The following is a 54,143-nucleotide window of genomic DNA, read 5'->3' on the forward strand; positions in this document are numbered from 1 at the left end:
ACTGCGTGAACGCATGACGATGGGCTTCCTGCTGCGCGATCTCGCGCGCCGTCGCGTGCCGGTCACACTCCACGCGACCGACGGGCGGGAGTATGGCGGCACCATCGACCGTGCGGCGTCGGACCATTTGGACCTGGCGCTGCACGAGGTCGGTTCACCCCGACGTGCCGACCTCGTGACCGGTCACCGGATCATCCCGCTGTCGGCGGTCGCGCATGTCCGGCTGGACTCGCCCGCCGCGCTCGGGTGAAGGCTCGAAGGGGCGGGCGTCGTCACTCGCCGCCGCGGCGGCCACGCCCCCAGAGCTCGGGGAAGCTCGCGGCGTTCGACTCCCGCCAGAGGGCGTGAAGGCGGGCGTCCTCGGCCTGGTCGTCCAGGTAGTCCTCCACGCTCGCCGCCTCGATGCGCCACGCGGCCGGCGTGCCCAGCCGTGCCCCGCGCAGCCGTCCCTCGAGGGTGAGCGCCACGACCTCGTCGACCTCCAGCTGCAGCATCTCCGCGACCTGGGCGGGCGTGAGCATACGCAGCGAGGAAGCATCGGGCATGAGGCCATTATGCGGCCGCGTGAAGGCGGCGGTCCGCGCATCGCCGGGTTGTGGATAATCGTCATCGCGGTGGCTTGCTCTCGGTCACGATGACGTCATGACCACTCCCGACACCGTCCGCCCGGCGCCCCGCGCCTTCTGGGCCGACGCGCGGTTCCTCCTCGGCATCGCGTTGATCATCGCGTCCGTCGCGGGCGTCTGGCTCGTCGTCGCCTCGGCACGGCAGACAGCGCCGGTCTTCGTCGCCGCCCGCACGATCGTCCCGGGTCAGACCGTGACAGCCGAGGACCTCCGTGTCGTCGACGTCGCCCTGGGCTCTGCCGGGGAGGCGTACGTGTCGCCCGCGTCGCTCGAACCCGGGGTCATCGCCACCCGGACGATCCCGGAGGGGGAGCTCGTCCCGCACGCGGCCGTCGACGAGGCGGATGCCGCGACGACGACGAGCGTGGTGATCCGACCGGCGGGCGACGTCTCGGCGGCGGTCGCCGCCGGATCGGTCGTCGAGGTCTGGTCGGCGCCGGCGGAGGCGGACGGCGAGGTCGGCGAGCCCCGCATCCTCGTGCCATCGGCGACCGTGGTGACGGTCGCCCGAGACGACGCGGTCGTCTCGGGGACGGACGTGTCACTCGAGCTCGTCATCCCCCGCGCCGACGTCCCGGCGACACTCGCCGCGCTCGCGGACGACTCCCTGTTGTCGGTCGTCCCGGTCACCGGGGAGGCGCCGTGAGGGTCGTCGTCGCCGCCGACGGCCCGCAGGCGGACGCCCTGGCGAGGGAACTGCGGAGCGAGGAAGCCGAGGTCCGCGCCGTCGTGCCGTCGGGCGCGCCGGCCGCCGCCGCGCACGACGCCATGGCTGCGCCGGAGGCGGCCGAACTGCTTGCCGAACTGTCCCGCGCAGACGTCCTCGTCGTCGAGGCGCGAGCGGCGACCCTGACCGCCGAGCTCGTTGCGGCATGCGACCGGATGTCGGTCCGGATCGTGCCGCTGTGCGGACGCGGCGCCGACCGCCGTCTCGCCGCGGCGCTCGGACTGCCGGCCCACGAACGAGACGCACCGGCTGCCGAGCTCCTCGCGAGTCCGCGGCCCTCGGCGCCCGCCGTCGCCACCCGCGGGCGCGTCATCGCGGTCTGGGGACCCCACGGTTCGCCGGGACGCACGACCATCGCCGTGGAAGTCGCGTGCGCGCTGTCACGCCCCGAGCGCCGGGTGGCGCTCGTCGACGCGGACGCCCACGCCCCCTCCCTCGCCCTCGCGACGGGGCTCGCCGACGAGGGCCCCGGTTTCGCCGCTGCATGCCGTCAGGCGGAGCGCGGCGTCCTGACCGTCGCCGAACTCAGCCGCATCTCCTCGACGTTGGCGGACGTGGATGTCCTCACGGGTCTCAACCGGCCGGGGCGCTGGCCGGAGCTCTCGCACGCGCGGGTCGGCGCGGCGTTGGACGTGTGTCGCGAATGGGCGGACGAGGTCGTCGTCGACACCGCGGCATCCCTCGAGCGGGACGAGGAGATCGTCAGCGATCTCATCGACGGGCCGCGCCGGAATGCGGCCACGCTCGCGGCGGTCGAGGCGGCCGACCTCGTCCTCGCGGTCGTCGCCGCCGACCCGGTCGGGGTCTCCCGGTTCGTGCGCGGTTGGCCGGATCTGCGGGCCGCCGCGGGGGCGGCCCCCGTCCAGGTGGTGGTCAACAAGATCCGCGCCGGTGCCCTCGGCGTCGACGCCCGAGGGCAGGTGCGGCGCACGCTCGAGCGGTACCTCGGCGTCACGGACGTCTCCTTCGTGCCGTGGGATCCGCGGGGGACGGATGCCGCGTTGCTCGCCGCCCGTCCGATCGCCCATGTCGCACCGCGCTCGGCGGTGCCGACCGCGGTGCGACGCCTCGTCGCCGAGACCCTCACGGCGCGGGAGCCTGCGACGACGGCCACGCGGCAATCGCTGCGGCGATTGGCCCGGAGCGCCTGACCCGGGGGAGCGCCCCGGCGGAGGATCTAGGGTGGAGGCGTGTCCACCCTCAGCGACCTCGTCTACGCCCAAGGCCGTTCCACCGCAGAGGACGTGGAATGGCTCCACCGCCTCGCCGGCGATGGTCAGCTCCTCGCCGACCTGGCCTTCGCGGACATCGTCATCTGGGTGCCGACACCGGACGATTCGTTCATCGCCGTCGCCCACACCCGGCCGAGCGGCGCAGCGACCCTCTTCTACCGCGACATCGTCGGCGACGCCGTCCGCCCGCAGTGGCGCACCCAGGTCAAGGACGCCTTCACGCAGGTGCGCGTTGTCGATTCCTCCTCGCCGGACTGGTTCGAGGAGACCCCGACGCGCGTGCGTGCCGTCCCCATCGTGCGCGAGCGCGGGGCGGAGGGACGCGAGACGCGCGTCATCGGTGTCCTGACCCGGCACACGAACCTCGGCGAGGCCCGCACCCCGTCGCGACAGCAGATCACCTTCAACGACTGTGCCGACGACCTCTTCGGGATGATCGCCTCGGCGGACTTCCCCGACCTGACAGCGCCCACCTCGCCGCGCCGAGGCGCACCCCGGGCGTCGGACGGCCTGATCCGGCTCGACGTGGACGGGATCACGACGTTCGCAAGCCCCAACGCGCTCTCCGCCTTCAACAGGCTCGGCTTCGACGACGAGCTCGAGGGCGAATCGCTCATGGAGGTGGCGACCACGATCATGCCGGCCTCCCGCCAGTTCGACGAGTCGCTGCCCATCGTCATGGCGGGGCGTGCGCCCTGGCGCGCCGACGTCGAGGCGCGCGGGGTCACCGTGTCGCTGCGGACCATCCCGCTGCGGGAGAACGGGACGCGCATCGGCGCGATCGTGCTGTGTCGCGACGTGAGCGAGATCCGGCACCAGGAGCAGGAGCTCATCACAAAGGACGCGACGATCCGCGAGATCCACCACCGCGTCAAGAACAACCTGCAGACCGTCGCCTCGCTGCTGCGCATCCAGGCCCGTCGCACCCATTCGGACGAGGGGCGGGATGCGCTCACGCAGGCCATGCGTCGCGTGAGCGCGATCGCCGTCGTCCACGACACGCTGTCGGAAGGCCTCACGCAGAGCGTCGACTTCGACGACGTCTTCGAACGTGTCCTCAAGCTCGTCGCCGAGGTGGCGGCCGCGCCCAACACCCGAGCCCGCACGGTCAAGCGCGGCACCTTCGGAACGCTCCCGAGCGAGTATGCGACCCCGCTCGCGCTGGCGCTCACGGAACTCGTGACCAACGCGGTCGAGCACGGGTTGGCCGACAAGGAGGGCGAGGTCGAGATCATCGCCGAGCGTGACGAGGACCGCCTCGCCGTGCGCGTCCGCGACACGGGTGTCGGTCTTCCCGAGGGTCAGGTCGGGCGGGGCCTCGGCACGCAGATCGTGCGGACGCTCATCCAGGGCGAGTTGAGCGGGACGATCGACTGGCACACGCTGGTGGGCAGTGGCACCGAGGTCACCATCGAGATCCCGATGCGCTACATCGAGCGAGCGCGGGCCTGAGGCCCGCGCTCGGCGATCTCAGGACGCGCGGCGGGCGCGTGCGGCGCGACGCTTGAGAGCGCGGCGCTCGTCCTCGGAGAGACCACCCCAGACGCCCGAGTCCTGACCGGTCTCGAGGGCGTACTGCAGGCAGAGTTCGGTGACGGTGCACCGGGCGCAGACGGACTTCGCCTTCTCGATCTGGTCGACGGCGGGCCCGGTGTTCCCCACGGGGAAGAACAGTTCGGGGTCGACGGTCAGGCAGGCGGCTTTGTCGCGCCAATCCATAGCGGTGCTCCTTGTGGGGGATCGGAAGTCGGGATGCGACGCCGGGCGACGTCGACTAACCTGAGTGGTGTGCGAGCTGTTGCTCGCCCCACGCCGCTGTGGGAGCACACTTGCCCGTCAATATTCCCATGCTCGGGCATGTGAATCAAGGGTTATGTGAATCACGGGTTAACGGAGTATTTCGGCGCCTCGCCGTGTCCGGCGCCCAGGAGGAGCAGTGAACGTGCCCACCACGCGAGTCGAGCGGATCGCGGCCGGATGGCTGGCCCTCGAGGCGGTCGGCGTCCTGGCCCTCGCAGCCTGGGAACTGGTCGCCCTCGTCCGCGGCGACAGTGAGAGTGTGCCCAGCTCGCTCGCCCTCCTCGCACTGACCGTCATCGGCGCGGCCGCGGTGACGGGCTTCGCGGTCGCTGTGTGGCGGGGTGGCTCGTGGGGACGCTCCGGCGGTGTGGTGGTGCAGCTGCTCGTGCTGTCGATCGCGCTCGGAACGCTGACGGGCGAGGGCGCTGACGCGCGGCTGGCTGCGGCGATCGCGGTGCCCGCCGTCGTGGGCCTGGTGCTCATGATCGCCGCCGCGCGGGCAGCGGGTGCCCGCGCGAGGGCCGCGACGGACGGCGCCTGATCAGACTCCGAGGAGGGTCCGGACCCGCGCCACGTGGCCGGTGGCCTTGACGTTGTAGAGGGCGTGGGCGATCGTGCCGTCCCCATCGATCACGAAGGTCGATCGGATGACTCCCTCGACGACCTTGCCGTAGTTCATCTTCTCGCCCCACGCGCCGTAGGCCTCGTGGACGGCGTGGTCAGGATCGCTCAGCAGGGCGTAGGGGAGGGCGTCGCGCTCGCGGAACTCGCGGAGCTTCGCCGGCTCGTCCCGTGAGATGCCCACCACCGTGTAGCCAGCCTCCTGCAGAGGCGTGACGCTGTCGCGGAAGTCGCAGGCCTCGGTCGTGCAACCGGGCGTCATGGCGGCGGGGTAGAAGAAGGCGATGAGGCCTCCGCCGCGGAAGTCGCTCAGGGAGACGGTCTGACCGTCCTGATCGACGAGGGTGAAGTCGGGGGCGGAGTCTCCGGGGTTCAGTCGCGGCATCCGCTCATTTTAATCGGTCGCTCAGGTGGCGAAGGTGGCGAGGAGTCGCTGCAGGGAGTCGAGTCGCGCGGGCCCGCGTTCGCCCAGTCGGCCCTCCGCGACAGCCTCGATGATCGCGCAGTCGGGCGCGTCGGGCAGGTGCGTGCAGCCGCGCGGGCACTCCTCGGCGATCGCTGCCAAGTCGGTGTAGGCACGGAGGATGTTCGCCGGGTCGACATGGCCGAGCCCGAAGGACCGCACCCCGGGGGTGTCGATGACCCACCCGCGGCCGTCGTCGCCCACGTAGCGCAGGGAGACGGCGGAGCTCGAGGTGTGTCGACCGCGACCGGTGACTTCGTTGACGTGACCCGTCGCGCGGGCGGCGTCGGGAACGAGGGCGTTGACGAGGGTCGACTTGCCGACGCCGGAGTGTCCGACGAAGACGGTGGCGTGCCCCGCCAGACGCGCGCCGATCTCGCCCACCGGCATCCGCTCCCGCCCGCTCGTGAAGACCTCGAGGTCGTCGAGGCCCTCGAAGTGCGCCAGGAAGGAGGCCGGGTCCGCGAGGTCGGTCTTGGTGACCACCAGCAGGGGGCGCATGCCGGCGTCCAGCGCGGCGATGAGGTAGCGATCGACGAGGCGGGGGCGCGGCTCGGGATCGGCAGCAGCGACGACGATCAGGAGCTGATCGGCGTTGGCGACGATGACCCGCTCGACCTGGTCGGTGTCGTCCGCGCTGCGGCGCAGGAGGGACGTGCGCTCCTCGATGCCCACGATGCGCGCGAGTGTTCCCTCGTCGCCCGAGGTGTCTCCGACGACGCGGGCACGGTCACCGTTGACGATCGGCTGCTTGCGGAGCTCTCGAGCCCGCGTAGCGACGATCTGACGCTCGTGCGGACCGTCCTCGTCCACGAGGACGGTGTAGCGGCCGCGGTCCACTCCGAGGACCCGGGCGATCTGCGCATCCGCGTGAGCGGGGCGGCGCTTGGTCCGCGGCCGGTTGGCCTTGGGGTTCGGTCGGACGCGGATGTCGGCCTCGTCGTAGTCGAGGTCGTCGTCATCGCCGTCGTCGAGCCAGCTCACGCGAGCATGTCCGCCCACAGCTGGGGGAACTCCGGCATGGTCTTCGCCGTCGTCCCGATGTCGTCCACGACCACGCCGGGCACCCGGAGGCCGATGACGGCGCCCGCGGTCGCCATCCGGTGGTCGTGGTGCGCCCGCCACACACCGCCGTGGAGCGGGCGAGGGACGACGTGGATGCCGTCCTCCTGCTCCTCGGCCTCGCCGCCGAGAGCCCGGAGGTTGTCCACCAGGGCTGCGATCCGGTCGGTCTCGTGCCCCCGGATGTGCCCGATGCCGTGGAACGTCGTGGGGGCGTCGGCGAACGCCGCCAGTGCGAACAGGGTGGGCGTGAGCTCGCTCGCTGCGGACAGGTCGAGGTCCACACCCGAGAGGCGATCGCCGGCGGTCACCGTGAGCGCCCCCGCGCGCCGGGAGACGTGCGCCCCCATGACTGCAAGGATGTCGGCGAGCAGTGCACCAGGCTGCGTCGAATGCGCGGGCCACCCGGGGACGGTCACCGAGCCGCCCGTCAGGATGGCGGCGGCCAGGAACGGCGCGGCGTTGGAGAGGTCCGGCTCGATGGCGATGTCCTTGCCGCGGACAGGACCTGCCGGGACGAGCCACTCGTTGGGGGTCGGGTGCTCGACGTGCACTCCGCGGCGGGCGAGGGCCTCGACGGTCATCTCGATGTGGGGGAGGCTCGGAAGGCGCTCGCCGTCATGGATGAGCCGGAGCCCCACGTCGAAGCGTGCCGCCGCAAGGAGGAGCCCCGACACGAACTGGCTGGACTGACTGGCGTCGATCGTGACCTCGCCCCCGCGGAGGTGTCCGTGTCCTCGCACATCGAAAGGGAGCGCCCAACTGCCGGCATCGTCGATGTCGGCGCCGATCTCCCGCAGCGCGTGGATCATCGCGCCCATGGGCCGGTGCATCGCCGTCGGATGCGCCGTGACGTGCACATCGCCGACCGCGAGCCCCGCGATCGGAGAGATGAACCGCATCACGGTCCCGGCCTGTCCGCAGTCGATCGTGGTGTCGCCGGAGAAGCTCGCCGGCGGTATCACCTCGAGGTCCGGGCCGAACGGCGAGTCCCCGGCGATGGGGTCGATCGTGACACCGAGGGCACGGAGGGCGTCGATCATACGGGCGGAGTCGTCCGAGTGCAGCGCACCGCTGAGCAGGCTCGGTCCGTCGGCGATCGCGGCGAGCACGAGCTCGCGGTTCGTGAGCGACTTGGATCCGGGCACCGTCACGCGCGCCTGGACCGGCTCGACGGAGGTCGGTGCCGGCCAGCCCGCTGCGTACGCACCGTCGGCGGGGGAAGGGGGAGGGGGCGCGTCGCTCATCGCTCCCAGCCTACTGAACGGGGTGACGTCATCCGAGAAACGGGGAATAGGTGCGGCCCGCTCCCGGTTGGCCCCATTGTCGACACCGTGCACGCCAGGGGAGAGGAGCGCGATGATCGCCACGACTGACGCGCCCATGCTCGCAGAATGGGCGGACGTAGACTGGCCTGTGATGAACGAGCAGGCGGTCGACGACCCGCGAACCCAGTTCGAGGAGCAGGCGCTCCCCTTCATGGACCAGCTGTACGCTGCGGCCATGCGGATGACCCGCAATCCCGCCGACGCGTCGGACCTCGTCCAGGAGACCTTCGTCAAGGCGTTCGCGGCATGGGCGTCGTTCACGCAGGGCACGAATCTGAAGGCGTGGCTGTACCGCATCCTCACGAACACGTACATCAACACGTATCGAAAGAAGCAGCGAGAGCCCTACCAGGGAACGATCGACGACCTGGAGGACTGGCAGCTCGGCGGCGCCGAATCGACCACGGCGTCGTCCGCCCGATCGGCCGAGGCCGAGGCGATCGATCACATGCCGGCATCCGTCGTGAAGGACGCGCTGCAGTCCCTCCCGGAGGACTTCCGACTCGCCGTCTACCTCGCGGACGTCGAAGGATTCGCGTATCAGGAGATCGCGGACATCATGAAAACCCCCATCGGCACGGTCATGAGCCGTCTGCACCGTGGCAGACGACAGCTCCGCGACCTGCTGTCCGAGTATGCGAAAGAGCGCGGCATCGAGGTGCCGGCGACGAGGAGTGTGAAATGACCGACTGCGGTTGCGACAAGGCCCGTCAGGATCTCGAGGAGTACCTGCGCAACGAGATCTGCCACACGCGCCATTCGGACATCACCGAGCATCTGGAGAACTGCGCGGCGTGCCGCGACGAGGCGCTCGTGGCGACCACGCTGACGGCGGTCGTCGCGCGGGCGTGCAAGGAGGCGGCTCCGGAGGACCTGCGCGATCAGGTGCTCACGCGTCTGCGTGCGGAGCAGGCGACCCACCACTGACCCGCGGTCAGACCTGTACGCGAAAGGCCCCGCCGGAGCGGGGCCTTTCGCGTACACGGAGGACTCAGACGCTCAGTGCCTTCTCCATGATCGCGGCGTGCTCGCGGGCGTGGACCTTCGGTGATCCGGTCGCCGTGGACGCGGCCGAGGCGCGCGAGATCCGCTTGATGGTGCGGCCATGGAGGTGCTTGACGACCTCGAGCGCGATGAACGGCCACGCGCCCTGGTTCTCGGGCTCCTCCTGGACCCAGAACAGCTCCGCGTTCGGGTAGCTGTCGAGCACCGCGTTGAGCTGGTCGATCGGCGCCGGATAGTACTGCTCGAGGCGGACGAGCGCGACCTTCTCGTTCGGGTTCTTCTCGAGTTCGGCGGCGAGGTCCCAGTGGATCTTGCCTGCGTGGAGCAGGACGCGGGTCACGGCGTTGCGGTCGAGGTTCCGACCGTCGTCGATGACCGGCTCGAACCGGCCGTCGAGGAAGTCCTCGACGGTGCTCGTCGCGTTCCGCAGTCGCAGCATGGCCTTCGGGGTGAAGACGACGAGCGGCCGACGCGGCCGGGCGTAGGCCTGGCGCCGCAGCAGGTGGAAGTAGGACGCCGGCGTCGACGGGCGCGCGACGGTCATGTTGTCCTGCGCGCACATCTGCAGGTACCGCTCGATGCGAGCCGACGAGTGATCGGGTCCCTGACCCTCGTACCCGTGGGGGAGCAGCAGTACGACACTCGACTGCTGACCCCACTTCTGCTCGGCCGAGGAGATGAACTCGTCGATCACCGACTGCGCTCCGTTGGCGAAGTCGCCGAACTGGGCCTCCCACAGCGTGAGGGTGTCGGCTCGCTCGACCGAGTAGCCGTACTCGAACGCCATCGCCGCGTACTCGCTCAGGAGCGAGTCGTAGACATAGAACCGGCCCTGGTTGTCGCCGAGGTTCGCCAGGGGCAGCCATTCCTGACCGTTCGCACGGTCGTGCATGACGGCGTGGCGCGTGACGAACGTGCCGCGCCGGACGTCCTGTCCGGCCAGTCGCACGTTCGAGCCCTCGACGAGGAGCGAGCCGAACGCGAGCAGCTCGCCGAAGCCCCAGTCGATCTTGCCGTTGCGGCTCATGTCGTGCCGCTTCTCCAGCAGCTGCTGCAGCTTGGTGTGGACCGTGAAGCCCTCGGGCTTGTTGAGGAACGCGTCCCCGATGCGCTCGATGACATCGCGGGCGACACCGGTGCTCTCAGGCTCACCCACCGCGGTCTCCGCGGGTTCGTCGGAGGCGACGACCGGCGAGGTGCCGGTCTGGGCGGCGTGGGTCTCCGCGAAGGCGATCTCGAGGCGGTTCTGGAAGTCCTGCTTGGCCTTCTCGTACTCCTCCTCGGTGATGTCGCCTCGGCCGACGAGCGCCTCCGTGTAGAGCTTGCGAACCGACCGCTTCGCCTCGATGAGGTTCGTCATCAGGGGCTGCGTCATCGAGGGGTCGTCTCCCTCGTTGTGCCCGCGGCGGCGGTAGCAGACGAGGTCGATCACGACGTCGCGGTTGAACTCCTGCCGGTAGCGGAAGGCGAGCTCCGCGACATGGACGACGGCCTCGGGGTCGTCGCCGTTCACATGGAAGATCGGCGCCTGGATGGTCTTGGCGACATCCGTCGCGTAGATCGAGGTGCGGGCGTCGAGGGGCAGGGTCGTGAAGCCGACCTGGTTGTTGACCACGACGTGGACCGTGCCGCCGGTGCGGTAGCCACGCAGACGCGACATCTGCAGCGTCTCCATCACGACACCCTGGCCGGCGAAGGCCGCGTCACCATGGACGAGGATCGGCAGCCAGGAGAAGGATCCGATGGGGAGGCGGTCCTGCTTGGCGCGGACGATTCCCTCGAGGACTCCGTCGACGGTCTCGAGGTGCGAGGGGTTCGCGGCGAGGTAGACGGGGAGCTCCTCGCCGCCGTCGGCGACGAACGTGCCCTGCGTGCCCAGGTGATACTTGACGTCGCCCGAACCGCTCTTCGAGCCCACGGCGACAGAGCCCTCGAACTCGCGGAAGATCTGGCTGTAGGTCTTGCCGGCGACGTTCGTGAGGACGTTCAGGCGACCGCGGTGCGCCATGGCGATCGCGGCGCCGTCGAGGCCCTCGGCGGCGGCACCCTGCAGGATCTGGTCGAGGAGCGGAACGAGGGATTCGCCGCCCTCCAGGCTGAACCGCTTCTGACCGACGAACTTCGTCTGCAGGAACGTCTCGAACGCCTCGGCCTCGTTCAGCTTGCCGAGAACGCGCAGCTGTTCGTCGTGTCCGGGCTTCTGGTACTTGACCTCGAGATTGTCCTGGAACCACTTGCGCTGGGTCGGGTCCTGGATGTGCATGTACTCGACACCGAGGGTGCGGCAGTAGGAGTCGCGCAGGATGCCGAGGATGTCGCGCAGCTTCATCGTGCGCTTGCCGCCGAAGCCGTTCGTGACGAACTCGCGGTCGAGGTCCCAGAAGGTGAGGCCGTGATTCTCGATCTCGAGGTCGGGGTGCGTGCGCTGCACGTACTCGAGGGGATCGATGTCGGCCATCATGTGGCCGCGGACGCGGTAGGAGTTGATCAGCTCCTGCACCCGCGCCGTCTTGTCGACGCGCTCGGCGATGTCGACCTTGATGTCGCTCGACCAGCGGATGGGGGAGTACGGGATGCGGAGGGCCGCGAAGATGTCGTCGTAGAAACCCTCCTGACCGATCAGGAGCTGGTGCACGATCTTCAGGAACTCACCCGAGCCCGCACCCTGGATCACGCGGTGGTCGTACGTGCTCGTGAGCGTGATCGTCTTGCCGATGCCGAGCTCGCCGAGCGTCTTCTCACTGGCGCCCTGGAACTCGGCGGGGTAGTCGAGGGCGCCGGCGCCGATGATGCAGCCCTGCCCCTTCATCAGGCGGGGGACGGAGTGCACCGTGCCGATGCCGCCCGGGTTGGTCAGCGAGACCGTGGTCCCCTGGAAGTCCGCTGCGGTCAGCTTGTTCTTGCGGGCGCGCTGAACGAGGTCCTCGTAGGCGGTGAGGTACTCGCCGAAGGTCAGCGTCTCGGCCTGCTTGATGCTGGGGACCATCAGGGCGCGGGTGCCGTCGGGCTTGGGGAGGTCGATCGCGATGCCGAGGTTGATGTGCGCGGGCGCGACGACCGAGGGCTTGCCGTCGACCTCGGCGTAGTACACGTTCTGCGTCGGGAAGGCCTTGAGAGCCTGGATGAGGGCCCATCCGATGATGTGGGTGAAGCTGACCTTGCCCCCGCGCGTGCGGGACATGTGGTTGTTGATGACGATGCGGTTGTCGATCATCAGCTTGGCCGGGATCGTCCGGACGCTCGTCGCGGTCGGGACGGTCAGCGACTCGTCCATGTTGGCGGCGAGGGTCTTGGGCAGACCGCGCAGCGGGGTGACGGTGTCCTCGAGGACGGCCTTGTCGCCGGCGGGTGCCGCCTTCGGTGCTTCGGCCGGGATCGGCTGAGGCGCCGCAGGGCGCGCGGTCGTGCGGGCCACGGGCTGGGCGCCGGTCGCCGCGGCGCGGGACTCGGCTGCCGCGGGAGCAGATGCGGCGGGAGCAGGTGCGGCGGGAGCCGGTGGTGCAGATGCGGCGGAAGCCGGTGCGGCCTCCGCCGTCGGGGCGCCGGAGGAGCCCTCGGGCGTGTACGCCTCGAGGATCGGCCACCACTCCTTGTCCACTGAGTTCTTGTCGCGGGTGTACTGCTCGTACAGCTCTGCGACGAGCCATTCATTGGCTCCGAACTCCCCGTCGCTCGTAGTTCCCACGCCGGTCACCTGACTGGACACGGATCCGCCTGCTTTCGTCGTCGACGTTCGAAATGTGCGGTGCCCGCGCGGCCTCGCGCACAGACATCAAGGGTATCCCAGGTTCTGCCGCGCCCGACCCGCGCAGCCCGACCGGCGCAGGGGGTCGACGGTCGCCTAGCGTTGGGGTATGCACTTCTCCGGTGAGCGACCCGCAGGCGATCTGACGTACTCCGACGTGTTCCTCGTGCCCCGACGGTCGGACGTGACCAGCCGCCTCGACGTCGACCTGTCGCCGGGGGACGGGACGACCGCCACCATCCCCATCGTGGCCTCCAACATGAACTCCGTCACAGGGCCGCGGATGGCGGCGACGCTCGCCCGTCGCGGTGGTCTGGCGGTGCTGCCCCAGGACATGCCTCTGCAGGACGTGGATGCCGGCATCCGCTGGGTGAAGGACCAGCCTGTGCGCTGGGACACTCCGCTCGTCCTGACGCCCGACGCGCTGGTCGCAGAGGCCGCCGCTCTCCTGCCACCGGCCGCAGGGCACGGGATCGTGGTCGCGACGCCGTCGCAGCACGGCACGAGCGGACCGCAGGTGCACGTCGACGACATCCTCGGCATCGTGCCGGCCGAACGCCTCGGCACCGCCCTGCCCGACGCGCGGCTCGGAGACCTCGTGCGCGGACGTGCGGCATCCATCGACGCGGACGACGTGGACTCCGCCCGCGCGGCGTTCGACCTTCTGGTCGCGGCGAATGCCGACATCGTCACCGTCCTGCAGCACGGCCATCTCGTCGGCACGCTCTCGCAGCGCACGGCGTTGCGCTCCTCCCTCTACCGCCCCGCCGTCGACGCCGACGGGCGGCTCATCGTCGCTGCGGCGGTGGGCATCAACGGCGACGTCGCCGCGAAGGCGCGGGCTCTCGCGGCGGCGGGTGTCGACGCGCTCGTCGTCGACACCGCGCACGGGCATCAGGAGAGCATGATCCGCGCGCTGCGCGCCGTGCAGGCGGAGGGTCTCGATCTGCCCATCGTCGCCGGCAACGTCGTCACCGCCGAGGGCGTGCGCGATCTCGTCGAGGCGGGGGCGACCATCCTCAAAGTCGGCGTGGGCCCGGGCGCCATGTGCACGACGCGCATGATGACCGCCGTCGGCCGCCCGCAGTTCTCCGCGGTGCTGGAGACCGCCGAGGCCGCCGCCGCCGCAGGCGCGCACGTGTGGGCCGACGGCGGCGTCCGCTACCCGCGGGATGTCGCGCTCGCCCTGGCGGCGGGTGCGGCATCCGTCATGATCGGCTCGTGGTTCGCGGGCACGATCGAGGCGCCCGGCGATCTGCGGGTCGATGCGGAGGGGCGCGTCTTCAAGGAGTCGTGGGGCATGGCGTCGACGAAGGCGGTCCAGGGGCGGTTCGGCCGGCTCGACCCCTTCGAGCGTGCACGCAAGGAGCTGTTCGCGGAGGGCATCTCGTCCTCGCGCATCTACCTCGACCCCCTGCGCCCGAGCGTGGAGGACCTGCTCGACATGATCACGTCGGGCGTCCGCTCCTCGTTCACGTACGCGGGAGCCGCGACGGTCGCGGACTTCCACGAGCGTGCCACCGTCGGCTTCCAGTCGGCCGCCGGGTACGAGGAGGGCAAGGCCCTGCCGGTCAGCTGGTGACTCGCGCGCCCGCCGTGACGGGTGTGCCGTAGAATCGTCCGCACAATGGACGACCCTCCCAGTAGACCCTCGCCCCACCGACCCTGCTCCCCGATGATCGGGGGTGACGTGTGATGGACTACGTCATGTTGGGCGTGGGGCTGCTCCTGACCGTGGGAACCGGTCTGTTCGTCGCGAGCGAGTTCGCCCTGGTGAACCTCGACCGAGCCGACCTCGAGTCCCGCCGTGCCGCGGGCGAGAGTCGGCTGTCGCTGACGATCAACGCTCTCCGGATCACGTCGACGCACCTGTCGAGCGCTCAGCTTGGCATCACGCTGACGACTCTCCTCACCGGTTACACGATGGAACCGGCGCTGTCGAACCTCCTGAGCCCGGTCCTCGCACTCTGGGGAGTGCCGGAAGCGGCATCCCGACCCATCGCGACCGTCGTGGCGATCACGGTCGCGACGATCTTCTCGATGATCATCGGCGAGCTCGTCCCGAAGAACTTCGCGCTGGCCGTCCCGCGTCAGACCGCCAAGCTCGTGATGGGCTTCCAAACGGTCTTCACGACCGTCTTCCGACCCGCCATCTCGCTGCTCAACGGCAGCGCGAACGCCGTGCTGCGGGCGATGGGGGTCGAGCCCAAGGAAGAGCTGTCGGGCGCGCGCACGGCCGAGGAGCTCTCGAGCCTCGTGCGCCGCTCCGCGAGCGCCGGCGTCCTCGAGGAGGACACCGCCTCGCTGCTGGATCGCACGCTGACGTTCTCGCGTCTCACGACCGCTGACGTCATGACCCCGCGCCCGAGCGTCCACGCCGTCGCCGCCGACGACAGCGTCGAAGAGGTGGTCCAGCTCGCCCGACGCACCGGCCACAGCCGGTTCCCCGTCTACGGCGAGTCGATGGACGACATCACGGGCATCGTCCACCTCAAGCAGGCCGTGTCGGTGCCGCGCGAGCGTCGCGCGGACGTCCCGGCTGCGGCGATCGCCGAGGAGCCGCTCCGTGTTCCGGAAGCCGTCCACCTCGACGGGCTGATGTCGGAGCTGCGTTCGCGCGGCTACCAGATGGCGATCGTCGTCGACGAGTACGGCGGGACGGCCGGCGTCGTCACGCTCGAGGATCTCGTCGAGGAGATCGTGGGCGAGGTGCTCGACGAGCACGACCGCAGCCGCGCCGGCGTCGTCCGCGCGAAGGGCTCGATCATCTTCCCCGGCGACCTCCGTCCCGACGAGGTGCTCGACCGCACCGGCATCCGGGTCCCGGAGGGCGACGTCTACGACACGGTCGGCGGGTTCATCATGGCCACGCTCGAGCGCATCCCCGCGGTCGGGGACGAGATCACCCTCGAGGACGGGACCATCACCGTGCAGCGGATGGACGGCCGTCGTGTCGACCGCGTCAAGTTCGTCCCCGCGCCCGTGCCGGTCGGCGCCGAGACCGAAGGGGGTGGTCGTCGATGAGCGACTGGGCCGGAATCGCCTGGCTGGTCGTGCTGCTGATCGCCAACGCCTTCTTCGTCGGCGCGGAGTTCGCCGTCATCTCGGCGCGACGCTCGCAGATCGAGCCCCTGGCCGAGAAGGGCTCCCGTTCGGCGAAGACCGCGCTGTGGGCCATGGAGCATGCGACGCTCATGCTGGCGACATGCCAGCTCGGCATCACGATCTGCTCGCTGCTCATCCTCAACGTGTCGGAGCCGGCCATCCACCACCTGCTGGCGGTGCCGCTCGAGGCGATCGGCCTGCCCTACGCCGTGGTGGACGTCACCGGCTTCGTGATCGCTCTGCTGCTCGTCTCGTACCTGCACGTGGTGTTCGGTGAGATGGTGCCGAAGAACCTGGCGTTCTCGCTCCCGGACCGCGCGGTCCTGCTGCTCGCGCCCCCGCTGGTCTTCGTCTCCCGCGTCTTCCACCCGATCATCGTCGCGCTCAACTGGATCGCGAACCACGTGGTCCGGCTGTTCCGCGTCGAGCCGAAGGACGAGGCGGCCTCGACCTTCACGCTCGACGAGGTCGCCACGATCGTCAATCAGTCGCGTATCGAGGGTGTCCTCGACGACGCCTCCGGTGCCGTGGCGATGGCGGTCGAGTTCACCGACAAGAAGGCGAAGGATGTCGCGGTCCCGCTCTCCGAGCTCGTGACCCTGCCCGAGACCACGACACCCGACGAGATCGAGCGGGCCGTCGCCCGTCACGGCTTCTCGCGGTACGTGATCGTCGACGACGAGGGGATGCCGCTCGGCTACGTCCACCTGAAGGACGTGCTGCGCGCCGCGGAAGGGGCGGATGCCGACGCCACCGTCGAGCTCCCGATCAAGCCGAAGCGCATCCATCACATGATCCCGATCGGCGAGACCACCGACCTCGAGGACGCCCTCGCGCTCATGCGCCGGTCGAGCCGCCACCTCGCACAGGTGCGCGACTCGGCGGGGGAGACGACCGCGGTCCTGTTCCTCGAGGACATCATCGAGGAGCTCGTCGGCGAGGTGCACGACGCCACTCGCCGGCTGTGAGGCCTCGCAGGGCGTCGTCGGTGGCCGGTCTCAGTGCCGGCGGGCGCGGAGGTACTGCGGCGGCCACAGCGCCGCTGCCTCCGCGTCGCCGAGCTCGTCGGCCGCGTGCAGGGCGAAGCGCGGGTCGCGGAGCCAGCCGCGTCCGATCATGACGGCGTCGGCGAGACCGTCCTGCAGGACCGCCTCGGCCTGCGGGCCGTCGAGGATCTCGCCGACCGCCGTGACCAGCAGGCCGGTGCGCTCGCGGACGGTCGCGGCGAACGGCACCTGGTAGCCCGGGCCGGTGGTGATCCGCTGGTGTGCGACCAGGCCGCCGGTGGAGATGTCGATCACGCGTGCGCCGCGTTCGCCGACCCAGGCGGCGACCGTCGCGGTCTCCTCGACGCCCCAGCCGCCCTCGGCCCAGTCGGTCGCCGAGAAGCGGACGGCGAGCACCCGGTCGGGTGCGGCGTCGCGGACGGCGGTCACGACGCGCAGCAGGAGCCGTGCACGGTTCTCGAGCGATCCGCCGTACTCGTCGGTGCGCTCGTTCGACAGGGGTGAGAGGAACTGGTGCAGCAGGTAGCCGTGCGCGGCGTGGACCTCCAGCAGGTCGAACCCGGCCTCGTCGGCGCGGCGGGCAGCCTGGGCGAAGGCGTCCACGAGGGACTCGATGTCGTCGGCACTCATCGCGACCGGCTGCGCATACCCGTCGAACGCGATGGCGGAGGGGGCCACCGTCGTCCAGCCGCCGTCGGCGGCGGCGACGGTGCCGCGCTCCGCGTCCCAGGGGCGGTGCGTCGACGCCTTGCGGCCCGCGTGCGCGAGCTGCACGCCGGCGAGGGCGCCGCGGTCGTGGATCGCCGCGACGATCGGGGTCCAGGCATCCCGCTGCGCGTCGTTCCACAGCCCGGTGTCCTGGGGCGAGATCCTGCCCTCGGGGGTGACCGCCGACGCTTCGGCGATGACGACCCCGGCACCACCGGCTGCGAACTGCGCGAGGTGCACGTGGTGCCAGTCGTTCGGCACGCCCTCGACCGCCGAGTACTGGCACATGGGCGACACCCAGAGGCGGTTGCGCGCGGTCGCACCGGTCAGCTCGAGGGGGCGGAACAGCAGGGTCATGAGTGGACTCCGTCGCAGTAGGGTGGGCGCCATGGCGGCGCAGGGATGGACGAGGGCGGACACGGCCGAGGTCGTCTCCGAGCCAACGGCGGACGATGACAAGTATTCCCGCGGCGTCGTCGGCATGCGCACGGGGTCGACCGCGTTCCCGGGCGCGGCGGTTCTCGGGGTCGACGCGGCGTGGCGGTGCGGTGTCGGGATGGTGCGGTACCTCGGACCGGAGCGCGCCGCGGACCTGGTCCTCGCCCGCCGCCCCGAGACGGTGACCGCCGACGGCCGTGTGCAGGCCTGGGTCATCGGGTCGGGGACGGATGCCGCGCACCGCTCGGCACGCGAGCGCGCCGCCCTCGCCGCCGTCCTCAGCGGAGACGTCCCCGTCATCGTGGACGCGGGCGCCCTCGACCTCGCCGGCGAGGCCTCGGCCCCGGTCGTGGCGACGCCTCACGGACGCGAGCACCAGCGGCTGCGCCGGATGCTCGGGCTCGATCCGGACACGGACGACGCCTCCGAGACCGCGCGGGCCCTCGGCGGCGTGGTCGTCCGGAAAGGGGCGACGACGGTGATCGCCGCGCCGGACTCCCCGCCGATCCAGATCACCGCGCCGACCTCCTGGCTGGCGACCGCGGGGACCGGCGACGTCCTGGCCGGCACAGTCGGTGCCGTGATCGCGGGTGTCATCGGTCGAGGCGCGTCGCCGGGTGACCTCGCCGCGTTGCAGCGGGCCGCGGCATCCGCTGTCTGGCTGCACGGGCACGCGGCGGCGCTCGCCGTCGCCGCCCACCGCGGCGGACCCATCGCCGCGCTCGACGTGGCGGAGCATCTGCCGCACGCCGTCGCCGATGCACTGCGCGGCTGAACCGCGTCACGACCCGCGCGGGCACGCCCGTAGGCTGGGCGCGTGACGAATCGCGTGCTGCTCTGGGCCGCGTTCGCGCTCGTCCACCTGGGTGTGGGGCTGCTCGGCTTCGTCCTGCCGAACGAGCCGATGGGCGATGTCTACCGCGTCTACGAGCCGTGGTCGCGCGCCGTCTTCTCGGGTGGGGGAGTCGTCGGGGTGACCCAGGACTGGGTCTACCCGCACCTCGCGCTGCTGCCCATGCTCCTCGCGCATCTGCCGGGCGCCCTGGTCGGCGACTACACCGTCGGCTGGGCGGTCCTCGTGACCCTCATCGACGCGGTCGCGTTCGCCGTGCTCATCGGCCGCGTGCGCTCCCGGGGCCGGGTCGCCGCGGCGGTGTTCTGGCTCGCCGCGATCGTCTGCCTCGGACCCGTCGGGATGTACCGGATCGACGCGATCTCGGTTCCGCTCGCGATCCTCGGATGCCTGTGGCTGGTGCGCCGGCCGGGGACCGCCGCCGCCCTCCTCGCCGCGGCGACGTGGATCAAGGTATGGCCGGCGGCGCTCCTGGCGGCGGCGGTCGTCGCCGTCCGCCGTCGTGCAACGGTGATCGCCGCCGCGGCTCTCGTGAGCGTCGCGGTGCTGGGCGCCGTGGTCGCCGCCGGTGGTGCGGACCACGCGCTCGGATTCGTCACCGGGCAGACGGGGCGCGGGCTGCAGGTGGAGGCACCCGTGAGTGCCCCCTACGTCTGGGGTGCGCTGCTCGGATCCGACGGAGCCGCGGTCTACTACGACCTGGGGCTCCTGACGTTCCAGGTCACGGGACCTCACGTCGACCTGGTCATCGCCGCGATGACGCCCCTGCTCGCCGCGTCGGCCGCCGCCGTGCTCCTGATCGGGGTCTGGCGGCTGCGCCGCGGCGCGCCGTTCGTGCGGCTGTTCCCGGTCCTTTCGCTCGCGCTCGTGCTCGTGCTCATCGTGGTCAACAAGGTGGGATCTCCGCAGTTCCACACGTGGCTGTTCGCCCCCGTCGTGCTCGGGCTCGTGATCGACCGTCGTCGGTGGACGGTCCCTGGGGTGCTCGTGCTGATCGCTGCGGCGCTGACGCAACTCGTCTACCCCGTGCTCTACGGCGGCATCGTCACGCCGGCCTTCCCGGCCGTGGCGGTCCTCACGCTCCGCAACCTTGTTCTCGTCGCGCTCGTCGTGTGGATGGTCGTCAGACTCGTGCGACTGCCGGCATCCGTCGTCGCAGCCGTCCCCCTCACCCACTGATCCGGAGGTCCTTCCATGCTCGTCGCCTTCTCCGTCGCCCCGTCCGGGAACGGCAATGCGGATGGTTCCGTTCACGACGCCGTCGCGGCGGCCGTCGCGGTCGTCCGCGCCTCGGGCCTGCCGCACCGCACGACGAGCATGTTCACCGAGGTCGAGGGGGAGTGGGACGAGGTGATGGCCGTGGTCAAAGGTGCGGTCAACGCCGTGCAGCCCTTCGGCTCGCGGGTCTCGCTCGTCTTGAAAGCCGACATCCGCCCCGGCTACACGGGCGAGATCGACGGCAAGATCGCGCGGCTCGAGACCGCCATCGAATCGATTCGTGATGAGCGCGGGAGCGGGACTACGATCTCGGAGTGACCTCCGCCCCCATCCGTCCCCGCCGCGCCCTCCTCGCGCTCGCCGTCGGCAGCTTCGGCATCGGCATGACGGAGTTCGTCGTCATGGGGCTCCTCCCCGAGATCGCGCGCGAGCTCCTGCCGTCGACCTGGGCGACATCTCAGGAGGATGCGATCGCCCACGCGGGGTGGCTCATCACCCTCTACGCACTCGGGGTCGTGATCGGGGCGCCGACCATCGCGGCATCCGTCGCCAAGTATCCGCGTCACCGCGTCATGGTCCTCCTCGCCGGCGCGCTGACCTTGTTCAACGCGCTCACGCTCCTCCTCCCGACGTTCGAGCTCGTCGCGGCGTCGCGGCTGCTGGCGGGGCTTCCCCACGGTGCGTACTTCGGCATCGGCGCGCTCGTGGCCGCCGACGTCATGGGGCCGGGCAACCGGGCCAAGGGCGTGGCGTTCGTGCTGACGGGCCTCACGGTGGCGAACGTCGTCGGGGTGCCGCTGGGCACATTCCTCGGGCAGAACCTGGGCTGGAGATGGGCGTTCGTGCTCGTGGTCGCCATCTTCGGTGCCGCGACGGCCGCCATCGCCGTCACCGTTCCGCGCCGCGCCGGCGAGCCGTCCCGCACGCTCCGCGCGGAGCTCGGGGTCTTCCGGATCGGCCAGGTCTGGTTCGCGCTCGGGATCGGCGCCATCGGCTTCGGCGGATTCTTCGCGGCGTACACCTACGTGTCGCCGCTGGTCACCGAGGCGGCGGGGTCGCCGGCGTGGGTCGTCCCGATCGTGCTCGTGATCCTGGGGCTCGGGATGACGGCGGGCAACCTCGTGGGCGGGCACCTCGCCGACGTCGACCTCATCCGCGCGATGTTCGGCCTCCTGGGGCTGCTCGCGCTCTCGCAGCTGCTGCTGGCCCTGACCTCGGGCTGGATCGTCACGGTCGTCGTGTTCGTCTTCGTCGTGGCCTTCGCCGCGTCGGCCGTGAGCCCGACCATCCAGACGCGCCTGATGGATGTCGCGGGCGACAACCAGTCGATCGCGGCGGCCCTCAACCACTCCGCGCTCAACACCGGCAACGCGCTCGGTGCGGCCCTCGGAGGCGCCGTGATCGCGGCCGGCCTCGGCTTCACCGCGCCGGTGTGGGTCGGGTTCCTGCTCGCTCTCGCCGGACTCGGCGTCGCAGCCCTCAGCATCGCGTTGGAGCGGCGGAGCCTCGCCCGCACCCCCGTCCGCGCCTGACACGACCTCGGAGGCGGCGCAACCCCGTCGGCTGCGGCGTCCATGACTCGATAGCGTCGAGACATGTCCCGCAACTCGCGCCTGTTCGCCTGCACGCCTGCTGACGTCTTCGCCGTCCTCGAGGACGGCTGGCTGTTCCCCGCGTGGGTGGTCGGAGCGTCCCGGATGCGGGAGGTGGCGGACGCGTGGCCGGCCACGGGTTCGCACCTGCACCACTCGTTCGGTGTGTGGCCGGTGCTCATCGACGACTCGACCGAGGTCCTCGCCTACGATCCGCCCCGCCACATCCTGCTGCGGGCGAAGGGATGGCCGATGGGGGAGGCCCAGGTGGACATCCAGGTGAAGCCGCATCGCGACGGATGCATCGTGCGCATCCAGGAGGAGGCGGTGGCGGGACCGGGCAGTCTCATCCCGCGGCCCCTCCTCGACGTCGCGCTTCAGCTGCGCAACCACGAGACCCTCCACCGGCTGGCCTACCTCGCGGAGGGACGCGCTGTGCGGCCCACCGACGAGACCACCGCCGAGGACGAGGGCGTCCAGGAGTGAGCGACGTCGACGCGGTCGTCGTCGGGGCGGGGCCCAACGGCCTCGCCGCAGCCGTCACTCTCGCCCGGGCAGGCCTGGCCGTCCGCGTCTACGAGAAGGGCGCGACGATCGGCGGGGGCGCGCGCACCGCCCAGATGACTCTCGCGGGCTACCACCACGACGTCTGCTCCGCCGTGCATCCGCTCGCATTCGAGAGCCGGTTCTTCCGCGAGTTCGGACTCGGGCAGCGGGTCGACTTCGTCGTCCCCGACGCGTCCTTCGCGCATCCCCTCGACGGAGGCCGCGCGGCGGTCGCCTATCGCGACCTCGACCGCACCGCCGAAGGACTCGGTCGCGACGGGGACGCATACGCGCGATTGCTGCGCCCGCTGGTGGACCGCGCGTCCGGTGTCGCCGACTTCACGGGGCATCCGCTGCTGCGGGTGCCTCGGCATCCGCTCGCGGCCGCGTGGTTCGGTGCCCGGACGCTGGAGCAGGGGAGCCCGGCCTGGAACGCACGCTTCCGCGAGGAGGCCGCGCCCGCCATGCTCACGGGTGTCGCGGCGCACACCATCCTGCCGCTGCCGAGCCTCGCCGGTGCAGGGGCGGGGCTCGCCCTCACGACCTATGCGCACGCGCGCGGATGGCCGATCCCGGTCGGCGGCAGCCAGCGCATCGTCGACGCGATGGCCGACGATCTACGCGCCCACGGGGGTGAGATCGTGACCGATCACGAGGTGACCTCACTCGCCGAGCTGCCCACCTCCCGGGCCGTCCTGCTCGATGTCATCCCGCGCGCGTTCCTGCGGATCGCGGGGGACGCGGTCCCCGCCGGATACCGCAGCGCCCTCGAACGGTTCCGGTACGGCGGTGCGGTCGCGAAGGTGGACTTCGCGCTGTCGGGGCCGGTGCCCTGGGCGAACCCGGAGGTGGCGGCCGCCGGGACCGTGCACGTCGGCGGCACGCGTGCCGAGGTGGCGGCATCCGAGACCCTCATCTCCCGTGGCGGCCTGCCGGATGCGCCGTACGTCCTCGTCGCGCAGCCGTCGGGGTTCGATGCGTCGCGGGCGCCCGCGGGCCACCACACGCTGTGGACGTACACGCACGTGCCGTCGGGATCGACGGCGGATCGCGCCGAGGCGGTGATCGCCCAGATCGAACGATTCGCACCGGGCTTCCGCGACCTGATCCTCGCCGTGAACTCGCGCAACGCGGTCGAGGTCGAGGCGGAGAACCCGAACTACCCCGGCGGCGACATCGCGGCCGGCGCCCCCGCCCTCTGGCAGCTCCTGAAACGCCCCGTGGTGTCGCCCGAGCCATGGCGCACGCCCCTCGACGGCGTGTACCTCTGCTCCGCGTCGGTGAGCCCGGGGCCGGGCGTCCACGGTCTGGCCGGATGGCACGCCGCCCGGTCCGCGCTGCGGCACACCTTCGGGACCCGCATCGCACCCGACCTCTCCCCGCGCGTCTAGACCACTTCTCGACACGAATCAATCCCCTCCTCCACCGCCGCGTCGCGTTCCTAGCGTGCGCCGCAAGCGCTCGAGTGGGCGCTTCGCGTGAGGAGGCGCACATGGACATCACGACGCGGCGCAGGGTGACGGCGATCGGCGGCGCAGCGGCGACCGCGGCCCTGCTGGTGGGGTGCGCAGTCGGTACCGGCGGCCAGGGGGACGGCGGCGCCCAGTACGAGGCGGATGCCGAGCTCACCGGCGATCTGCAGGTCATGGGCTTCAGCGGTGTCGACGAGGTCGCGACGAGCCGGATGGAACTGGCGGAGCAGGAGCTCGGCGCGGACGTGGACGTCTCGCTCATCGAGGGCGAACTCGATCTGCAGCAGTTCCTCTCCGCTGTCGCCTCCGGCAAGCCGCCTGCCGTCGTCTACGCGAACCGCAACCAGATCGGGTCGCTCGCGGCCCGCGGCGCGATCGTCCCACTCGACTCCTGCATCGAGGGAGAGTCGATCGACACGTCGATGTACGTCCCCGCCGCGCTGGAACAGGTCACCTTCGACGGGTCGGTCTACGGCATCCCGGAGTTCAACTCGATCCAGATCACGATGGCGAACGCCGATCTGCTCGCGGATGCCGGGGTGGGCATCGACGCGGTGAACGGGTCGGACTGGGAGGCCATGTCCGCCGCCAACGACGCGCTCGCCTCCGCGTCGGGCGGGCGGCTGGAGGTCATCGGCGTCGACAGCAAACTGCCGGAGTTCCTGCCGTTGTGGGCCAAGTCGAACGGGGCGGACCTGATCTCCGAGGACGGGCGCACGGCACAGCTCGACGACCCCGCCGTCGTCGAAGCTCTCGAATGGGCGGTCTCGATCTACGACGCCCAGGGCGGCTTCAGCGACGTGAAGGCCTATCGCGACTCCGCGGACTTCTTCGGCGCGGGCAACCAGTTCGCCACCGGCGTCCTCGGCGCGATGCCGATGGAGCAGTGGTACGTCAACGTGCTCAACGACGTCTCGCCGGACGCCCCGCTCGCCTTCGACACGGTCCACACGCGCGACGGCGACACCGTCGCGTATGCGTCGGGTTCGGCATGGGCGATTCCCTCGGGAAGCCCCAACCCCGAGGCCGCCTGCCGGTGGGCGCGCGCGATGACATCCGTCGATGCGTGGGAGGCCGCCGCGAACGCCCGCCTGGAGCTGCGCGAGGCCGAGAGCAAGCCTTTCACCGGCATCCTGACCGGCAACGCCGAGGCCGACGCCATGATCCAGGGGATGGTGACCTCAGGCGGGGAGCCCTGGGACACCGCCGTCGACGCGATGTACGAGGCCAACGAGGCATCGTTCTCGCTGCCGGCCAACCCCGCCGACGCCGAGTTCACGACCGCGATGCAGGATGCCGTGAACAAGGTCCTGAACGGACAGGCCGAGCCGCAGGCGGCCCTCGCGCAGGCGCAGGAGGCCGCCCAGAAGGCACTCGACGACGCCTGGGCGGAGCTCGAGGAGCGCTGACATGTCCACCGTCGTGGCGGCGGACCGCACCCGGTCCCGTCGCCGCGCCGCCCGGCGCAACACCCGGTCGGCGCTGCTGTTCCTCTCGCCGTGGATCATCGGCTTCGGTGTCTTCACGGCGTGGCCGCTCATCTACAGCGCGTATCTCTCGTTCACCGACTACGACGTCATCAACGACCCGTCCTTCGTCGGGTGGGACAACTACGTCGAACTCTTCGCCGATCCGAAGATCGGGCTCGCGCTCGCCAACACGTTCACCTTCATGGTGATCCAGGTCCCGGCGTACGTCGTCGTCTCACTCGCCCTCGCGGTTCTCCTGAACAGTGCCGGGCGGTCGTCCGGGTTCTTCCGGACGATGGTGTTCCTGCCGAAGATGACGCCGCCGGTGGCCGTCGGCATCCTCTTCCTCCTCCTGTTCAACGGACAGAACGGACTCATCAACGCCGGTCTCGAAGGCGTCGGCGTCGACGGGCCGAGCTGGACCACCGACCCGGCGTGGGTGAAACCGGGCCTGGTGATCATGAGCCTCTGGACGGTGGGCTCGTCGGTCATCATCCTGCTCGCGGCGCTGCAGTCGGTACCCGAGGAGCTCTACGAGTCCGCGCGTCTCGACGGCGCCGGCCGCTGGCACCGGTTCCGACACGTGAGCCTGCCGATGATCAGCCCGGCGCTGTTCTTCATCATCGTGGTCAACACGATCGCCGGGCTCCAGACCTTCGACGAGGCCTACACCGCCTTCTTCGGCGCGGGGAACTCGACCTACAGCAACGACGCCGCGCTCTTCTACGTCATCTACCTGTTCCAGCAGGCCTTCCAATTCCTGAACATGGGATACGCCTCGGCCATGGCGTGGCTGCTCTTCGTCCTCATCCTCATCGTCACCGCCGTCCAGCTCGTCGTCTCGCGCCGGCTCGTCTACTACGAAGGCGGCGGACGATGACCGGTCTGATGTCGGGTCCGACGGGCGCCGCCGCGTCGGCGGAGGGGCGGGATCCGGCATCCGCGAAAGACCCCGTCGTCACGGCCACGCCGCAGCGCCGACGTCGGCCGAAGGTGTCGCGGATCGTGTCGATCGCGCTCCTCGTGGTCGTCACGATCGCCTTCGCGTACCCGTTCGTCTGGCTCGTGAGCGCGTCGTTCAAGCCACGCGGCGAGGTGTTCGACAACAAGCTCGTCCCCGACACGTTCACGCTCGAGAACTACGGCCAGGTCTGGCAGGAGGCGCCGCTGGCGCTCTGGCTCGTGAACACGCTCGTGGTGACGGTCCTGGCAGCGGTCACGGTGACGATCTCGAGTTCGATGGTCGCGTGGGGCTTCGCCTATTTCCGCTTCCGTGGTCGGAACGTCCTCTTCGGGCTGGTGCTCGCGTCGATGATGCTGCCCGGTGCGGTGACGATGATCCCGACGTTCCTCATCTGGAACTCGCTCGGGTTCGTCGGCACCCTCGTCCCGATGTGGGCGCAGAACCTGTTCGCGAGCGCGTTCTACGTCTTCCTGCTGCGGCAGTTCATCCTCACCCTGCCGCGCGAGCTGTTCGAGGCCGCGCGCGTGGACGGGGCGAGTCAGTGGGCGGTCTTCTGGCGCATCGCGGTGCCGCTGCTGCGGCCGACCCTCGCGGTCGTGCTCGTCTTCGAGGTGCAGGCGGCGTGGACCGACCTGATGCGCGGGCTCATCTACCTGCGCGACTCGTCGACGTTCACGATCCCGCGGGGGCTCAAGTCGCTCGTCGACGCCTTCGGCTTCGGCGGGGAGTGGCACTGGGAGATCATCGTGACGGCGAGCGTCATCGCGACGGTGCCGATGATCCTCGTGTTCTTCCTCGCGCAGAAGCAGATCATCCGCGGCATCAGCACGTCAGGGCTGAAGGGCTGAACGTCAGCTCTCGAGGAGGCGGCGCAGGTGCCGGCCGACGGGCTCGGTCTCGATGAGGAACCCGTCATGGCCGAAGTCGCTGTGCAGGACGACGGTGCCCTCGTCGATCGTGGTGCGGATGCCGCGGCTGATGCGGTGCTGCCCCTCCACCGGGAACAGCCGGTCGCTGTCGATGCCGAGCACGAGGGTGCGCGCCGTCACGCGGGCGAGCGCGTCCTCGACACCGCCTCGGCCCCGCCCGACGTCGTGGGAGTTCATCGCCTCGACGAGGCTCAGGTAGGAGTTCGCGTCGAAACGGCGGGTGAAGCGGTTGCCGTGGAAGTCGAGGTAGCTCTCGACGGCGTACCGGCCGCCCTCGCCGAACGGGCTCTTGTCGGACTGCCATGACCGCTGGAAGCGTTGATTGAGTTCGACCGGGGTGCGGTAGTTGAGCAGGGCCATGCGCCGCGCGAGCGACAGGCCGCGGTGCGGGCCGTCGCCGTCCGGCGCGTCGTAGTAGTGTCCACCGGCGAAGCGCGGGTCCATCTGGATGGCCGCCAGCTGCACGGAGTTGAGCGCGACCTGATCGGCTGTCGTCGTCGGCGGCGAGCACAGGACGGCGAGGCGCTCGACCCGCTCAGGGTGCGTGACCGCCCACTCCAGGGCGTGCATACCGCCCATGGAGCCGCCGACCACTCCCGCCCAGACGTCGATGCCGAGCGCGTCGGCCAGCATGACCTGCGCGGCGACCTGGTCGCGGATCGTGAGGAAGGGGAAGCGGGAGGCCCATTCGTAGCCGTCGGGAGCGATGCTGGCGGGCCCGGTCGACCCCTGGCATCCGCCCAGGATGTTCGGCGCCACGACGAACCACCGGTCCGTGTCGATCGCGGCTCCGGGACCCACGACGTCGCCCCACCAGCCCTCGGTCGCGTGCCCCGGGCCCGCCCCGCCGCGCACGTGGCTGTCGCCGGTGAGGGCGTGCAGGATCAGCACGGCGTTGTCGCGGGCAGGGGAGAGCTCGCCCCACGTCTCATAGGCGAGACGGATGCCGGGCAGGCTCGCGCCGCCCTCGGTGGCGAACGCGCCGAACTGTGCGAATCGGCGCTCGCCGACCGGGTCGCCGTCTCGCCACGCCCCGGTCGCGGGAGGGCGCCCCAGCAGCAGCCGCGCATCGGCCTCGGTCACGGGCGCCGAGGGCACCGTGTCCTCCGAGGTCTGCCAGTCCATGTCTCCATTGTCCCGGGTGGGTCGAGGACCTGGCGGAGTGTTACGGACGCACGACACCCCGCCGCGGGCGGACCCGGGCGGGGTGTCGGTCTCCTGAGGAGGGGAGGATCAGGCGCGCGCCGCCTCCGAGACGCGTCGCGCGGCGGCCAGGGCCTGCTCGAGGTCGGCCTTCAGGTCGTCGATGTTCTCGAGACCGACCGACAGGCGCACGAGACCCGGCGTGACACCGGAGGTGAGCTGCTGCTCCGGGGTCAGCTGCGAGTGCGTCGTGGATGCGGGGTGGATGACGAGCGAGCGCACGTCGCCGATGTTCGCCAGGTGGCTGAACAGGGTCAGTGCGTTGACGAACTCGCGGCCCGCGCCGACACCGCCCTTGAGTTCGAACGAGAGCACCGCGCCGACACCCTTCGGGGCGTAGCGGTTGGCCGCGGCGTACCACGGCGAGGTCGGGAGCCCCGAGTAGTTCACCGAGGCGACGTCGGGGTGGTTCTCGAGCCACTCGGCGATCTCCTGCGCGTTCTGCACGTGACGCTCGATGCGCAGCGACAGCGTCTCGACGCCCTGGATGAGGTTCCACGCGCTCTGCGGCGAGATCGCCGAGCCCAGGTCGCGCAGCAGCTGCACGCGCGCCTTGATGATGTAGGCGAGGGCGTCGCCGACGGCGGCGGTGTAGACCGCGCCGTGGTACGACTCGTCGGGCGTCGTCAGCCCGGGGAAGCGCTCGGAGTGCTCGGACCACGGGAACGAACCGCCGTCGATGATCGCGCCGCCGATGGTCGTGCCGTGGCCGCCGAGGAACTTCGTCACCGAGTGGACGACGATGTCGGCGCCGTGCTCGAAGGGACGGATGAGGTAGGGCGTCGCGATCGTGTTGTCGACGATGAGCGGCACACCGGCCTCGTGGGCGACGTCGGCGACGGTGCGGATGTCGAGGACGTTGATCTTCGGGTTGCCGATCGTCTCGGCGAAGAACAGCTTCGTGTTCGGGCGGACCGCGCGGCGCCACTCCTCGACGTCGTCCTGGTTCTCGACGAACGTCGTCTCGATGCCGAGCTTGGCGAGCGTGTACTTGAAGAGGTTGTAGGTGCCGCCGTAGATCGAGCTCGACGAGACGATGTGGTCACCGGCCTGCGCGATGTTGAGGACGGCGAACGTCTCGGCCGCCTGACCCGAGGCGACGAGGAGGGCGCCGGTGCCGCCCTCGAGGCCCGCGAGGCGCTGCTCCAGGACATCCTGCGTGGGGTTCTGAATGCGCGTGTAGATGTTGCCGAACTCCGCCAGTGCGAAGAGGTTCGCGGCGTGGTCGGCGCTGTCGAAGACGTACGACGTCGTCTGGTAGATGGGGGTGGCGCGGGCCTTGGTGACCGGGTCCGGAGCGGCGCCGGTGTGGATCTGCTTGGTCTCGAAGCGCCAGTTCTCGGGTGCGGACATGACGGGCTCCCTGCGTGAGTGGACGGTGGGTGTGACGGCCCGTGGGACGGATGCCGCGGGCTCGACACCGACGTTACGAGCCGTCCTCCGCCGGGACAACGGATCGGACACGCGACGTAACCTGGCGTGCTCCCGGCCTCCGCGGGAGTGGCTAGCGTGGACGACATGGCGAATCGACGTGCAGTGGTGACCGGAGCGAGCTCGGGGATCGGCGAGGCGGTCGTGCGCGACCTCCGCGCGAGGGGCTGGGACGTCGTGGGTGTCGCCCGCCGTGCGGCGCGATTGGAGGCCCTCGACGCCGAGGTCGGGTCGCGCTCGTACGCCGCCGACCTCACGAGCGAGGCGGACGTCGCCGCTCTCGCGGCGCACCTCGCCGACACAGGCCCTGTTCACGCCCTCGTCCACGTCGCGGGCGGAGCGCGCGGCACACAGCGGGTCGAGGACGGCGATGCGGCCGACTGGCGGTGGATGTTCGAGGCGAACGTCCTGTCGGCGCAGCTGCTCACGGCGGCGCTGCTGCCGCTCCTGCGCCGTGCCGCCGAAGCCGACGGACACGCCGACACGGTCTACGTCACCTCGACCGCTGCGCAGACCGCCTACCCCGGTGGAGCGGGGTACAACGCGGCGAAGGCGGGGGAGTCGATGCTCGTCCACGCGCTCCGACTCGAGCTGAACGGCGAGCCGATCCGCGTCGTCGAGATCGCCCCCGGGATGGTGCAGACCGAGGAGTTCTCCCTCAACCGCCTCGGCGGTGACCGCGCCGCAGCGGAGAAGGTCTACGACGGAGTCGAGGAACCGCTGACCGCGGCCGACGTCGCCGACGTCATCGGCTACGCCCTGGGCGCGCCGGGCCACGTGAACCTCGACCTCGTCACGATGCGTCCGGTCGCCCAATCGGCGCAGCACCTGCTGGCGCGCGGGCGGCTGCGCCCCCGCAGCGACATCGACTGACCGGATTCAGCCGGACGGCGGGGCGTCGGCGAAAGCGACGCGCGGCACGAAGACCAGCAGCACCGCGGCGAGGAATCCGCCTGCCGCGCAGATCGCCCACACGGTGAGGTAGCCGCCGAGCGAGCTCGCGGTCTGCCCGGCGACACTCCCCGCCCCCGCGGCGAGCACCACGCCGAAGACCGCGGACGAGAACGCGCCGCCGATCGTCTTCGTGGTGTTGGTCATCCCCGATGCCTCGCCGGTCTTGCCGAAAGGCGCGGCTGCCGCAGCGGCGGCGGGCATGGCGCCGACGAGGGCGCCGCATCCGATGCCGGCGATCGACAGGTTTAGCAGCACCTGCCAGACCTCGAGGTGGAACGGCAGGAACAGGGCGTAGCCGACACCCACGAGAGCGGCGGCGACGATGAGAGCGAGCCGGGGACTGATGCGACGTGACGTGACAGCGAACAGCACGGCTCCGACGATGAGCGACACGAGGTAGATCCCGATGACGTAGGAGCGTTCCGTCGCATCCAGGCCGAGCCCGTATCCGAGCGACGGATCGGTCCCGGCGTACGTCGAGAGGGGCCCCTGCGCGCCGAGCAGGCTGATGCCGATGAGGAACGCCGTCGCCTGCACGGGCCACATGTCGGGGCGCGCGAGGACCCGTACGTCGATCACCGGGAAGGCGTGACCCCGCTCATGGCGGACGAACCAGACGAGGACACCCACGCCGATCACGCCGAGCGCGGCGACCAGCAGCCAGGCGACGCCGCCCAGTCGCAGCTCGCCGATCAGCCGCATCCATGCGAGAGCGCCCGTCACCAGCAGCAGCCCCCAGGCGAGCAGGACGACGCCCCACGTGTCGAGGCGGCGCTCGCCGCTGGGGGTCGACTCGGGCACGAAGAGCCAGATGACGACCGCGATGAGCGACACCGCGATCGCGGGCACCATGAGCGTGAGGGCCAGATCGCCCGTCGCCGCGTAGATCCGGCCCGCCGCCAGCGCCCCCATGATCGCCCCGGCCTCGAGGCCGACGACCAGCAGACCGGCCGCGCGGCGGGTCATCGACACCCCGCGGTTCTGCTGCCGGCCGCGTTCGAAGATGAGCGCGATCTCGAGCGGCAGCCAGACGACGTAGAACCCCTGCAGCGACCAGAACAGCAGGAAGGTCCAGAACGAGTCGGCGAAGACGAGCCCCCACGAGGCGAGGGCGGTGAGGATGGCGGCGACGAGCAGGATCCGCTTGTGGCCGAACATGTCGCCGAGCTTCGCGAGGATCGGGACGACGAGGGCGCTCAGCAGCAGCTGACCCGCCTCGAACCAGTTCACGTCGGCGTCGCGGATCCCCAGCTGGATCACGATGTCGCTGAAGAGGGGCACGTAGAACCCCTGCAGGATGCCGCTGACGATCTCGACGAGGATGAACCACCCGATGAGACCGGCGGTGATCCCCCACGCGGAGGAACGCAGCGCCGAGGAACGCAGGGTCGAGGAGCGCGCGGAGCCGGTCACGAGCGTGAGCCTAGCGCTGCGTCGGCCCGCGCCGGGGAAGCGGCCGCCCGCACGCCGTAGTCTTGAGGATCCATGGACGAAGGGATGCCGGTGGCCGCCGAACGCGAGACGTTGACCTGGGATGATTTCGGCGGGGCGACCCGCGATCTGGCGCGATCGATCATCGCCGACGGGTTCGCTCCCGACATCGTCGTCGCGATCGCCCGCGGGGGCCTGCTGCCCGCCGGCGCGATCGCCTATGGGCTCGGCGTGAAGAGCTGCGGCGCCCTCAACGTGGAGTTCTACACGGGCATCGGCACCGTGCTCGACGCGCCGACCCTGCTGCCACCCGACCTCGACCTGGGTGCGCTGCCGGGCAAGCGCGTCCTGGTGGTCGACGACGTGGCCGACAGCGGCCGCACTCTCGCCCTCGCCGTCAAGATGCTCGGCGAGGCCGGTGCCGACGTCCGATCGGTGTGCATCTACACGAAGCCCGGATCGATCGCGATGCCCGACTACTCGTGGCGTGAGACCAATCTGTGGATCGACTTCCCGTGGTCGTTCCGGGGGACCGTGGTCCAGGAGGACCAGGGGCTCCCCGCCGGCGCATGAGCGGGCGCTCGCTCGAGGACCTGGCCGCCGACGGTCTGATCGACCCGGGGTGGGCGAGGGCGCTCGCCCCCGTCGCCTCCGAGATCGCCGCGCTCGGCGAACGCCTGCGCGCCGACGACCGCGGCTACCTCCCCGAGGGGCGCCATGTCCTCCGCGCCTTCGCGCAGCCGCTGTCTCAGGTCCGGGTGCTCATGGTCGGGCAGGATCCGTACCCGACCCCGGGGCATCCGATCGGGCTGTCGTTCGCGGTCGAGCGTCATGTCCGGCCGCTGCCGCGCAGCCTCGGCAACATCTACGCCGAGCTCTCCGCCGACCTCGGCGTCCCGCCGGCGTCCCACGGCGACCTGTCGGCGTGGACGGAGCAGGGCGTCATGCTCCTCAACCGCGTACTCACCGTCGCACCCGGCCACGCGGGCTCGCATCGCGGCTGGGGCTGGGAACGCGTCACGGAGCACGCGATCCGCACGCTGGCAGCCCGACCCGATCCGCTCGTGGCGGTGCTGTGGGGCAAGGATGCCGCCGGCCTCGCGCCGTTGCTCGGAGAGACGCCGCGGGTCGAGTCCGCTCATCCGTCCCCGCTGTCGGCGAGGCGGGGCTTCTTCGGCTCGCGGCCCTTCTCACGCGTGAACGCTCTCCTCGAGGCGCAAGGGGCGGCCCCGGTCGACTGGCGGCTGCCCGGCTGACCTGCACGAGACCCGTATGCTGGCCGCATGCTGGAGGACGAGTACGAGCGCGACCGCCGTCGCCTTCCGCGTCACCTCCGCCGTCGTCCGGAGCCCGAGCGTCAGTTCACATTCGAGCTGCGCCCCGCGGTGCGCACCGACATGCCGGACGTCCGCGAGATCTACAACTACTACGTCACCAACTCCGTCGTGACCTTCGACGAGAAGCGGTGGACGCACAAGCAGTGGGTGGAGAAGTTCGACCACCTCACGAAACTGGGGCTGCCGTTCCTCGTCGCCGTCTCACCGGGCGGACAGATCCTCGGCTACGGCCTCGTGTCGCCGTGGACCGGGAAGAGCGGCTTCCGATACACCGTCGAGAACTCCATTTATCTGGGTCAGGCGGCGACAGGCAAAGGACTCGGCCGCGCGCTGCTGGAGGCCCTCATCGCCGCGTGCGAGGACAAGGGCATCCGCGAGATGGTCGCCGTCATCAGCGACAAGGGAGCCGAGGCGTCGCTCGCGCTGCATGAGCGTCTCGGCTTCGTCGAAGTCGGCCGGATGGGGAAGGTCGGCTTCAAGTTCGGCCGGTCCCTCGGCACGATCTACCTGCAGAAGCACCTGAACCCGAAGAAGAAGGAATCGATCCTCTCGCGCATCCGCGCGCGGTGAGTCAGGTCGCCGGGACGCTCTCGCCGTCGGTCCGCACCCGCTCGATGAGCTCACGCCAGGGTCCCGCGGCGTCGCTCTCCCCGAGCGATGCGCGGCGGTCGCAGGAGCTGCCGGCGACGGCCACCTCCCACGAGAACCGGTCGGCCCCGGGGGCGGATGCCGCAGGCTGCTCCCACGGGCACGCCTCGATCAGCGGCATCCAGTCGCCGGCGTCCTGATCCGCGATCTCGACACGCCACGCACGACGGAGTCCCGCGAAGCCGCCGCTGCGCACGACGACGATCGTCAGCGGTTCAGCGGGCTGGCTCATCCTCCACGACTCCGACGCTCGCCCACGCGGTGCGGACGGCGACGGCCTCCTCCGAATCCTCACCGTACTCCCGCGCGGCGGTGTCGGCGGTGGCCGCCGCGAACTGCGCGAAGGTGGCGGCGGGGGGAAGCGCCCCCGAGGTCAGCGTCAGGTACCAGACGCGGCCCGCGCGCTCCCAGGCGTAGCCGCCGAGAGCCGTCGCGACCAGGTGGAACGCCTTGTTCGGGATGCCGGAGTTGATGTGCACGCCGCCGTTGTCGCCGGAGGTCTCCACGAAGTCGCGCATGTGGGAGGGCTGCGGGTCCTTGCCGAGCACGTCGTCGTCGTAGGCCGTGCCCGGGGCGGCGAGCGAGCGCAGCGCCGAACCCGTGACGGCCTCGGTGAAGATCTCGGAGCCGACGAGCCAGCTGGCGACGTCCGCCGTCTGGCCGCGGTGGTGCTGGTCGGTGAGCGCCCCGAAGACGTCGGCGATCGACTCGTTGAGCGCACCGGACTGTCCCGAGTAGTCGAGGCCGCCGGCGCTCTCGATGACCCCGTGCCCCAGCTCGTGGGCGATGACGCTCAGCGAGCGGGTGAAGCCCGCGAACACCTCGCCGTCGCCGTCGCCGAAGACCATGCGCTCGCCGTCCCAGAACGCGTTGTCGTACGCCCGGCCGTAGTGCACGGTGGCCGCGAGCGAGCCGCTGCGGCCGTCGAGACCGACCCGCTCGAAGGCCTCCCACAGGAAGGTGAAGGTCGCGCCGAGCCCGTCGTAGGCCTCGTCGACCGCGGTGTCGCCGGTCGGCGCGGCGCCCTCGGCACGGGCGGGTGTGCCGGGCAGCTCCTCGCGGCCCTGCGCGTCGGAGATCAGCCGGTCGGGGTCGGGTGCCGCCGACACGACGAGGGCGTCGCCGTCGACGGACAGATCGAGGTGCGCGCGCATCGGCGCATAGGCGCGCGGGACGGCGAGGGTCGCGCGGGCGGCGGCGACGGCGTGCGGGAATCGTTCGGCCGGAGCGGCCGCGAGACGGGCGAGCAGGTACGGCGGGACGATGGCGTGCATGCGGCCACGCTAGTCGCCGGCGCCGACACCGGGGCCGCGTGTCAGCGGTCGCGGCGCTCGATGACGGGGATCGAGGCCAGCAGTCGACGGGTGTAGGCGACCTGCGGGTCGAGGAGGACCTTCTCGGTCGGGCCCTCTTCGACGACTCGACCGTCCGTCATGACGACGACGTCGTCACAGAGGTTCTGCACGACGCCGATGTCGTGCGACACCATCACCAGCGTCAGTCCGTCCCGCCGTCGCAGCTCTCGGATCAGGTCCAGGATCTGCGCACGGACGGTCACGTCGAGGGCCGACAGCGGTTCGTCGCCGACGAGGACCTCGGGGCGGTGGACGAGGGCGCGGGCGAGAGCGATGCGCTGCCTCTGCCCGCCGGAGAACTCGTGCGGGAACCGCTCCGCGGCGTCAGAGGGCAGCCCCACGTCGTCGAGCACCTCTCGCACACGCGCGCGGTGGTCGCCGGGGAGCTCGAGCGCTGCCAGGGGCTCGCCGACGATGCGGCCGACACTCATCCGGGGGTCGAGCGAGCCGTACGGGTCCTGGAAGACGACGCCGGTGCGCCGCCGCAGCCAGTGCAGGGAGCGGGCGCGTGCGCTGCCCACGACGGGGCGTCCGTCGAACTCGACCGTTCCCGAGGTCGCGACGTCGAGGCCCAGCAGCAGGCGGACGAGCGTCGACTTGCCCGAACCCGACTCGCCGATGATCCCCAGGGCGCTGTGCGCACGCACGTCGACGTCCACGTCGTCGAGCGCCGTCGTCCACCGTGCGGGCTCGAAGGCGCGGGACCGCGGCATCCGGTATCGACGCGTCAGCCCTCGGGCTCGGATGAGATCGTTCACGAGTCCCCCCTCGGTCGCCACAGCGTCGCCGTCGCATCCCGCAGCAGGGCCTGCGTCACGGGAGAGGCGGGGGAGTGCAGGAGCGTCCGCAGCGGCCCGGTCTCGACGACGCGGCCGGCGTCGAGCACGACGGCGTCCGTGGCGATCTGCGACAGGACCGCGAGGTCGTGCGTGATGAACACGAGCGACATTCCGTCCTCCTCGACGAGGTGGTGCAGCAGCTCGAGGATCTCCGCCTGGATGGTGACGTCGAGGGCCGTCGTGGGTTCGTCGGCGATCAGCATCCGCGGGTGGCAGGCCAGGGCCATCGCGATGGCGACCCGCTGGCGCTGTCCGCCCGAGAGCTGATGGGGGTAGCGGCGGACGATGGCCTCGGGATCGGGGAGCTTCACCCGCCGCGCCTGCTCGATCGCGCGCGACCAGGCCTGCGCCCGCGAGACGCCGCGCTCGTGGATGCGGATGGACTCGGCGATCTGCCTGCCCACCGTCCGGATCGGGTTCAGCGCCGTCTGCGGCTCCTGGAAGACCATGCCGATCTCATCACCGCGCAGCTGCGCGAGATCCCGGTCGCGCATGCCGACGAGCTCCCGACCGTCCCACCGGATGCTGCCGCCGACCTGCGCGCCGTCGGGGAGGAGTCCCAGGATCGCGAGCGCGGTGAGGGACTTGCCCGACCCCGACTCGCCGATGAGCCCGACCCGATCGCCGTCGTGCACCTCGAGGTCGATGCCGTCGACCACCCGGCGACCGGCGACGTCGATCGTGAGTCCTGTCACCGAGAGGGTCATGCCGTCACCGCCGCAGGAGGCTCCGCGCCCTTCGGGCCGACCCGACCCGACAGCGTGGGATCGGTGGCGTCGCGGAGGGCGTCGCCGAGCAGGTTGAAGCCCAGCACCGTCAGGGTGATCGCGAGCCCCGGCCACACGACCGAGAGCGGGTGGACACTGATGAACCGTTGCAGGTCGGCCAGGAGGAGCCCCCACGAGGGCTCCGTCACGGGGGCGCCGAATCCGAGGTAGGACAGACCGGCTTCGGCGAGGACCGCGACGGCCATGCCCCAGGAGAGCTGCACGATGAACACCGGGGCGACGTTCGGGAGCAGGTGCCGCCACAGGTTCTGCCAGGGCGTCAGGCCCGACGCCCGGCCCGCGAGCACGAAGTCGCTGTGGAGGACACGTCGCAGCTCGGGACGGGTGACGCGTGCGATGTTGACGCCGAATCCGATCCCCACCGAGACGATGACCACCAGGAGCGATCCTCCCCACACGGCCGAGATCATCATCGCGATGAGCAGCACGGGGAACGCGATGAGGACGTCGACGAGCACGGCCACGCTCTCTCGGACCGGACGGGGAGTGAGGGCCCCGAGCACGGCGAGCAGCAGGCCGATGACCGTCGCGATGAGCCCGGCGCCCGCGGCGACGAGCACGGTCGTGCGCGCCCCCGCCATGAGCAGGCTGAGGATGTCGCGCCCCGAGCCGTCGGTGCCGAGGAGATGTGCGGCATCCGGCGACGACCACCGGTTCGCGATGTCCACCCGCTGCGGATCGAGCGGGGTCCAGAACAGGGCCACCGCAGCGACGGTGAGGATGACGAGCACGACGATCACGCCGAACCGGCCGGTGCCGGAGCCCCACAGTCGCCGTGCCCAGTCGAAACGCCCCATCACTCGGCCTCTCGCTGACGGGGGTCGAGCAGCCGGTGCACCAGGTCCACCACGAACCCGATGACGAGGACGAGCCCGGTGAGCACGAGCAGTTCGCCCTGCACCTTCACGAGGTCGCGGTTGCCGGTGTCCTCCACCAGCATGCGTCCGATGCCGGGGAGGCTGAAGAGCTGCTCGATCACGACGGCCCCGACCATGATGCCGGCCACCTGGACCCCCAGGACGGTGACGACCGACAGCCCCACGCTCGGGAGACCGTGCCGCAGGAGCGCCTGTGTGCGGGTGAGTCCCTTCGCGGCCGCTGTGCGCACGAAGTCCTGGGTCACCGCCTGCAGGGTGGCGGAGCGGACGAACCGCAGGAGCACCGCGCCCTCGACGACGCCGATCGTGAGGGCCGGGAGGATCAGGGCACGCACCGCCGCGGCGGGGTCGGACCACCCGGCGCGGGGGAAGCCCTGCGCCGGCAGCCATCCGAGGCTGACCGCGAAGACGACGACCAGCATCATGCCCGCCCAGACGACGGGGACGGCAGCGAGGGCCTGAGCGCCCACGGAGACGAGGATGCCGTCGGGTCGACGACGTCGGACGGCCGCATACACGCCGAACGGGATCGCGACGAGCAGGGCGATGACGAAGGAGAGGATGCCGAGCGGCACCGTCACCTCCGCCTTCTGCAGCAGTTCCGAGTCCACCGGCGTCCCGGTGAGCTGCGAACTGCCGAGATCACCGGTGAGGATGCCGCCGATCCAGTCCCCGTACTGGACGGGGAGGGGACGGTCGAGGCCCAGCTGTGCACGGAGGGCCGCGATCTGCTCGGGGGTGGAGTTCACCCCGGCGATGAGCTGGGCGACGTCTCCCGGGAGGACGCGGAGGGTCGAGAAGATGAGCGCACTGGCGACGAACAGGCCCAGCACCAGCAGGGCCAGTCGCGTCAGCGCGTAGCGGATCACCCCTCGCTCTTGGCCAGCTCTGCGACGTTCAGTCGCTCATTGACGTTGACCGTCGGCATCCCACTGACGTTCGACGCGACCGCGAGCACGGACTCCCCGTTGTAGAGCCAGTCGGCGGCGTCGTCCTCGGACACGATGCGGGCGGCCTGCGCGAGCAGGTCGGCGGCCTCGGCGTCGTCGGTCGCGGCGACGGACTGCGCGTAGAGCGCCTGCACCTCCGGGTTGTCGTACGTGAAGTAGTAGTCGGGGTTCGCCCAGTTCTCGAAGTCGCGCGCCTCGGTGTGCAGCACGAAGCTGAGCTCGTAGTCCTTGTTGACGTAGACGTCGTTGATCCAGGTGGGGAACTCGACCGGGTTCACCTGCAGGGTGATCCCGACGTCACGGAGGTTCGAGACCAGGATCTGGGGGATCGTGGTGCCGTAGGCGGACGGAATCGTCAGTGTGAGGGTGAGGTTCTCGGCGCCGGCGTCGGCGAGCAGGGCGCGCGCGGCCTCGGGGTCGAACGGGGCGACATCGGTCAGGTCCTCGTAGCCGGGGTCGAGCGACGGGATGGGGCCGCCGAGGACCTTGCCGGCGCCGAGGGCCTCGACGATTGCGTTCTTGTCGATCGCCTGACGGATCGCCTTGCGCACGTTCTGGTCGGCCAGCGGCCCGGTGGTCTGGTTGAAGGCGAGGGTGCCCTTGTCGGTCGAGTCGCCGAGCTCGAGGGCGAAGTCGCCGTTCGCCTCGACCTGGTCCTCGAGGTTCGCGTCGAATCCGGTGAGGACGTCGAATTCGCCGGCCAGCGCGCCGCTGAGCGCAGCCTGGTTGTCGCTCACATACGAGAACACGACCTCGGCCGCGGCGGCGGGCGTCCCCCAGTAGTCGGCGAACCGCTCGAAGGTGATGCTGTCGCCCTCGCGCCAGTCGGTGAGCTGGAACGGCCCGGTCCCGTTCGCGGCGGTCTTCCGGTCGACGGTGTCGCCCTCCTTCAGGACGAGACCGGCACGGCCGGTGAGGTTCCAGAGCAGGGTCGAGTCGGGTGCCTTCAGGGTGAGGGTGATGGTCTGTCCGTCGGCGGCGATGTCGGTGACGTTCGCCAACCGCGCGGAGTCGCGGAACGTCGGGGTGTCGCGCACCTGCGTCAACGACCACACGACGTCCTGCGGGGTGAGCGCCTGACCGTCGTGGAAGGTGACGCCCTCGCGCAGCGTGAACGTGTACGTGAGCTTGTCGTCGGAGACCTGGTAGTCGCTCGCGAGCGCCGGCACGATCTTCTGATCGGCGGTGCGGGCCACGAGGCCCTGGTACACGTTGTCGATGAGGATCTGATCGAGGGCTGCGCCGGCGGTCTCGCGGATGTCGAGGTTCCCCGGCTCGAGGACGAGGCGCACGGCGACGGACGCGTCGGGATCGGGGGTGCCGGAGGAGGCGGACGGGCCGGGCTGTGCGCCGGTGCAGCCGGAGAGGAGCAGGGCGCCTGCGGCGACGAGCGCGGCGGCGGCCAGGGCGGTGCGGCGAAGCATGTGAGTGGGGATCCTTTCGGCACGATGGGGCGTCGTCACTGCCGCCGCTCCATCGGAGTGCTCGGGTGCGCGTTACAGCCTAGAGTCCCCCGGCGTGGACTTCGGTCACCGGCCGTCATGTGCCGTCCGCAGGGCTGCGGCGAGCTCGACGGGGCGCTCCTCCTGCACGTTGTGCGCCGAGTCGAGCTCGACGTGCCGGGCGGCCGGCATCCGTTCACGGAACTCCTCCCGATCTGCCTGTGTCAGGAAACCGCGGGTCCCGATGACGAGCGTGACGGGGGCGCTCACGGCGGACAGGTCGTCCCACCCCGCGGCGGAGAGGATGCCGGCATCCGCTCGCTGCGCGGCATCCACCGCGTCGGCGGCGTCGGGATCGGCGGCGAGCCGGTTGGCGAGGTGCGCGTAGTGGTGTTTCCACTCGACACGACCGTCGGGGCGGATGCGGGAGTTCAGCGAGACGCCGCGGGTGGCGGCCTCGCGCGACCCGCCGAGCCCGAACGACAGCGCGCGCTCGACGAGATCCTCGCGGCTCGCCCAGTCCGTCGGGCCCGCGAAGAACGCGCGGATCGAGGCGGCCGCGCCGTTCGGGTCGATTCCGGGGGAGATGTCCACCAGGACGAGTGCGGCGACGAGCTCCGGATGCCGCGAGGCGAGGGCCGCTGCAGCGAGTCCGCCCAGCGAGTGACCCACGAGGGTCTGTCGCCTGCCGAGAGCCCAATCGGCGATGGCGGGGGCGATGTCCTCGGCGATGGTCGCTCCCGTGTAGCGGGCGTCATCGCGCCACGACGAGTCGCCGTGCCCCGGCAGGTCGACGACGAGGGCCGGAAGACCGGCGGCGAGGACCGTCGTGTCCCATGTGTGGGCGTTGAGCCCGGCGCCGTGGAGGAACGTGGCCTCCGGGGGGAGGCTCGGGTCGCCGAACCGCAGGGCGCTCACCGTCCGGCCGTCCGCGAGGTGGTGGGTCAGCCGCTGCACCGGGGGAACCGGGACGCCGAGGGCGTCGGCCTGGGCGGGGAGGTAGGAGAACTCGTCGAAGGCGTCGTCGCTCACGTTCCTCATTGTGGCCGATCCGGAGCATCGGGGACGCGGCTAGGGTGACGGCATGAGCGATCCCCACCGCGTGCACCTGGCCCGAGCGGCCCGGCCGGCCTACGACGCCCTGGAGGCGTTCGCGAAGACGGTCGGCGAGCTCGCCGCCGACGCCGGCATCGACGCCCGGATGCGCGAGATCGCCCTGATCCACGCCTCTCAGCTCAACGGGTGCGCCTACTGCGTCCGTGTCCACGCCGATCGCGCCGTCAAGGCGGGACTCACGACGGACGTCATCGCACAGATCGCCGTCTGGCGGGACTCCGGCGTCTTCAGCGAGCGCGAACGGGCGGCGCTCGAATTGACCGAGGCCTATGTCTTCATCCACGAGGACGGTGTCCCCGACGAGGTGTACGACCGCGTCGGCGGCATCCTCTCCGAGGAGGAGTACGTGGCGCTCAGCTGGCTGCTCGTCTCGATCAACGCCTTCAACCGCATCGCGATCGCGGGGCGCTACCCGGTACCGGGGCGCCCGGCGCCCCCGACGTCGTGACGGTCCACGACGTCCCCGGGGCCTTCAACGTCCGCGACGTCGGCGGGCTCCCGGCCGAGGGAGGCGTCACGCGTGACGGCGTCCTGTTCCGATCGGGACACCTCGCCCACCTGACGACCGAGGGCCGCGAGCGGCTCGGCGCGTTCGGCATCCGACGCATCGTGGACCTGCGCGACGAACAGGAACGACGATACGAACCGTCCCGTCTCGACGGTCTCGACGTCGAGACCGTGTGCCTGCCGATGTTCGCGGGGTCCACGGCCTCGTTCTTCGACGACGATCTCTCGCTCGACGATCTGTATCGAGCGCTCATCGACGGCTCGGCGTCGCGGCTGGTCGAGGTGGTGCGCGCGGTGCTCTCGAAGCAGCCCGTGCTCGTCCACTGCACCGTCGGCAAAGATCGCACGGGACTCTCGGTCGCGCTCATCCTCGCCGCGGCGGGCGTCGACGAGGATGCCGTCGTCGCCGACTACGCCCGCACGGAGGCCCTCCTGCCCGCCGAGCGCAACCAGAACGTCCTGCGATACCTCCGCGGGCGATACCCGCACGCGCGGCACCTGGAGGACCTCGCGACCCGTTCGCCGGCGCGGGCCCTGCGCGCCGTCTTCGACGACCTGCGCCTCCGGTACGGCGGCCCCGTCGACTACCTGCGGGCGTACGGACTGCGCGACGACGAGATCACCGACCTGCGCCGCGCGCTCATCGAGTGACGGGCCCTCGGCGGCTGGACCTCAGCCGCGGGGCACGTAGCGGCCGTCGGCGAGCCCTGCCTCGATCTCGAACCGGTTGGTGAGGGGGTCGCTACCGGCGAACAGGTAGAGCAGCGGCATGAGGATGCCGTATCGCCGCCACTGCTCGCGGTGGACCGCCTCGTGCGCGAGCAGCCGGTCGTCGATGGCTCCCACGCCCGTCAGGAAGCAGCCTCCGACGCAGACACCGCCGCGCCCGAAGGTCGCCTCCGGCATCCCCCGGAAGACCCAGAGTCCCGCGCGCCGTTCGATCCGACCGGTGGACCAGAGCGTCCCCCACACGAACCCGAACGCCGTGCCGCCGAGGTAGCCGAGACGGCTGAGCGGGGAGTCGAGGAGGATGCCGGGGATCCAGCGATCCCACCGGCGCCCGCGTTCGACGGCGCGGGCAGCGCGTTCCTCCCATCCCGCCGGCGGCACCGGGGTCACGCGAGGGCTCCCAGCAGACGCAGGATCGTGCCGAGGTCCTCGACCGCCGCATCCCGGCTCGCCGGGGCGAAACCCGAGAGCGAGGCCCCGACCAGCGGCATCCGCTCCCGGAGGCGTCCGATCGCAGCGACGACCTCCGCGGGCTGGGCGCCGAACGGCACGGGCTCGAGCACACCCGTCACGGTGGCGGGGTCCAGCACGTCCAGGTCGATGTGGACGTAGACCGCGTCGGCCCCTGTCGCCGCGACGGCGTCCGTGAGGGCCGCGGGGTCGGCGAGGGCGTCGGGGGCGAGCATCGTGAGGGATGAGGAGTCGAGCAGGTCGGCTTCGGCGTCGTCGAGGGCGCGGGCGCCCACGAGCACCGTGCGGGCGTCGGTCGCGGTCGGGGCGTCGGTGAACGGTCCCGGTGCGACGGCGGCGCGCAGTGCCATCCCGGCGAGGGCACCCGAGGGGGAGGACTCCGGGGTGTGCAGATCGCCGTGAGCGTCGAACCAGACGACCGCGAGGGAGGGATGCCGGGCGGCGGCCGCCGCGATACCGGGCACGGCGATCGCGCAGTCGCCGCCCACGATGACGGCGGGTTCCTCGGATCCGGCGAGCACCTCGGCGATCGCGTCCCGAACCCGGGTCAGTGTGCTGAAGCGACGGATGCCGGTGCCGAGGGATTCGCCCGCCTCGGTGGGCACGTCGATGCGCGTCAGCGCGGAGCGGGGAAGGTCGTCGGCGATCGCCTCGGCGCCGTCGATCAGGCGCATCGCGCGTGCCGACGGCGAGCCCTGCCACTGCGGGGCGACGACGAAACGGGTCATGGACACCTCCGGGAGCAGGACGGCGCCGGACCCGCGGGCCCGGCGCCGTCCGTGCGAATGGACTTACTGCTCGATCGCGCCGGCGTTGCCGCCGGTCTTCAGCGCGGCCAGCCGCGCCTCGACCTCGGTGAGCTCACCGATGTCCTCGAGCTGATTGAACTGCGCGTCGATGGACGAGGCCGCGATCTCGGCCTTGCCGGCGGCGAGGGCCTCCTGGCGGCGGACCTTGTCCTCGAAGCGGCCGAGCTCGCTCGTCGGGTCGAGAACGTCGATCGACTTGACGGCGTCGTGCACCTTGTTCTGCGCCTCGGCGGTCTTCGCTCGCGCGAGGAGCTCCGAACGCTTCGACCGCAGCTGGTCGAGCTTCTGCTTCATGCCGTTGAGGCCGTCCTTGAGCTTCTCGACGACCTCGGTCTGCGCGGCGATCGAGGGGGCGATGGCACGGGCCTCGTTCTCCTCGCTGATCTGGCGCTGGAGCGCGATCTTCGCGAGGTTGTCGAACTTGTCGGCGTCCGTCGTGTTCCCGGCGCTGCGCAGCTCGTCGGCCTTGCGGCTGGCGGCGATGGCCTTGTTGCCCCACTCGGCCGCGGCCTTCACGTCCTCATCGTGGTCGCGCTCGAGCAGGCGCAGGTTGCCGATGGTCTCGGCGATCGCGGTCTCGGCATCGGCGATGTTGTTGGTGTAGTCCCGGACGAGCTGGTCGAGCATCTTCTGCGGGTCCTCGGCGGAGTCGAGGAGGGCGTTGATGTTCGCCTTCACCAGAGTCGAGATGCGGCCGAAGATGGACTGCTTTGCCATCGTGTTTCCTTTCCTAGCGGGAGGTCGTGAGGTCGAGATCGATGTGGGGGTCGTGGGCCTGCGTCGTCGGAAGATCAGAAGCGACCGCCTCCTCTGCGGGATCGTGAGCCGCCGCTGCTGCGTCCGATCGACCCGCCGCTGCGTCCGCCGCTGCGGCGTGACGAGCCGCCGAAGCCGCCGAAGCCGCCGGACGGACGACGCGATCCGCCGCCGCCGAGGAGGGAGCCGATGATGATGCCGCCCAGCATGCCGCCGAAATCGCCTCCGCCGCCACCGTTTCCGCCGCCGGCGAACGAGCCGACGTCGTTCTGCGCGAGGCGGATGGCCTCCCCGGCGAGGGCGGACGCGTGCTGGGCCATCGCCAGTGCTCGCTCGGGGTCGTTCTCCTGGGCCTGCGTGGCCTGAACGAGAGTGGCGCCGGCCTCGGCGAGCCGCGTGCGGGCGGTGGCGCCCACCGCACCCCGTCGCGATCGGATGAAGTCCTCGGCGCTCGCCACCTGCGTGCGGGCCTGGAGGAGCGTCTGCGCGAGGACGGCGCGGGCGCGATCGGCGCGCTGCTGCGCGTCCCGGACGTCGCCGAGAGCGCCGTCGATGGCGGAGTTCGCGCGCTCGAGGAGCGTGAGGGCCGAGAGCGGGTCTCGGACGTCGCCGGTCAGGTCCTTGCGAGCCGCGTCGAGGTTCTGCCGGGTGGCGGCGATGACGGGCGCGAGACGCGACTCGGGATCGGGTGTCGCCGCCGCGGCCGCGAGGTCGGCCTCGAGCTCGGTCACGAGGGCCGCGCCCTCGCGCTCGGCCGTCTCGAGGTCCGATGCGAGCGTCGTGAGGGCGTCCTGCAGCTGGGTCGCCTGCGCCACCGCCTGCTCCGCCGCACGGATGCCGACGGCCGCCCCGGCGCCGTCACCCGATGCCACGTCGCGCTGCGCCTCGGCGAGCCGGGCGTCGGCGAAGGTGAGTCGGTCCCGCGCCTGGTCGGGGTTGTCGGCGACGGCGTCCAGGGCCTCCGCGCGGTAGGCGGCGCGAAGCCGCGCGAAGAGCGCATCCGACTCCGCGATCCGAGCACCGACCTCGGCGCGGCGCTGCTGGACGCGGACCAGGGCCTCGGGCGCGTTCTTGGCCAGGTCGCGCAGCGCGTCGAAGGCCTCGGCCTTCTCTGCCAGAGAGGCGGCGGCCGCGCGGCAGAGCTCGAGGATCTGCTGATAGCCGGAGCGGCGCTCCTCGGGCGATTCCGGCGTCTCGTCATCCATCTTCTGCTGCAGGGAGAACGCCTGCTGGAGCGAGGCGCGGGCGGTGGTGATCGCCTGCTCGAACTCGACCGTGGCGGCATCCCCGAACTCCGCCTTCGCGAAGCCCAGCTCCTGCGTGCTCGCCGAGATCTCGTCGTCGGTGTGGACGAGGGCAGCGCCGGCCTCGCGCTCGAGCTCCTCGAGGGGGACCTGCTTCGTGCCGGACGCCGTGCCCGACGCGCTCCGGCGGCGCCGCACGAGCGCCCAGACGACGAGACCCGCGAGGGCGGCCACGACGAGGATGACGACCCAGACGACTCCGCCGCCCCCGCCCGCGGAGCGCCCTTGCTCCAGACCGTCGGCGGCGGCGATCCCGGCGCCCTCGCAGTCTCCGTCGCTCAGGGCGGGGAGCACGCGCTCCTGTTCGATGCGGGTGATCGCGTCCTCGGCGATCGGGCCGCTGGAGTCCGCCGAGAGGTAGTACGCGCGACCCTCGGTCGCGATCGCGAGCAGGTACTGACTGGGGCCCAGGTTGTTCCGGTCCGCCGCCGCGTTCGCCCAGTCCTCGGCGCTCGTCGGATCGGTGAAGTCGTCGACGTAGACCACCCAGAGACCGAGGCCGGTGTCGTCCTGCAGCTTCGTGAGGCGCGCGTCGAGTCGCGATTCCTGCGCGTCGGTGAGGACGTCGGACTCGTCCAGCACACGGCTCGCGCCGAGAGTGACCGGCTCGGTCGCCGAGGCAGGTGCGGCCGCGCCGGCACCGAGGAGGATCGCGAGCGACACCGCCACGACGGACGTCAGGCGGGATCGCATCGTCCAGACCTCCGGGGGAGTTGCTCGAGTGCGGTCGGAACCGCCTGTCGCGAGTCTATGCCGCGACCCGTATGTCTCGGTACCGGCATCCGGCCGGTGCGCCTGTGCGTTCCCTCTGTGTTCCTCATCTAGGCTTCCCGGTTCGGGAGGTGCCGATGGACGACCGGTACGGAAGCGACGTTCTGGCCACGGGATGGCGCGACAAGGGGCGGCCCACCGTCACCACGGTGCCCGCCGAGCGCGGACTCGTGGTGGAGGTCGCGCTCGACGACTTCGTCGGTGCTGTCACGGGCGTCACGGCGGGACACGTCGAACTGGAGGACCGGCACGGCCGCGTTCGGCTGTTCCCGCTCGGCGGCGGCTTCCTCGTCGACGGGAGGCCCGTCCAGCTCGTCCCGCCGCGCGCCGCAGCGCCCGCCGGCCGGACGCGCACGGCCTCCGGGTCCTTCGCCGACCCGCAGGCACGTGCCCGTGTCGCCCGTGCATCGCGCATCCTCGTGGAGGGGCGCCACGACGCCGAGCTCGTCGAGAAGGTCTGGGGCGACGACCTCCGGATCGAGGGCGTCGTGGTCGAGTACCTGCGGGGCATCGATCTGCTCGAGGACCTGCTCCGCGACGAACCCCCGAGCGCGGAGCGCCGATACGGGGTGCTCGTGGACCACCTCGTGCCCGGCTCGAAGGAGACCCGGATCGCCGAGCAGATCATGCGCGGCCCGCACGGCCGGTTCCTCAAGATCGTCGGGCATCCGCACGTCGACGTCTGGCAGTGCGTCCTGCCGCGCGCCCTCGGCATCGCCGCCTGGCCGGATGTGCCCCGGGGGATCGAGTGGAAGAAGGGCGTGAGCCGCGCCCTCGGATGGCCGGCGGGCGACCAGATCGACATCGCCGAGAACTGGCAGCGGATCCTCGGGTCGGTCAGGACCTACCGCGACCTGGACCCTGCCCTCCTCGGCCGGGTCGAAGAGCTCATCGATTTCGTGACGGCGTGAGCGGGCGACGCAAGGGCCGGCCCGCGGAGGCGCCCGACACCGCGGGATACCCTGGTCGCATGCCCGACCCCGACGCCCCCGAGGCCGCGCCGCGCTTCCGCGACAAGCCCGTGTCGTTCGTCCGCCGGAGTGGGCGGATGAGCGACGCGCAGGAGCGCGCCTGGGACGAGCTCTCGGGCACATACCTGCTGGAGGTGCAGCGGGATGCCGCGGCCACCAGCATCCGCCCCGGTTCCACGATCGACCCCGCCGCCGAGTTCGGTCGCCGCGCGCCCCTGGTGGTCGAGATCGGGTCGGGTCAGGGGCACGCGATCGTGCATGCCGCATCGGAGGCGCTCGAGACCGACTTCATCGCCGTCGAGGTGTTCCGTGCGGGACTCGCGCGGACGATGCTCGACGCGGACCGCGAGGGGGTTCGAAACCTCCGGCTGGTCGAGGCGAACGCGCCTGAGGTCCTCGAGCATCTGCTGCCCGAGGCATCCGTCGACGAGGTCTGGATCTTCTTCCCCGACCCGTGGCACAAGACCAAGCACAACAAGCGTCGGCTCATCGCGAATGGCTTTCCGGCGCTCGCCGCTCGCGCGCTGCGTGACGGCGGCGTGCTGCGGCTCGCCACCGACTGGGAGGACTACGCGCTGCAGATGCGCGAGGTCCTGGGCGGGGCGGCGGACTTCGAGGCCGCGTTCGACGGGGAGTGGGCGCAGCGGTTCGAGGGCCGCATCATGACCGCGTTCGAGCGCAAGGGCATCGCCAAGGGGCGCGACATCCGCGACCTGACGTACCGCCGCCGGCCCCGGACGCCGTGATGGTGCGCGCCGACGCAGGAGCACGTCCGCTCGTCGGTGTGCGCCTCATTCCGGCGTTGCTCGTCTGTCTCGCGGCGCCGGCGTTCTTCGTGCTGCTGACGCCGTGGCTCGGGTGGATCCTGCTGGCGGCCGGGCTGGTAGGTGCTGCCCTGCTGGAGCGGACGGACGCGGCGGCATCGACCCCGTCGCTCACGCGCGACCTCTCGCTCATCGCGATCGGGATGCTGATCGTCAGCGTCATCCCGCTCAAGGCGGAGCTCGACGACGCGGCCATGATCCGGTTCACGCTCGCACTCGGCGGTGCCGTGCTCGTCCCCTACCTGGTCTCGCGCTTCGTCTACCGCGATCACGCGATCCGGTTCCCCTGGCGCGGCGGCGGGCGGTGGACGCTGTGGCAGTGGGCCTGGCTGGTCGCCGTCCTCGTACTCGGCTGGCTGATCCTGCCGTTCTACTTCATCACCTCGGGCGTGTACGGGAACTGGCCCGTCGTCGACACCCCGGATCTCATCGCCCGCCTGTTCGTCGGCGTGGGGGCGGTCGGCATCTGGGACGAGCTGTTCTTCATCTGCACGTGCTTCGCGCTGCTGCGACGGCACTTCGCGGATGCCACGGCGAACGGGCTGCAGGCGATCGTGTTCGTGTCGTTCCTGTGGGAGCTGGGGTACCGGGCCTGGGGTCCTGTGCTGACGATCCCGTTCGCCCTCCTGCAGGCCGTCATCTTCCTGCGGACGAAGTCGCTCGCCTACGTCGTCACCGTCCACCTGCTGTTCGATGCGGTGGTGTTCGGCGTGCTGGTCCACGCGCACAACCCGGGGCTCCTGGACGCGATCTTCCTCGTCCCCGCGCCCTGATCCGGGCTCTCAGGCGCCGACGGCGGATGCCGTGGCGCGCGCCGACGTCGCGTGCGCGACACCCCAGACGACCAGGACTGTCGCGGCGACGCCGCTCGCCGCCATGAGGGCGGATCCGCCTGCGGCGTGATCGCCGCCGGAGACCGCGAACGCGTCGGCGAGGGCCATGCCGGGCCCGAAGGATGCCGCGAAGTAGGCCGGCGCGCCACCGGCGATGATCGCGAGGTACGCGGCCACGGCGACGCGGGTGGATGCGGTGCGGAGGAGGAACGCCGGGACGAGGACGATGAGCGCGAGGCCGACGCCGATGCACGCGAACACCCACGGGGTGGGGGTGAAGACGACCTCTCCGCGGGACAGCGCCACGTCGTGGATCTCGCCGAGGCTGAGCCCGGGCGCCGCGGCGAGCGGGTTCCAGACGGAGATCTGGAGCACCATGACGACGGCGTAGGTCGTCACGGCGAGGGCGCCGAGGACGGCGATGGACGTGCGCTGCGATCGCGTCGACATGCGCCGAGCATCGCACATGAGCCGCCGTCGCGGCATCCGTGTCGCTCATCCGGTCGAAGGTGTCAAGCCCTCCGTCCGTCCGTCGGGGCGGTGCGAGCCTGACGGAGAGACGAAGGAGGGCCTCATGGCCGACGAGAAGGATCCGCACGCGACACTGATCGACCTGCTTCCGAAGTTCCGCTTCGCGATGGTCACCACGATGAACGAGGAGGGTGCTCACACGGCGCGGCCGTTGACGGTGCAGGATCGTGAATTCGACGGCGACCTGTGGTTCATCGTCGGCCGGAACTCCTCGGTCGTGGCTCACGTCGCGACCCGCCCGCAGGTCGGGGTCGCGCTGAGCACGAACGACGCCTGGGTGTCCATCGCGGGCACCGCCGAGGTGGTCGACGACATCGAGCGACTGCGCGAGTACTGGTCGCCCTCGGTCGAGGCGTGGTTCCCCGATGGACCCGAGGACCCGAACGTCACGCTGCTGAAGATCGACGCGCTGTCGGGGGAGTACTGGAGCAGCCCCGGAGGTGTCGTCGCCTCGGTCGTGAGCCTCGTGAAGTCGAAGATCACGGGAAAGCCGTATGAGGGTCGCAACGACACCGTCGACCTTTGACCTCACCCGCGCGGGGGTCTGTCAAGGCCCTCCGTGCCGCGGATGCCGCGACGTAGCGTCGCGGGCACGTGACCGACAGCGACCGGAAGGACCGCGATGAGCGACACGAACGGCTCGGACGAGCACAACACCCAGGGTGTCCCGGACGAGGGCGCTGACGCCGACACCGCGTCCGGCGGATCGCCCGACGAGAACCCGCCCGTCACGACGGACGAGGACGGCACCCCCATCGAGAACCCGTCGGGCGGCTGAGTCCGTACGACGCCAGGTCTGCCGTCACGCGAGGATGTCCGTCCTCCGCGTGACGGCAGCTTCTTCGTGCGGGCGTCCTCGGGGCCGACCTCAGAACATCGCGAGCAGCGACGGTCCGAAGGCCACCAGGAGGGCGACGGGGACGACGAGCAGACCGACGGCGGCGATACCGATCGCGGCGATCGTGCCGAGCACGGACAGCACCGCCGCAGAGGTCGTGCTGCCCACGCGTGTTGCAGAGGACGACGGGGTGGAGAGGGTCGCGGTAGCCATACTCCGACGCTACGAATCGACCCGTTCGGTCGCGTCCACCGCAAGGCTGGCCGAGGTCATCCTCCGGAATGATCTGGCCCGCCCCCCCGACGCCGAGACTGCACGTGCGTCTTGAAACTGCGTCTGCACGCCGCATCCTCGTCGCGCGGGTGCAGTCTGGCGAACCGGGTCTGCACAGGCAGCCCCGATAGACTCGCGGCGGGCCTCACCCGGGCCCCCGGACGAGGGTTCAGTACCCGGTGAGCGACAAGACTGGCCAGGAGGTCAGTGATGCTGTCGTGGATCGTTCTCATCGTCGCCGGGATGCTCGAGGCCGTGTGGGCCACCGCACTCGGCCGCTCGGAGGGCTTCACTAAGCTCTGGCCGACGGTCACGTTCGGCGTCGCCCTCGTCGCCAGCATGGGCGGCCTCGCCTTCGCGCTGCGCGAGATCCCCACGGGCACCGGCTACGCGGTGTGGGTCGGCATCGGGGCATCCCTCACCGTCATCTGGGCGATGGTCACCGGGGCGGAATCGGTCTCGCTCGTGAAGATCCTGCTCATCCTCGGCCTGGTGGCGTGCATCGTCGGACTCAAACTCGTCTCGGACTGACGCGTCGCGCTGTCAACCCCGGGCGTCCGCGGGCGCCGGGCATTAGCGTCTGGTCCACAGACGACACCGACCGACGGAGGGTGACATGTCCGGCGACGACCGCAATGCCGACGAGAACGCGTACGAGGGACCGGACGTGGAGCTTCCCACGCACGATGGCGCGGTCGCGGGCGGAGTCCCGCCCTTCGGGCACCCCGTCGATCCGGACGAGGCCCCCGACAGCGACTGACGATCGCGGGAACGACGAAGGGGACCCGGCGTGATGCCGAGTCCCCTTCGCTTCCGTGTGCCCCCGGAGGGATTCGAACCCCCGACTTCTGGTACCGGAAACCAACGCTCTATCCCCTGAGCTACGGAGGCGTACCGATCGAGACTATCACCGGTGCGGCGGCGGTCGCGCCCACGTCGGCCCCGTGACCTAGCCTGAACTCGTGACCACGCCTCCTCCCGCCCACACCGCGCGGGAGCAGCTCGTGCACCTCGTGCATTCGGTGGCGAGCGGAGCCGCGCAGCCGGGTTTCGAGGTCCTGCGCTCGATACCCGAGGTGCCGGGTGCCCGTGCCGCGGCCGTCTTGATCCTGTTCGGCGTCCTCGACGATGCGCCCGCCGATCGCGACGCCGCGGACCGCGCCGTCTCGCGTGATCTCGACGTCCTCCTCCTGTCGCGGGCCGAGACGCTGCGCGCCCACCCGGGCCAGGTCGCCTTCCCCGGCGGACGTGTCGATCCGGGGGATGCGGATGCCGTGGCGGCATCCCTGCGCGAGGCGTGGGAGGAGACGGGGTTGGATGTCGACGGCGTCGACGTGCTCGGGACGCTGGAGCCCATCCCTCTCGAGTTCTCACGCCATCTCGTGACACCGGTGATCGCCTGGTGGCGGCGTCCCTCACCCGTACGGGTCGTCGACGAGGCGGAGTCGGCGGACGTGTTCCGGGCGCCCGTCGCCGACCTTCTCGATCCCCTCCATCGCGGAACCACCGTGGTGCGCAGCGAGCGGGGGGAGTTCCGCGGACCGGCGTTCCTCATCCCGACGCCGCGAGGGGAACGCCTCGTGTGGGGCTTCACCGCGATGATCCTCGCGGGTCTGTTCACCCGACTCGGGTGGGACGAGCCGTGGGATGCGGGACGCATCATCCCGCTCCCCGGTCAGAACGCGTAGAAGTCCGCGTAATCCGACAGCAGCAGGTCGGTGGCGTCCTCGGGGACGAGGTAGGCCACGAGTCCCTCCACGGTCTCACCTTCGTCGACCGTGCCGGCGTCGCTCAGCAGCGTCGAATCGTCCGGTGCCACGACGAACGTGCTCGGGTAGATCTTGCCGTCCGGTGTGGCCAGCGACAGGTCGTACGAGGCGTAGGCGGCCTCCGTGCCCTCGGGGTCGAGACCCGTCACGGTCATCTCGACCAGGACGTACCGCATCCCCTGCATCGTGAGCCCGTTGTACTCGTTCCACGCCAGGACCTCGTCGGTCGCATCCTCGTCGATCAGGCGGACCTCGGCGCGGTAGTCGTCTCCCGACGAGGAGCCGGCCACGTACGGCAGAGGCAGCGGGTCCTCCAGCGATCCGGGCCCGGTGTCCGGGGCGAAGGAATCGAAGCCCTGGCCGGGGGAGGGCGACGCCTCGGGCGCCGGTGCGGCGCCGACATCCGTGTCGTCGTAGGACCGCGTCGGCGCCCAGATGATCGAGGAGATGGAGATTGTGACGATCAGAGCCCAAGCGAGCCCGAGCCCAGACAGGACCAGGCCCGTCACCGCGAGCCCCTTCCGCTGACGCCGCACGAGAGCGAGCACACCGAAGACCGCACCCACGAGGGCGATGACGAGTCCGAGGAAGGGGATCCACGCCGAGAGGAAGGCGGCGATCCCCAGCACGAGCGCCGCGACCGCGATTCCCTGGGGCGGCCCCGGGGGCATCGCGCCCCCATAGGGCGGATAACCCGGCGGCGGTGCGCCGTACGGCGCCGGCGGCACACCGTGCGGCGGGACCGCGCCGTACGGCGGCGCGGCGCCGTACGGCGGCAGAGCACCGTGCGGCGGAACGCCCGCAGGCTGCGGCGGCGTGGGAGCCGCTCCGCCCGCGTCGGCCGGCAGGAACGGGGGAGCGGCGTGCCACGTCGAGCCGTCCCAGTAGCGGAGCTCATTGCCGGCGTGCGGAGCCGGATACCACCCGGCAGGCGTCGTGTCGGTCACGTCCGAATCCCCCTCGTCGATGCGTCCGGGGCCGCGCGGGCCCCTTCCATGTCGAGCGTACAAGCGCAAGGGGCGGCACCCGGGGGACTGTCGCCCGTAGCGTCGAGGCGGTAGAGAGGAGCCCCCATGGCACGCATCACGATCATCGGCGGACACGGGAAGGTCGCGCTGCTTCTCGCGCCCCTCCTCGTCGAAGCCGGGCACGACGTCGTCTCCGTGATCCGCAACCCCGACCATGAGCAGGATGTCGCCCGCACGGGTGCCAGCGCCGTCGTCGCCGACGTCGCGGCATCCGACCTGGATGAGCTGACCGAGCTGCTCGCCGACAGCGACGCGGTCGTGTGGTCAGCCGGCGCGGGTGGGGGTTCCCCCGAGCGCACGTACGCCGTCGACCGGGATGCCGCGATCCGCTCGATCGACGCGGCCGTCGCGGCCGAGGCGCGGCGCTACATCATGGTGTCGTACTTCGGCGCGGGCCCCGATCACGGAGTGGACCCGTCGGACGGCTTCTTCGCGTACGCCGAGGCC

At 71.0% G+C, this 54,143-nt stretch carries 59 protein-coding genes, 1 tRNA gene and 1 riboswitch (2 of these 61 running past the window's edge); of the genes, 34 read left to right on the top strand and 26 right to left on the bottom strand.

Going from position 1 to position 54,143, the window contains the following annotated elements; genetic code table 11:
- Positions 1–250, top strand: partial view of a hypothetical protein gene (locus AB0259_RS01045; RefSeq protein WP_366221143.1) — the 3' portion only. It extends 344 nt beyond the left edge of the window; only the last 250 of its 594 coding nucleotides appear in the window; its start codon lies beyond the left edge, outside the window; it ends in the stop codon at positions 248–250.
- A 22-nt stretch (positions 251–272) separates the two neighbouring features.
- Here AB0259_RS01045 and AB0259_RS01050 read toward each other — a convergent pair whose 3' ends face one another.
- On the bottom strand, positions 273–545 hold the full coding sequence (locus AB0259_RS01050; RefSeq protein WP_251579121.1) for a helix-turn-helix domain-containing protein: 273 nt from the start codon (positions 543–545) through the stop codon (positions 273–275).
- A 97-nt stretch (positions 546–642) separates the two neighbouring features.
- Here AB0259_RS01050 and AB0259_RS01055 point away from each other — a divergent pair, with 97 nt between their 5' ends.
- From AB0259_RS01055 to AB0259_RS01065, 3 genes are read left to right on the top strand one after another with little or no spacing between them, the layout of a single operon-like run.
- The gene (locus AB0259_RS01055) at positions 643–1,272 is read left to right on the top strand and encodes an SAF domain-containing protein (RefSeq protein WP_366221142.1); all 630 of its coding nucleotides are present in this window, start codon (positions 643–645) and stop codon (positions 1,270–1,272) included.
- A complete protein-coding gene (locus AB0259_RS01060; protein WP_366221141.1) occupies positions 1,269–2,504 on the top strand; it encodes a hypothetical protein in 1,236 nt (411 codons plus the stop codon). Before AB0259_RS01055 ends, AB0259_RS01060 begins: the two co-directional genes overlap by 4 nt.
- Positions 2,505–2,543: 39 nt before the next feature.
- On the top strand, positions 2,544–4,037 hold the full coding sequence (locus AB0259_RS01065; RefSeq protein WP_251579127.1) for a PAS domain-containing sensor histidine kinase: 1,494 nt from the start codon (positions 2,544–2,546) through the stop codon (positions 4,035–4,037).
- Positions 4,038–4,055: 18 nt separating this feature from the next.
- Here the strand turns inward: AB0259_RS01065 and AB0259_RS01070 are convergent, their stop codons facing one another.
- Positions 4,056–4,304 carry a WhiB family transcriptional regulator gene (locus AB0259_RS01070; RefSeq protein ID WP_018188706.1) on the bottom strand — a complete coding sequence of 83 codons (249 nt, stop codon included), beginning with the start codon at positions 4,302–4,304 and terminating at the stop codon, positions 4,056–4,058.
- Between the two features lie 223 nt (positions 4,305–4,527).
- Here AB0259_RS01070 and AB0259_RS01075 point away from each other — a divergent pair, with 223 nt between their 5' ends.
- Positions 4,528–4,926, top strand: a complete 399-nt coding sequence (locus AB0259_RS01075; protein ID WP_251579128.1) for a histidine kinase — start codon at positions 4,528–4,530, stop codon at positions 4,924–4,926.
- Here AB0259_RS01075 and bcp read toward each other — a convergent pair whose 3' ends face one another.
- The 3 genes from bcp to aroA are packed head-to-tail and all read right to left on the bottom strand — an operon-like array spanning position 4,927 to position 7,778.
- Positions 4,927–5,391: a thioredoxin-dependent thiol peroxidase gene (bcp, locus tag AB0259_RS01080; protein WP_251579130.1), complete on the bottom strand. Its 465-nt coding sequence runs from the start codon at positions 5,389–5,391 to the stop codon at positions 4,927–4,929.
- A 21-nt stretch (positions 5,392–5,412) separates the two neighbouring features.
- Positions 5,413–6,453: a ribosome small subunit-dependent GTPase A gene (gene rsgA, locus AB0259_RS01085; RefSeq protein WP_251579132.1), complete on the bottom strand. Its 1,041-nt coding sequence runs from the start codon at positions 6,451–6,453 to the stop codon at positions 5,413–5,415.
- Positions 6,450–7,778, bottom strand: a complete 1,329-nt coding sequence (aroA, locus tag AB0259_RS01090; protein WP_251579139.1) for a 3-phosphoshikimate 1-carboxyvinyltransferase — start codon at positions 7,776–7,778, stop codon at positions 6,450–6,452. Before aroA ends, rsgA begins: the two co-directional genes overlap by 4 nt.
- Positions 7,779–7,890: 112 nt before the next feature.
- On the opposite strand from aroA, the gene AB0259_RS01095 reads away from it, so the two are divergent.
- Both AB0259_RS01095 and AB0259_RS01100 read left to right on the top strand, forming a co-directional pair.
- Positions 7,891–8,544, top strand: coding sequence for a sigma-70 family RNA polymerase sigma factor (locus AB0259_RS01095; RefSeq protein ID WP_285875891.1), 654 nt, complete (start codon positions 7,891–7,893; stop codon positions 8,542–8,544).
- Entirely contained in the window at positions 8,541–8,786 is a 246-nt protein-coding gene (locus AB0259_RS01100) for an alpha-ketoglutarate decarboxylase (RefSeq protein WP_251579141.1), read from the top strand. Before AB0259_RS01095 ends, AB0259_RS01100 begins: the two co-directional genes overlap by 4 nt.
- Before the next feature lie 64 nt (positions 8,787–8,850).
- Here the strand turns inward: AB0259_RS01100 and AB0259_RS01105 are convergent, their stop codons facing one another.
- Complete coding sequence (locus AB0259_RS01105) at positions 8,851–12,570, bottom strand: multifunctional oxoglutarate decarboxylase/oxoglutarate dehydrogenase thiamine pyrophosphate-binding subunit/dihydrolipoyllysine-residue succinyltransferase subunit (RefSeq protein WP_366221139.1); 3,720 nt, start codon at positions 12,568–12,570, stop codon at positions 8,851–8,853.
- A gap of 148 nt (positions 12,571–12,718) precedes the next feature.
- On the opposite strand from AB0259_RS01105, the gene AB0259_RS01110 reads away from it, so the two are divergent.
- The 3 genes from AB0259_RS01110 to AB0259_RS01120 all read left to right on the top strand — a co-directional run bounded on the left by AB0259_RS01110 (position 12,719) and on the right by AB0259_RS01120 (position 16,682).
- Complete coding sequence (locus AB0259_RS01110) at positions 12,719–14,191, top strand: GuaB1 family IMP dehydrogenase-related protein (protein ID WP_366221138.1); 1,473 nt, start codon at positions 12,719–12,721, stop codon at positions 14,189–14,191.
- Positions 14,192–14,304: 113 nt separating this feature from the next.
- Positions 14,305–15,633: a hemolysin family protein gene (locus tag AB0259_RS01115; RefSeq protein WP_251579152.1), complete on the top strand. Its 1,329-nt coding sequence runs from the start codon at positions 14,305–14,307 to the stop codon at positions 15,631–15,633.
- On the top strand, positions 15,630–16,682 hold the full coding sequence (locus AB0259_RS01120) for a hemolysin family protein (RefSeq protein ID WP_251579153.1): 1,053 nt from the start codon (positions 15,630–15,632) through the stop codon (positions 16,680–16,682). The genes AB0259_RS01115 and AB0259_RS01120 overlap by 4 nt, the downstream gene beginning before the upstream one ends.
- A 30-nt stretch (positions 16,683–16,712) precedes the next feature.
- On the opposite strand, the gene AB0259_RS01125 is transcribed toward AB0259_RS01120, so the two are convergent.
- Positions 16,713–17,786, bottom strand: coding sequence for an NADH:flavin oxidoreductase/NADH oxidase (locus AB0259_RS01125; RefSeq protein WP_366221137.1), 1,074 nt, complete (start codon positions 17,784–17,786; stop codon positions 16,713–16,715).
- Between the two features lie 22 nt (positions 17,787–17,808).
- Between AB0259_RS01125 and AB0259_RS01130 the strand changes: the two genes are divergently transcribed.
- From AB0259_RS01130 to AB0259_RS01170, 9 genes are all read left to right on the top strand, one after another.
- Entirely contained in the window at positions 17,809–18,642 is an 834-nt protein-coding gene (locus tag AB0259_RS01130) for an ADP/ATP-dependent (S)-NAD(P)H-hydrate dehydratase (protein ID WP_366221425.1), read from the top strand.
- A gap of 42 nt (positions 18,643–18,684) precedes the next feature.
- Positions 18,685–19,899 (top strand): hypothetical protein, encoded by a 1,215-nt coding sequence (locus AB0259_RS01135; protein WP_366221136.1) that lies wholly within the window; start codon positions 18,685–18,687, stop codon positions 19,897–19,899.
- A 15-nt stretch (positions 19,900–19,914) separates the two neighbouring features.
- On the top strand, positions 19,915–20,256 hold the full coding sequence (locus AB0259_RS01140; protein WP_366221134.1) for a thiamine-binding protein: 342 nt from the start codon (positions 19,915–19,917) through the stop codon (positions 20,254–20,256).
- On the top strand, positions 20,253–21,470 hold the full coding sequence (locus AB0259_RS01145; RefSeq protein ID WP_366221133.1) for an MFS transporter: 1,218 nt from the start codon (positions 20,253–20,255) through the stop codon (positions 21,468–21,470). Before AB0259_RS01140 ends, AB0259_RS01145 begins: the two co-directional genes overlap by 4 nt.
- 63 nt (positions 21,471–21,533) lie before the next feature.
- Positions 21,534–22,016: an SRPBCC family protein gene (locus AB0259_RS01150; protein WP_366221132.1), complete on the top strand. Its 483-nt coding sequence runs from the start codon at positions 21,534–21,536 to the stop codon at positions 22,014–22,016.
- Positions 22,013–23,467: an NAD(P)/FAD-dependent oxidoreductase gene (locus tag AB0259_RS01155; protein WP_366221131.1), complete on the top strand. Its 1,455-nt coding sequence runs from the start codon at positions 22,013–22,015 to the stop codon at positions 23,465–23,467. Before AB0259_RS01150 ends, AB0259_RS01155 begins: the two co-directional genes overlap by 4 nt.
- 101 nt (positions 23,468–23,568) lie before the next feature.
- The gene (locus AB0259_RS01160; RefSeq protein WP_366221130.1) at positions 23,569–24,957 is read left to right on the top strand and encodes an extracellular solute-binding protein; all 1,389 of its coding nucleotides are present in this window, start codon (positions 23,569–23,571) and stop codon (positions 24,955–24,957) included.
- Position 24,958: 1 nt separating this feature from the next.
- Entirely contained in the window at positions 24,959–25,897 is a 939-nt protein-coding gene (locus AB0259_RS01165) for a sugar ABC transporter permease (RefSeq protein WP_251579168.1), read from the top strand.
- Positions 25,894–26,829: a carbohydrate ABC transporter permease gene (locus tag AB0259_RS01170; protein ID WP_366221127.1), complete on the top strand. Its 936-nt coding sequence runs from the start codon at positions 25,894–25,896 to the stop codon at positions 26,827–26,829. Before AB0259_RS01165 ends, AB0259_RS01170 begins: the two co-directional genes overlap by 4 nt.
- Positions 26,830–26,832: 3 nt before the next feature.
- Here AB0259_RS01170 and AB0259_RS01175 read toward each other — a convergent pair whose 3' ends face one another.
- A complete protein-coding gene (locus tag AB0259_RS01175; protein WP_251579172.1) occupies positions 26,833–28,035 on the bottom strand; it encodes a homoserine O-acetyltransferase in 1,203 nt (400 codons plus the stop codon).
- A 108-nt stretch (positions 28,036–28,143) separates the two neighbouring features.
- Positions 28,144–29,466 (bottom strand): bifunctional o-acetylhomoserine/o-acetylserine sulfhydrylase, encoded by a 1,323-nt coding sequence (locus tag AB0259_RS01180; RefSeq protein WP_251579173.1) that lies wholly within the window; start codon positions 29,464–29,466, stop codon positions 28,144–28,146.
- A 165-nt stretch (positions 29,467–29,631) separates the two neighbouring features.
- Between AB0259_RS01180 and AB0259_RS01185 the strand changes: the two genes are divergently transcribed.
- The gene (locus AB0259_RS01185; protein ID WP_251579175.1) at positions 29,632–30,417 is read left to right on the top strand and encodes an SDR family oxidoreductase; all 786 of its coding nucleotides are present in this window, start codon (positions 29,632–29,634) and stop codon (positions 30,415–30,417) included.
- A gap of 6 nt (positions 30,418–30,423) precedes the next feature.
- On the opposite strand, the gene AB0259_RS01190 is transcribed toward AB0259_RS01185, so the two are convergent.
- The gene (locus AB0259_RS01190; RefSeq protein WP_366221423.1) at positions 30,424–31,869 is read right to left on the bottom strand and encodes an MFS transporter; all 1,446 of its coding nucleotides are present in this window, start codon (positions 31,867–31,869) and stop codon (positions 30,424–30,426) included.
- A gap of 114 nt (positions 31,870–31,983) precedes the next feature.
- On the opposite strand from AB0259_RS01190, the gene AB0259_RS01195 reads away from it, so the two are divergent.
- From AB0259_RS01195 to AB0259_RS01205, 3 genes are read left to right on the top strand one after another with little or no spacing between them, the layout of a single operon-like run.
- Positions 31,984–32,502 (top strand): phosphoribosyltransferase, encoded by a 519-nt coding sequence (locus AB0259_RS01195; protein WP_366221126.1) that lies wholly within the window; start codon positions 31,984–31,986, stop codon positions 32,500–32,502.
- Positions 32,499–33,185 (top strand): uracil-DNA glycosylase, encoded by a 687-nt coding sequence (locus tag AB0259_RS01200; RefSeq protein WP_366221125.1) that lies wholly within the window; start codon positions 32,499–32,501, stop codon positions 33,183–33,185. The genes AB0259_RS01195 and AB0259_RS01200 overlap by 4 nt, the downstream gene beginning before the upstream one ends.
- A gap of 27 nt (positions 33,186–33,212) precedes the next feature.
- A complete protein-coding gene (locus AB0259_RS01205) occupies positions 33,213–33,836 on the top strand; it encodes an N-acetyltransferase family protein (RefSeq protein WP_366221123.1) in 624 nt (207 codons plus the stop codon).
- A 1-nt stretch (position 33,837) separates the two neighbouring features.
- Here the strand turns inward: AB0259_RS01205 and AB0259_RS01210 are convergent, their stop codons facing one another.
- The 8 genes from AB0259_RS01210 to AB0259_RS01245 all read right to left on the bottom strand — a co-directional run bounded on the left by AB0259_RS01210 (position 33,838) and on the right by AB0259_RS01245 (position 41,207).
- Positions 33,838–34,146 (bottom strand): protealysin inhibitor emfourin, encoded by a 309-nt coding sequence (locus tag AB0259_RS01210; protein ID WP_366221122.1) that lies wholly within the window; start codon positions 34,144–34,146, stop codon positions 33,838–33,840.
- Positions 34,130–35,188 carry a M4 family metallopeptidase gene (locus tag AB0259_RS01215; RefSeq protein WP_366221120.1) on the bottom strand — a complete coding sequence of 353 codons (1,059 nt, stop codon included), beginning with the start codon at positions 35,186–35,188 and terminating at the stop codon, positions 34,130–34,132. The genes AB0259_RS01210 and AB0259_RS01215 overlap by 17 nt, the downstream gene beginning before the upstream one ends.
- 41 nt (positions 35,189–35,229) lie before the next feature.
- The gene (locus AB0259_RS01220; RefSeq protein WP_366221421.1) at positions 35,230–35,982 is read right to left on the bottom strand and encodes an ATP-binding cassette domain-containing protein; all 753 of its coding nucleotides are present in this window, start codon (positions 35,980–35,982) and stop codon (positions 35,230–35,232) included.
- A 41-nt stretch (positions 35,983–36,023) separates the two neighbouring features.
- Positions 36,024–36,815 (bottom strand): ABC transporter ATP-binding protein, encoded by a 792-nt coding sequence (locus tag AB0259_RS01225; RefSeq protein ID WP_366221119.1) that lies wholly within the window; start codon positions 36,813–36,815, stop codon positions 36,024–36,026.
- Positions 36,812–37,693, bottom strand: coding sequence for an ABC transporter permease (locus AB0259_RS01230; protein WP_366221118.1), 882 nt, complete (start codon positions 37,691–37,693; stop codon positions 36,812–36,814). Before AB0259_RS01230 ends, AB0259_RS01225 begins: the two co-directional genes overlap by 4 nt.
- Positions 37,693–38,643 (bottom strand): ABC transporter permease, encoded by a 951-nt coding sequence (locus AB0259_RS01235; protein WP_366221117.1) that lies wholly within the window; start codon positions 38,641–38,643, stop codon positions 37,693–37,695. The genes AB0259_RS01230 and AB0259_RS01235 overlap by 1 nt, the downstream gene beginning before the upstream one ends.
- Positions 38,640–40,148, bottom strand: a complete 1,509-nt coding sequence (locus AB0259_RS01240; RefSeq protein ID WP_366221116.1) for an ABC transporter substrate-binding protein — start codon at positions 40,146–40,148, stop codon at positions 38,640–38,642. Before AB0259_RS01240 ends, AB0259_RS01235 begins: the two co-directional genes overlap by 4 nt.
- A gap of 105 nt (positions 40,149–40,253) precedes the next feature.
- Entirely contained in the window at positions 40,254–41,207 is a 954-nt protein-coding gene (locus tag AB0259_RS01245) for an alpha/beta hydrolase (RefSeq protein ID WP_251579195.1), read from the bottom strand.
- Between the two features lie 43 nt (positions 41,208–41,250).
- Between AB0259_RS01245 and AB0259_RS01250 the strand changes: the two genes are divergently transcribed.
- Together AB0259_RS01250 and AB0259_RS01255 are read left to right on the top strand one after the other, a co-directional pair.
- Positions 41,251–41,730 (top strand): carboxymuconolactone decarboxylase family protein, encoded by a 480-nt coding sequence (locus AB0259_RS01250; protein WP_251579197.1) that lies wholly within the window; start codon positions 41,251–41,253, stop codon positions 41,728–41,730.
- Positions 41,727–42,440, top strand: coding sequence for a tyrosine-protein phosphatase (locus AB0259_RS01255; RefSeq protein ID WP_251579199.1), 714 nt, complete (start codon positions 41,727–41,729; stop codon positions 42,438–42,440). The genes AB0259_RS01250 and AB0259_RS01255 overlap by 4 nt, the downstream gene beginning before the upstream one ends.
- A gap of 21 nt (positions 42,441–42,461) precedes the next feature.
- On the opposite strand, the gene AB0259_RS01260 is transcribed toward AB0259_RS01255, so the two are convergent.
- From AB0259_RS01260 to AB0259_RS01275, 4 genes are all read right to left on the bottom strand, one after another.
- Complete coding sequence (locus AB0259_RS01260; protein WP_366221114.1) at positions 42,462–42,908, bottom strand: Fe-S oxidoreductase; 447 nt, start codon at positions 42,906–42,908, stop codon at positions 42,462–42,464.
- Positions 42,905–43,717, bottom strand: a complete 813-nt coding sequence (locus tag AB0259_RS01265; protein ID WP_366221110.1) for an arginase family protein — start codon at positions 43,715–43,717, stop codon at positions 42,905–42,907. Before AB0259_RS01265 ends, AB0259_RS01260 begins: the two co-directional genes overlap by 4 nt.
- A gap of 63 nt (positions 43,718–43,780) precedes the next feature.
- Positions 43,781–44,515: a PspA/IM30 family protein gene (locus AB0259_RS01270; protein WP_064001454.1), complete on the bottom strand. Its 735-nt coding sequence runs from the start codon at positions 44,513–44,515 to the stop codon at positions 43,781–43,783.
- Positions 44,516–44,589: 74 nt separating this feature from the next.
- On the bottom strand, positions 44,590–46,551 hold the full coding sequence (locus AB0259_RS01275) for a TPM domain-containing protein (RefSeq protein ID WP_366221108.1): 1,962 nt from the start codon (positions 46,549–46,551) through the stop codon (positions 44,590–44,592).
- 155 nt (positions 46,552–46,706) lie between these two features.
- On the opposite strand from AB0259_RS01275, the gene AB0259_RS01280 reads away from it, so the two are divergent.
- The 3 genes from AB0259_RS01280 to AB0259_RS01290 are packed head-to-tail and all read left to right on the top strand — an operon-like array spanning position 46,707 to position 49,197.
- A complete protein-coding gene (locus AB0259_RS01280) occupies positions 46,707–47,540 on the top strand; it encodes a DUF3097 family protein (RefSeq protein WP_366221107.1) in 834 nt (277 codons plus the stop codon).
- 59 nt (positions 47,541–47,599) lie between these two features.
- On the top strand, positions 47,600–48,346 hold the full coding sequence (gene trmB / locus AB0259_RS01285) for a tRNA (guanosine(46)-N7)-methyltransferase TrmB (protein WP_366221106.1): 747 nt from the start codon (positions 47,600–47,602) through the stop codon (positions 48,344–48,346).
- Complete coding sequence (locus tag AB0259_RS01290) at positions 48,346–49,197, top strand: CPBP family glutamic-type intramembrane protease (protein ID WP_366221104.1); 852 nt, start codon at positions 48,346–48,348, stop codon at positions 49,195–49,197. The genes trmB and AB0259_RS01290 overlap by 1 nt, the downstream gene beginning before the upstream one ends.
- A gap of 9 nt (positions 49,198–49,206) precedes the next feature.
- On the opposite strand, the gene AB0259_RS01295 is transcribed toward AB0259_RS01290, so the two are convergent.
- Positions 49,207–49,707: a hypothetical protein gene (locus AB0259_RS01295; protein WP_366221103.1), complete on the bottom strand. Its 501-nt coding sequence runs from the start codon at positions 49,705–49,707 to the stop codon at positions 49,207–49,209.
- 124 nt (positions 49,708–49,831) lie between these two features.
- Here AB0259_RS01295 and AB0259_RS01300 point away from each other — a divergent pair, with 124 nt between their 5' ends.
- Positions 49,832–50,314, top strand: coding sequence for a pyridoxamine 5'-phosphate oxidase family protein (locus AB0259_RS01300; protein ID WP_251580405.1), 483 nt, complete (start codon positions 49,832–49,834; stop codon positions 50,312–50,314).
- A gap of 96 nt (positions 50,315–50,410) precedes the next feature.
- Positions 50,411–50,566: a hypothetical protein gene (locus AB0259_RS01305; protein WP_197471560.1), complete on the top strand. Its 156-nt coding sequence runs from the start codon at positions 50,411–50,413 to the stop codon at positions 50,564–50,566.
- A 90-nt stretch (positions 50,567–50,656) separates the two neighbouring features.
- On the opposite strand, the gene AB0259_RS01310 is transcribed toward AB0259_RS01305, so the two are convergent.
- Positions 50,657–50,839: a hypothetical protein gene (locus AB0259_RS01310; protein WP_251579215.1), complete on the bottom strand. Its 183-nt coding sequence runs from the start codon at positions 50,837–50,839 to the stop codon at positions 50,657–50,659.
- Positions 50,840–51,036: 197 nt separating this feature from the next.
- Positions 51,037–51,100, top strand: a riboswitch (guanidine-III (ykkC-III) riboswitch).
- Positions 51,101–51,112: 12 nt separating this feature from the next.
- Here AB0259_RS01310 and AB0259_RS01315 point away from each other — a divergent pair.
- A complete protein-coding gene (locus tag AB0259_RS01315) occupies positions 51,113–51,430 on the top strand; it encodes a multidrug efflux SMR transporter (protein ID WP_251580406.1) in 318 nt (105 codons plus the stop codon).
- 85 nt (positions 51,431–51,515) lie between these two features.
- A complete protein-coding gene (locus AB0259_RS01320; protein WP_366221102.1) occupies positions 51,516–51,659 on the top strand; it encodes a hypothetical protein in 144 nt (47 codons plus the stop codon).
- Between the two features lie 58 nt (positions 51,660–51,717).
- Here the strand turns inward: AB0259_RS01320 and AB0259_RS01325 are convergent.
- A tRNA-Arg gene (locus tag AB0259_RS01325) sits at positions 51,718–51,790 on the bottom strand.
- 167 nt (positions 51,791–51,957) lie between these two features.
- Between AB0259_RS01325 and AB0259_RS01330 the strand changes: the two genes are divergently transcribed.
- A complete protein-coding gene (locus AB0259_RS01330; RefSeq protein ID WP_366221418.1) occupies positions 51,958–52,587 on the top strand; it encodes a CoA pyrophosphatase in 630 nt (209 codons plus the stop codon).
- On the opposite strand, the gene AB0259_RS01335 is transcribed toward AB0259_RS01330, so the two are convergent.
- Entirely contained in the window at positions 52,575–53,615 is a 1,041-nt protein-coding gene (locus AB0259_RS01335) for a DUF2510 domain-containing protein (RefSeq protein ID WP_366221101.1), read from the bottom strand. The two genes, AB0259_RS01330 and AB0259_RS01335, sit on opposite strands and share 13 nt — an antisense overlap.
- Positions 53,616–53,741: 126 nt before the next feature.
- Here AB0259_RS01335 and AB0259_RS01340 point away from each other — a divergent pair, with 126 nt between their 5' ends.
- On the top strand, positions 53,742–54,143 hold the 5' portion of the coding sequence (locus tag AB0259_RS01340; protein ID WP_251579222.1) for an NAD(P)H-binding protein. Its footprint extends 243 nt past the window's final position; only the first 402 of its 645 coding nucleotides appear in the window; the start codon lies at positions 53,742–53,744; its stop codon lies off the right edge, out of view.

This window comes from Microbacterium sp. NPDC080005 (genome assembly GCF_040702445.1).
Taxonomy (GTDB): Bacteria; Actinomycetota; Actinomycetes; order Actinomycetales; family Microbacteriaceae; genus Microbacterium; species Microbacterium oleivorans_D.

Excerpts from the sequence above, each read along its gene's own strand:
- AB0259_RS01050 (WP_251579121.1), bottom strand. The coding sequence starts at position 545 with ATGCCCGATGCTTCCTCGCTGCGTATGCTCACGCCCGCCCAGGTCGCG.
- AB0259_RS01055 (WP_366221142.1), top strand. The coding sequence starts at position 643 with ATGACCACTCCCGACACCGTCCGCCCGGCGCCCCGCGCCTTCTGGGCC.
- AB0259_RS01070 (WP_018188706.1), bottom strand. The coding sequence starts at position 4,304 with ATGGATTGGCGCGACAAAGCCGCCTGCCTGACCGTCGACCCCGAACTG.
- bcp (WP_251579130.1), bottom strand. The coding sequence starts at position 5,391 with ATGCCGCGACTGAACCCCGGAGACTCCGCCCCCGACTTCACCCTCGTC.
- aroA (WP_251579139.1), bottom strand. The coding sequence starts at position 7,778 with ATGAGCGACGCGCCCCCTCCCCCTTCCCCCGCCGACGGTGCGTACGCA.
- AB0259_RS01095 (WP_285875891.1), top strand. The coding sequence starts at position 7,891 with ATGATCGCCACGACTGACGCGCCCATGCTCGCAGAATGGGCGGACGTA.
- AB0259_RS01100 (WP_251579141.1), top strand. The coding sequence starts at position 8,541 with ATGACCGACTGCGGTTGCGACAAGGCCCGTCAGGATCTCGAGGAGTAC.
- AB0259_RS01110 (WP_366221138.1), top strand. The coding sequence starts at position 12,719 with ATGCACTTCTCCGGTGAGCGACCCGCAGGCGATCTGACGTACTCCGAC.
- AB0259_RS01115 (WP_251579152.1), top strand. The coding sequence starts at position 14,305 with ATGGACTACGTCATGTTGGGCGTGGGGCTGCTCCTGACCGTGGGAACC.
- AB0259_RS01120 (WP_251579153.1), top strand. The coding sequence starts at position 15,630 with ATGAGCGACTGGGCCGGAATCGCCTGGCTGGTCGTGCTGCTGATCGCC.
- AB0259_RS01125 (WP_366221137.1), bottom strand. The coding sequence starts at position 17,786 with ATGACCCTGCTGTTCCGCCCCCTCGAGCTGACCGGTGCGACCGCGCGC.
- AB0259_RS01140 (WP_366221134.1), top strand. The coding sequence starts at position 19,915 with ATGCTCGTCGCCTTCTCCGTCGCCCCGTCCGGGAACGGCAATGCGGAT.
- AB0259_RS01150 (WP_366221132.1), top strand. The coding sequence starts at position 21,534 with ATGTCCCGCAACTCGCGCCTGTTCGCCTGCACGCCTGCTGACGTCTTC.
- AB0259_RS01160 (WP_366221130.1), top strand. The coding sequence starts at position 23,569 with ATGGACATCACGACGCGGCGCAGGGTGACGGCGATCGGCGGCGCAGCG.
- AB0259_RS01165 (WP_251579168.1), top strand. The coding sequence starts at position 24,959 with ATGTCCACCGTCGTGGCGGCGGACCGCACCCGGTCCCGTCGCCGCGCC.
- AB0259_RS01170 (WP_366221127.1), top strand. The coding sequence starts at position 25,894 with ATGACCGGTCTGATGTCGGGTCCGACGGGCGCCGCCGCGTCGGCGGAG.
- AB0259_RS01175 (WP_251579172.1), bottom strand. The coding sequence starts at position 28,035 with ATGGACTGGCAGACCTCGGAGGACACGGTGCCCTCGGCGCCCGTGACC.
- AB0259_RS01180 (WP_251579173.1), bottom strand. The coding sequence starts at position 29,466 with ATGTCCGCACCCGAGAACTGGCGCTTCGAGACCAAGCAGATCCACACC.
- AB0259_RS01185 (WP_251579175.1), top strand. The coding sequence starts at position 29,632 with ATGGCGAATCGACGTGCAGTGGTGACCGGAGCGAGCTCGGGGATCGGC.
- AB0259_RS01195 (WP_366221126.1), top strand. The coding sequence starts at position 31,984 with ATGGACGAAGGGATGCCGGTGGCCGCCGAACGCGAGACGTTGACCTGG.
- AB0259_RS01200 (WP_366221125.1), top strand. The coding sequence starts at position 32,499 with ATGAGCGGGCGCTCGCTCGAGGACCTGGCCGCCGACGGTCTGATCGAC.
- AB0259_RS01205 (WP_366221123.1), top strand. The coding sequence starts at position 33,213 with ATGCTGGAGGACGAGTACGAGCGCGACCGCCGTCGCCTTCCGCGTCAC.
- AB0259_RS01210 (WP_366221122.1), bottom strand. The coding sequence starts at position 34,146 with ATGAGCCAGCCCGCTGAACCGCTGACGATCGTCGTCGTGCGCAGCGGC.
- AB0259_RS01215 (WP_366221120.1), bottom strand. The coding sequence starts at position 35,188 with ATGCACGCCATCGTCCCGCCGTACCTGCTCGCCCGTCTCGCGGCCGCT.
- AB0259_RS01220 (WP_366221421.1), bottom strand. The coding sequence starts at position 35,982 with ATGCCGCGGTCCCGCGCCTTCGAGCCCGCACGGTGGACGACGGCGCTC.
- AB0259_RS01225 (WP_366221119.1), bottom strand. The coding sequence starts at position 36,815 with ATGACCCTCTCGGTGACAGGACTCACGATCGACGTCGCCGGTCGCCGG.
- AB0259_RS01230 (WP_366221118.1), bottom strand. The coding sequence starts at position 37,693 with ATGGGGCGTTTCGACTGGGCACGGCGACTGTGGGGCTCCGGCACCGGC.
- AB0259_RS01240 (WP_366221116.1), bottom strand. The coding sequence starts at position 40,148 with ATGCTTCGCCGCACCGCCCTGGCCGCCGCCGCGCTCGTCGCCGCAGGC.
- AB0259_RS01245 (WP_251579195.1), bottom strand. The coding sequence starts at position 41,207 with ATGAGGAACGTGAGCGACGACGCCTTCGACGAGTTCTCCTACCTCCCC.
- AB0259_RS01250 (WP_251579197.1), top strand. The coding sequence starts at position 41,251 with ATGAGCGATCCCCACCGCGTGCACCTGGCCCGAGCGGCCCGGCCGGCC.
- AB0259_RS01265 (WP_366221110.1), bottom strand. The coding sequence starts at position 43,717 with ATGACCCGTTTCGTCGTCGCCCCGCAGTGGCAGGGCTCGCCGTCGGCA.
- AB0259_RS01270 (WP_064001454.1), bottom strand. The coding sequence starts at position 44,515 with ATGGCAAAGCAGTCCATCTTCGGCCGCATCTCGACTCTGGTGAAGGCG.
- AB0259_RS01275 (WP_366221108.1), bottom strand. The coding sequence starts at position 46,551 with ATGCGATCCCGCCTGACGTCCGTCGTGGCGGTGTCGCTCGCGATCCTC.
- AB0259_RS01280 (WP_366221107.1), top strand. The coding sequence starts at position 46,707 with ATGGACGACCGGTACGGAAGCGACGTTCTGGCCACGGGATGGCGCGAC.
- trmB (WP_366221106.1), top strand. The coding sequence starts at position 47,600 with ATGCCCGACCCCGACGCCCCCGAGGCCGCGCCGCGCTTCCGCGACAAG.
- AB0259_RS01290 (WP_366221104.1), top strand. The coding sequence starts at position 48,346 with ATGGTGCGCGCCGACGCAGGAGCACGTCCGCTCGTCGGTGTGCGCCTC.
- AB0259_RS01295 (WP_366221103.1), bottom strand. The coding sequence starts at position 49,707 with ATGTCGACGCGATCGCAGCGCACGTCCATCGCCGTCCTCGGCGCCCTC.
- AB0259_RS01300 (WP_251580405.1), top strand. The coding sequence starts at position 49,832 with ATGGCCGACGAGAAGGATCCGCACGCGACACTGATCGACCTGCTTCCG.
- AB0259_RS01305 (WP_197471560.1), top strand. The coding sequence starts at position 50,411 with ATGAGCGACACGAACGGCTCGGACGAGCACAACACCCAGGGTGTCCCG.
- AB0259_RS01310 (WP_251579215.1), bottom strand. The coding sequence starts at position 50,839 with ATGGCTACCGCGACCCTCTCCACCCCGTCGTCCTCTGCAACACGCGTG.
- AB0259_RS01320 (WP_366221102.1), top strand. The coding sequence starts at position 51,516 with ATGTCCGGCGACGACCGCAATGCCGACGAGAACGCGTACGAGGGACCG.